The sequence below is a fragment of the Corallococcus sp. CA049B genome (assembly GCF_003611685.1).
Classification (GTDB): Bacteria; Myxococcota; Myxococcia; order Myxococcales; family Myxococcaceae; genus Corallococcus; species Corallococcus coralloides.
Map to the genome: position 1 here is coordinate 1 of NZ_RAWC01000019.1, position 57,671 is coordinate 57,671.

The 57,671-nt window shown below is 71.3% G+C and carries 34 protein-coding genes; 18 read left to right on the forward strand and 16 right to left on the reverse strand.

Annotated elements, in window-relative coordinates; translation table 11 throughout:
• On the reverse strand, positions 1-1,660 hold a 1,660-nt coding region (locus tag D7W82_RS06620; RefSeq protein WP_147439246.1), incomplete at its 3' end, for an OPT family oligopeptide transporter.
• Positions 1,661-1,884: 224 nt separating this feature from the next.
• Here D7W82_RS06620 and D7W82_RS06625 point away from each other — a divergent pair.
• A complete protein-coding gene (locus D7W82_RS06625) occupies positions 1,885-3,777 on the forward strand; it encodes a Hint domain-containing protein (RefSeq protein ID WP_120617519.1) in 1,893 nt (630 codons plus the stop codon).
• On the opposite strand, the gene D7W82_RS41380 is transcribed toward D7W82_RS06625, so the two are convergent.
• From D7W82_RS41380 to D7W82_RS06640, 3 genes are read right to left on the reverse strand one after another with little or no spacing between them, the layout of a single operon-like run.
• The gene (locus tag D7W82_RS41380; RefSeq protein ID WP_233587342.1) at positions 3,774-5,768 is read right to left on the reverse strand and encodes a HipA domain-containing protein; all 1,995 of its coding nucleotides are present in this window, start codon (positions 5,766-5,768) and stop codon (positions 3,774-3,776) included. The genes D7W82_RS06625 and D7W82_RS41380 overlap by 4 nt on opposite strands.
• 1 nt (position 5,769) lies before the next feature.
• A complete protein-coding gene (locus D7W82_RS06635) occupies positions 5,770-7,434 on the reverse strand; it encodes a DUF262 domain-containing protein (protein ID WP_120617520.1) in 1,665 nt (554 codons plus the stop codon).
• A 50-nt stretch (positions 7,435-7,484) separates the two neighbouring features.
• On the reverse strand, positions 7,485-8,261 hold the full coding sequence (locus D7W82_RS06640; RefSeq protein ID WP_120617521.1) for a CPBP family intramembrane glutamic endopeptidase: 777 nt from the start codon (positions 8,259-8,261) through the stop codon (positions 7,485-7,487).
• Positions 8,262-8,486: 225 nt separating this feature from the next.
• On the opposite strand from D7W82_RS06640, the gene D7W82_RS06645 reads away from it, so the two are divergent.
• On the forward strand, positions 8,487-9,668 hold the full coding sequence (locus D7W82_RS06645; protein WP_120617522.1) for a hypothetical protein: 1,182 nt from the start codon (positions 8,487-8,489) through the stop codon (positions 9,666-9,668).
• On the opposite strand, the gene D7W82_RS06650 is transcribed toward D7W82_RS06645, so the two are convergent.
• A complete protein-coding gene (locus D7W82_RS06650; RefSeq protein WP_120617523.1) occupies positions 9,665-11,329 on the reverse strand; it encodes an alpha-amylase family protein in 1,665 nt (554 codons plus the stop codon). The genes D7W82_RS06645 and D7W82_RS06650 overlap by 4 nt on opposite strands.
• A gap of 158 nt (positions 11,330-11,487) precedes the next feature.
• On the opposite strand from D7W82_RS06650, the gene D7W82_RS06655 reads away from it, so the two are divergent.
• From D7W82_RS06655 to D7W82_RS41385, 4 genes are all read left to right on the forward strand, one after another.
• Entirely contained in the window at positions 11,488-12,450 is a 963-nt protein-coding gene (locus D7W82_RS06655) for a TIGR03885 family FMN-dependent LLM class oxidoreductase (protein ID WP_120617524.1), read from the forward strand.
• Between the two features lie 24 nt (positions 12,451-12,474).
• The gene (locus tag D7W82_RS06660; protein ID WP_120617561.1) at positions 12,475-13,578 is read left to right on the forward strand and encodes a winged helix DNA-binding domain-containing protein; all 1,104 of its coding nucleotides are present in this window, start codon (positions 12,475-12,477) and stop codon (positions 13,576-13,578) included.
• Positions 13,579-13,716: 138 nt separating this feature from the next.
• Positions 13,717-15,348: a Tox-REase-5 domain-containing protein gene (locus D7W82_RS06665; protein WP_120617562.1), complete on the forward strand. Its 1,632-nt coding sequence runs from the start codon at positions 13,717-13,719 to the stop codon at positions 15,346-15,348.
• 12 nt (positions 15,349-15,360) lie between these two features.
• Positions 15,361-16,134 carry an immunity 52 family protein gene (locus D7W82_RS41385; RefSeq protein WP_233587343.1) on the forward strand — a complete coding sequence of 258 codons (774 nt, stop codon included), beginning with the start codon at positions 15,361-15,363 and terminating at the stop codon, positions 16,132-16,134.
• Here the strand turns inward: D7W82_RS41385 and D7W82_RS06675 are convergent.
• The 4 genes from D7W82_RS06675 to D7W82_RS06690 form a co-directional block, all read right to left on the reverse strand.
• The gene (locus D7W82_RS06675) at positions 16,100-19,045 is read right to left on the reverse strand and encodes a DEAD/DEAH box helicase (RefSeq protein WP_120617525.1); all 2,946 of its coding nucleotides are present in this window, start codon (positions 19,043-19,045) and stop codon (positions 16,100-16,102) included. The genes D7W82_RS41385 and D7W82_RS06675 overlap by 35 nt on opposite strands.
• A 69-nt stretch (positions 19,046-19,114) precedes the next feature.
• The gene (locus D7W82_RS06680) at positions 19,115-21,172 is read right to left on the reverse strand and encodes a TonB-dependent siderophore receptor (protein ID WP_120617526.1); all 2,058 of its coding nucleotides are present in this window, start codon (positions 21,170-21,172) and stop codon (positions 19,115-19,117) included.
• A gap of 78 nt (positions 21,173-21,250) precedes the next feature.
• Positions 21,251-22,318 (reverse strand): PEGA domain-containing protein, encoded by a 1,068-nt coding sequence (locus tag D7W82_RS06685; protein WP_120617564.1) that lies wholly within the window; start codon positions 22,316-22,318, stop codon positions 21,251-21,253.
• A gap of 43 nt (positions 22,319-22,361) precedes the next feature.
• On the reverse strand, positions 22,362-23,639 hold the full coding sequence (locus D7W82_RS06690) for a serine/threonine protein kinase (protein ID WP_233587344.1): 1,278 nt from the start codon (positions 23,637-23,639) through the stop codon (positions 22,362-22,364).
• 194 nt (positions 23,640-23,833) lie between these two features.
• Here D7W82_RS06690 and D7W82_RS06695 point away from each other — a divergent pair, with 194 nt between their 5' ends.
• The 5 genes from D7W82_RS06695 (at position 23,834) to D7W82_RS06715 (ending at position 39,581) form a co-directional block, all read left to right on the forward strand.
• Positions 23,834-25,168 (forward strand): MFS transporter, encoded by a 1,335-nt coding sequence (locus tag D7W82_RS06695; RefSeq protein WP_120617528.1) that lies wholly within the window; start codon positions 23,834-23,836, stop codon positions 25,166-25,168.
• A gap of 219 nt (positions 25,169-25,387) precedes the next feature.
• Complete coding sequence (locus D7W82_RS06700; protein ID WP_120617529.1) at positions 25,388-26,857, forward strand: ATPase domain-containing protein; 1,470 nt, start codon at positions 25,388-25,390, stop codon at positions 26,855-26,857.
• Positions 26,854-27,930: a hybrid sensor histidine kinase/response regulator gene (locus D7W82_RS06705; RefSeq protein ID WP_120617530.1), complete on the forward strand. Its 1,077-nt coding sequence runs from the start codon at positions 26,854-26,856 to the stop codon at positions 27,928-27,930. Before D7W82_RS06700 ends, D7W82_RS06705 begins: the two co-directional genes overlap by 4 nt.
• A 94-nt stretch (positions 27,931-28,024) precedes the next feature.
• The gene (locus tag D7W82_RS06710) at positions 28,025-29,260 is read left to right on the forward strand and encodes an MFS transporter (protein WP_120617531.1); all 1,236 of its coding nucleotides are present in this window, start codon (positions 28,025-28,027) and stop codon (positions 29,258-29,260) included.
• 13 nt (positions 29,261-29,273) lie between these two features.
• The gene (locus D7W82_RS06715; RefSeq protein WP_120617532.1) at positions 29,274-39,581 is read left to right on the forward strand and encodes a non-ribosomal peptide synthetase; all 10,308 of its coding nucleotides are present in this window, start codon (positions 29,274-29,276) and stop codon (positions 39,579-39,581) included.
• A 6-nt stretch (positions 39,582-39,587) separates the two neighbouring features.
• Here D7W82_RS06715 and D7W82_RS06720 read toward each other — a convergent pair whose 3' ends face one another.
• The 4 genes from D7W82_RS06720 to D7W82_RS06735 all read right to left on the reverse strand — a co-directional run bounded on the left by D7W82_RS06720 (position 39,588) and on the right by D7W82_RS06735 (position 44,797).
• Positions 39,588-40,925 carry a hypothetical protein gene (locus D7W82_RS06720; RefSeq protein ID WP_120617533.1) on the reverse strand — a complete coding sequence of 446 codons (1,338 nt, stop codon included), beginning with the start codon at positions 40,923-40,925 and terminating at the stop codon, positions 39,588-39,590.
• A 94-nt stretch (positions 40,926-41,019) separates the two neighbouring features.
• A complete protein-coding gene (locus D7W82_RS06725) occupies positions 41,020-42,438 on the reverse strand; it encodes an RICIN domain-containing protein (RefSeq protein WP_120617534.1) in 1,419 nt (472 codons plus the stop codon).
• An 86-nt stretch (positions 42,439-42,524) separates the two neighbouring features.
• Positions 42,525-42,728 (reverse strand): YbdD/YjiX family protein, encoded by a 204-nt coding sequence (locus D7W82_RS06730; RefSeq protein WP_120617535.1) that lies wholly within the window; start codon positions 42,726-42,728, stop codon positions 42,525-42,527.
• Entirely contained in the window at positions 42,728-44,797 is a 2,070-nt protein-coding gene (locus D7W82_RS06735; RefSeq protein WP_120617565.1) for a carbon starvation CstA family protein, read from the reverse strand. The genes D7W82_RS06730 and D7W82_RS06735 overlap by 1 nt, the downstream gene beginning before the upstream one ends.
• Positions 44,798-44,885: 88 nt before the next feature.
• On the opposite strand from D7W82_RS06735, the gene D7W82_RS06740 reads away from it, so the two are divergent.
• Positions 44,886-46,316 carry a S41 family peptidase gene (locus D7W82_RS06740; RefSeq protein WP_158617603.1) on the forward strand — a complete coding sequence of 477 codons (1,431 nt, stop codon included), beginning with the start codon at positions 44,886-44,888 and terminating at the stop codon, positions 46,314-46,316.
• Positions 46,241-46,696, forward strand: a complete 456-nt coding sequence (locus D7W82_RS06745; protein WP_255417095.1) for a DUF6321 domain-containing protein — start codon at positions 46,241-46,243, stop codon at positions 46,694-46,696. The genes D7W82_RS06740 and D7W82_RS06745 overlap by 76 nt, the downstream gene beginning before the upstream one ends.
• A 15-nt stretch (positions 46,697-46,711) precedes the next feature.
• Here D7W82_RS06745 and D7W82_RS06750 read toward each other — a convergent pair whose 3' ends face one another.
• Positions 46,712-48,208 (reverse strand): NAD(P)/FAD-dependent oxidoreductase, encoded by a 1,497-nt coding sequence (locus D7W82_RS06750; RefSeq protein ID WP_233587345.1) that lies wholly within the window; start codon positions 48,206-48,208, stop codon positions 46,712-46,714.
• Between the two features lie 235 nt (positions 48,209-48,443).
• Here D7W82_RS06750 and D7W82_RS06755 point away from each other — a divergent pair, with 235 nt between their 5' ends.
• The gene (locus tag D7W82_RS06755; protein ID WP_233587346.1) at positions 48,444-48,953 is read left to right on the forward strand and encodes a GNAT family N-acetyltransferase; all 510 of its coding nucleotides are present in this window, start codon (positions 48,444-48,446) and stop codon (positions 48,951-48,953) included.
• 27 nt (positions 48,954-48,980) lie between these two features.
• On the opposite strand, the gene D7W82_RS42320 is transcribed toward D7W82_RS06755, so the two are convergent.
• Entirely contained in the window at positions 48,981-50,912 is a 1,932-nt protein-coding gene (locus D7W82_RS42320) for a collagen-like protein (protein WP_304988725.1), read from the reverse strand.
• Positions 50,913-51,096: 184 nt separating this feature from the next.
• On the opposite strand from D7W82_RS42320, the gene D7W82_RS06770 reads away from it, so the two are divergent.
• Positions 51,097-51,621: a phage tail protein gene (locus D7W82_RS06770; RefSeq protein WP_120617539.1), complete on the forward strand. Its 525-nt coding sequence runs from the start codon at positions 51,097-51,099 to the stop codon at positions 51,619-51,621.
• Positions 51,622-51,673: 52 nt separating this feature from the next.
• On the opposite strand, the gene D7W82_RS06775 is transcribed toward D7W82_RS06770, so the two are convergent.
• On the reverse strand, positions 51,674-52,309 hold the full coding sequence (locus D7W82_RS06775; protein WP_014398634.1) for a YafY family protein: 636 nt from the start codon (positions 52,307-52,309) through the stop codon (positions 51,674-51,676).
• A 191-nt stretch (positions 52,310-52,500) separates the two neighbouring features.
• Here D7W82_RS06775 and D7W82_RS06780 point away from each other — a divergent pair, with 191 nt between their 5' ends.
• From D7W82_RS06780 to mdcG, 3 genes are all read left to right on the forward strand, one after another.
• Positions 52,501-54,984, forward strand: coding sequence for a ribonuclease H-like domain-containing protein (locus tag D7W82_RS06780; protein WP_120617540.1), 2,484 nt, complete (start codon positions 52,501-52,503; stop codon positions 54,982-54,984).
• An 85-nt stretch (positions 54,985-55,069) separates the two neighbouring features.
• Positions 55,070-56,608 carry a hypothetical protein gene (locus D7W82_RS06785; RefSeq protein WP_233587350.1) on the forward strand — a complete coding sequence of 513 codons (1,539 nt, stop codon included), beginning with the start codon at positions 55,070-55,072 and terminating at the stop codon, positions 56,606-56,608.
• 250 nt (positions 56,609-56,858) lie between these two features.
• A complete protein-coding gene (mdcG, locus tag D7W82_RS06790) occupies positions 56,859-57,518 on the forward strand; it encodes a malonate decarboxylase holo-[acyl-carrier-protein] synthase (RefSeq protein WP_158617604.1) in 660 nt (219 codons plus the stop codon).
• Positions 57,519-57,671 lie beyond the last annotated feature (153 nt).

Genomic DNA, 57,671 nt, shown 5'->3' on the forward strand with positions numbered 1-57,671 from the left:
ACCCCAGGCAGGTGGAGGCAGGCAGCAGACACGCCAGCCCCATTCCTACCGCCGAGGGCGTCCAGCGGCGGAGGCGCTCCGGCAGCGCCTGCTCACCCAGCGTGAGGACGGCCGCCGCCCCCGCCGCCCAGGCCATGGCGATCCGCAGGTCCGCCGAGACGGCGTCCAGCCCCGACGCCAGCACCGCCGCCACGCCCGCCGTCATCGTCGCGGCCGGCGCAGGGAAGCGCTCCGACCCCAGCACGGACGGCTCCGGCACCAGCAGGTAGAACAGCGGCACCACCACCAGCGCGCCCACGACACACCCCACCAGCTGCGCCAGGAACACGCGGCGCGGATTCGCACCCAGCAGGTGGCCCGCCTTCAGGTCCGTGAGCAGGTCCGCGGAGGAGGACGCCGCGTTGACCGTGATGCCCGCCGTCGCCAGGTTCGCGCGCACGTCCCCGGGCAGGAGCACGCCATACGTGAGCTGCGTCACCTGCCCCAGCGCGCCCACGGGGCTCATGTCCGTCTCCCCCGTGACACGACAGGAGATGAGGCACAGCACGAACGACAGCGCCACCGCGAGCAGCGCGTGCGGCACCGGCACGTCGAAGCCCACCTTCGCCAGCGCCACCGTCGCGGGCGTCAGCACCAGCATCCCCGCAACCCACCACCGCCCGGGCACCTGGAGCGCTTCAATGGGATGCGGCGCCTGACGAGGCCCGCGCAGCCCCCGCAGCGCCCTGCCCCACACGCGGGCCTGGAGCGCGAACTGCAACAGCGACGCGGTGGTGAGCGCCGCCGCTCCCGGCCACAGCGCCCACGCGAGGAAGTCCCCCTCCGGAGCCACCACGCCCGCCGCCATCAACCGGGGCGCGACGACGCCGTGGACGACGAGCGCCCCCAGCCACATGGACGCGGTGACGCGCAAACCCAACAGCGCGCCTCCACCCACCGGCATCAACCCCGTCTCCAGCGCGAACCCCAACCGCTCCAGCGACACCCCACCCAGCGTCCCGGGAAACGCAAACGCATACGGCAGGCGCCCGAAGCCATCACGCGCGAGCGTCAACACGCCGGCAATCAGCCCGCCCACGCCCAGCATGCGCAGCCGCGGCCCCGCCGCCTCCCCTCCCGAATGCAGCGCGCGAGCCGTCGCCGCCGCGGCCGTCCCGGACGCGAACGGCAGCTGCTCCCGGTCCACCAGCTGGCGCTTGAGCGGCACCGCGAACAGGACGCCCAGCGCGGACAACAGGAACGTCCACGCGAGCAGCGTCACCCCGGGCAGGTGGTGCCCCGTCGTCAACAACCACGCCCCCTGCACCGACACGAGCGCGCCGCCCGTCGCGTACCCCGCCGACGACGCCACCGTCTGCGCGCATCCCAGCTCCAGCAGGGACAACGGGCTCCCGGCGACACGGGGGCTCAAGCGCCGCAGCGTCCCATGCGTCGCGGACGCGAGCAGCGCGGCGGTGACGGCCACGCCGAACGCCACGCCCGTCTTCAGGCCCGCGTAGAGGTTGGTGGCGCAGGTGAGCACGCCCAGCCCCGCGCCCAGGAGCACCGCGCGCAGGGTGAGCTGGGGCAGCCGGTCGCCCTGATACACGTGCTTCAGCCAGTAGGTGTCCACCTCCGCCTGCGTCGTGCCGGGGACGGCTCGGGGGGCGGGGGCCGGCATGGGCCGCCCATCCTCTCCGTTCGTAACCTCCCGCGCTACATCCCCGGCCAGCTGTGACCCGGGATGTCTCAATCCCTGTCGCCTCCGCCTGACCAATCACAGGCACGGAGATGTCACAGACTTCAACCTGATTTCATGGGACATCCAGGACTATCGGGAGCATACTCAATGTGAACCGAGCCAACACTCATTGTGAGGAGGCGTCCGGTTCGCGGAGTTCCCCGATGCTCCATGTCGCCCCCAGCTGGAAGCGCCTCGCCCTGTCCGCGATGGTGTTCTCGACTCCCCTCATGGCCGGCTGCACGGCCGAGCCCCCGCGCGAAGCGCCGTCAGCCGCCGTGCGCCAGGACCGGGCCCACGACTCGCTGAAGATGTCGAAGCTGTACGCGCAGTGGAAGCAGCAGCACGCCGATGGCACCCAGATGCCGCTCGACCTGGGCGACGCGGATCAGTACGCCTTCCTGATGAAGCGCCTGGAGGCGGCGGGCAACACCCCGGCCAACTCCCCGCGCCTGTTCTCCAGCCTGTCGCGGCAGCGCGAGCGCGTGCTGGCGGAGAAGGCCTCCGGCAACGTGAAGGCGCAGACCACGACCGCCGAGTGGTGCGGCCACCTGCTGCCGCTGGAGGAGATTGCTCACGGCAGCGGTGAGACGACGTTCCAGGGCTCGGGCTACCTCACCTGCGCTGGCGGCGCGGACTACTCCTACGTGGACTTCAACGCGTACTCCACGACGCCGGACCGCCAGGAGTTCCAGCTGCTGGCCACGACGGCCACGGAGGACTACCTGGCCAAGACGCTGGAGACGGATCCGCTGAACGTGGTGCTGGACGCGGGCCCGGACCGGGTCCTGTACTACGACTCGGTGGCCATGGCGTATGACGAGGCCAGCGGCCGGATGGAGACCTTCTACTCCACCGCGGACACCACGGTGCTGCTCCTACCGCCGGGCCTGAACTTCGACCACCCGCGCGAGCTCATCGGCACGGGGCTGGCGGGCAACGCCATCCGCACCTGCCTGGAGCGCGGCTCCGCGACGGGCGCGCTGGACTGCGACTACACGCTGGCGAAGAAGGACGCGGCCGGCAACATCACCGCCTTCGCGGGCGGCTACACGGGCGTGGCGGCGGTGAATGCCCTGCAGTCCGTGACCGCGAAGAAGTGGCTGCCGGACACGACCGCCTACTGGCCCACGCCGGGCGCGTTCAGCGCGGCCAAGCTGTACCTGCCGGCGCGAGGCACCTACGTGACGGGCCTGCCGGCCAACTGCTCCGTGACGGCGGTGAAGAGCGAGGTGAACATCGTCCTCTTGAGCGCGGGCGGCCGCTGCAAGGTGAACAACGTCGCCGCGACCACGCCGGGCACGGTGGTGCTCACGGGCAGCCTGCCGCTGGGCACGGGCGCGGACGCGTCCAGCATCCCCTTCAACGGGCTGATGGACCTGGGCACGGACTGCCTGGCCCACGAGCAGGACGTGGCGATGCAGGCCTTCACCACGGTGAACGCGACGTGCCCCCGCTCCGGTGGCGGCTTCAGCCCGGTGACGCGCGTGGGCTTCCGCCGGCTGGCCGTGCTGGACTTCAAGAACAGCTGCCTCGCGGCGGGCACGCGCGTGCTGCGCGCGGACGGCAAGTCCGTCCCCGTGGAGTCCGTGAAGGTCGGTGACCGCGTGCTCTCGAACACGTCCGGCCGCGCCCTCACCGTCACCACGGTGACGAAGGGCACCGAGTCCCAGCCGATGGTGCGCCTGAAGGCGGGCAAGGGCCAGGACGTGCTCGTCACCAACACCCACCCCATGGTGAGCCGCACCCGCGGCGTCGTGACGGCGGGCGAGCTCGCGGTGGGCGACGTGCTCATGACGAAGGACGGCGAGGCGACGCTGGCCTCCGTGGAGCGCGTGCCCTTCAAGGGCCAGGTCTACAACCTGACCCTGGGCACGGACACGGAGCTGCTGGACGTGGGCGCCAAGGAGCACACGCTCATCGCCAACGGCTTCCTGGTCGGTGACGCGCGCATGCAGACGGACCTGGCGCGGCAGAAGCACACGCCCGTCGCCTCGGACGTGCTGGCCGTGCTGCCCGCCGCGTGGCACGCGGACTACCTGAACAGCCGCCGCTAGTCGCGCGAGCGCAGCAGGTAGAAGACGTAGCCGTAGCTGTCCCCGTGGCGGCGGTACAGGTTCACCTCCTGTTCCGCCGCCGCGATGACCTCGCGCAGCGCCGCGTCCGCGGTGGGGCGCAGCCGCTCGATGCGCTGGAGGAGCGGCGTGTAGTAGTCGTCCCACCACGCGGACGCGGGCAGCGTGAAGGTGTCCAGCACCGTGAAGCCCGCCGCCTCCGCGCTGGCGCGGTTCTGGGCGATGTTGCCCATGGACGGATACCCGGCGGCCCAGAAGCGCACCGCCTCCGGGGGCCGGACGTCCGTGAGCCAGGTGCACTCGGTGACGGCCACCAGCCCACCGGGCGCGAGCAACGGCCGCCACTGGCGCAGGCCCTGCTCGAAGCCCAGCAGGTAGATGGCGCCCTCGGACCAGAGCAGGTCCACGGAAGCGGGCGGCAGCGTCAGCGCGCGCATGTCCTCCTGGCGCGTGACGATGGCCTCCGACAGTCCCTGCTCGCGGGCCTCGCGCTCCAGCCGGTCAAGGTAGGGCCGGTGCAGGTCCACGGCGGTGACGCGCGTGTTCAGCTCCCGCGCGAGCACCAGCGACTGCCGTCCGGTGCCCGCGCCCAGGTCCAGCACGCGCGGCGAGGGCGGCAGCGGGGACAGGCGCCGCAGGGCTTCCCGGGTGCAGGCGTCGCTGCCGGGGCCCAGGCGGGGCAGCTCGTTGTAGAGGGTGAAGAAGGCGTTGACCGTCTGGCGCAGCTCGCCCGCGCTGCGCTTCACGTTGCCCTGGAGCAGCGGGACGCGCTTCCAGTGCTCCTCGATGCGCTGCTTGAAGAGCTCCGGCATGGGCAGGTCCGCGCGCAGCGTGGTCCACGCGTCGAGCGCGACCTCCACGGCGCCCTTCACCACCGGGAGGACGTCCTCGTCCGCCAGGCCCAGCTTGCGCGCCAGCCGCTCGAAGCTCTGGAGCGACACGTCCTCGAAGCGCTTGGACTTCGCCAGGTTCAGCGCGAGCTGATCCTGCGGCATGTACTGGATGGTGGAGACGAAGTCGTACGCGGGCGACAGCGTGGGGTGCGTGCCGTCCGGGTAGTAGAGCGACCAGTTCTTGTGGTGCGCGTCGCCGTTGCCGCACGCGATGATGAACACCAGCCGCCGCAGGAACTCCTGGAGCGCGTCCAGGCCCGCGACCTTGAGCAGCACGTTGGCGATGGTCTCGTAGTTGTACTTCTTGTACTTCTCGTCGGAGTACAGCCCCAGCACCTGCGCCAGGTCCTCCATGTGCACGCGGCGGCCAGGGGACGGCCGGTCGAAGCGGCGGATGGCGTAGGCCAGGTCCTCGCGCAGGGTGATGCCCTCCGGGAGGCCGTGCAGGTCGGAGACCGGGAGCAGTTGGAGCTCCGGCACGTCGATGCCGGTGGCGCGGGCCCAGGTCATCACGGACAGCTCGTTCTCCGGCACGCGGTCGTAGCGGTTGTCCGGCAGCTTGACGATCCAGTCTCCGCCCAGGCCGCCCATGGGCAGCGTCATGCCCCGGTCGCGCCGGAGCATGGAGAACTTGAGCTGCACGCCCGCGAGCGAGAAGCGCAGCGGCTCACCGTCCGACACGGGCTCGGCGGGGGCGTCCGTCAGGGGCGAGTCGTGGCCGGCGAGCTCGCCCGCGGGGCGGACGATGACGGCGCCGGAGAGGTCCGCGCCCAGGTGGGCGATGAAGAAGAACTCACGCTGCCGGGCGATGTGCTCGCGTTCGGAGATGAGGTCGCGCAGCGGGCCTTCGGGCAGCAGGTTGGAGAAGAACGGCGGCAGCCGCATGCGGCTGGTGTGGCGGCGCGACAGGTCGTCCTCGAAGAACTGGCCCAGCACGGGGCGCGGGTAGCGCTGGCGGTAGTCCTCGGAGAGGCTGAACTCGATGCGCTCGTCCGCGAGCAGCGTGAGCGTGCCGACGTGCACGTCGCCCATGAGGACGTCGAGGATGCCCGTGGTGGACACGGGGAGCGTGGGGTCCATGTCAGTCCTCATCGTCGTCGATGATCATCGACTGGAGCGAAGGCCGGTCCGAGTCGTCCCAGCGCGTGCGGGCCTCCATGAACTGGCGCAGCACGGGCTCCAGCACCGCCTGACGCAGTTGGAGGAAGCGCATGGGGTCCCCCCGCCGCAAGGCCTCCATGGCGTCCGGGGTGATGCCGTGGCTCTGGAGCACCTCCTGGCCCGGCGGCGATTGCGCATCCAGCAGCCTCGCGACCAACCCTCCCGGGATCCGCGGGTGGAAGAGGAAGTTGAAGGGGCGCTCCGTCACCCGCACCAGCGCGCGGCGGCCCTGGGGATCCGCAATGGCCCACCGCAAATCGCCCTCGAGAGGCAGGAGGCGCTGGAAGCCCTCACTCTCCGCCAGCACCTCACCGGGTTCGAGCACCCCGCCCGTCAGCAGGTCCCGGGGATGGAGGGACAACATGGCGATGCGCAGGACCAGAGGCGGTCGTATGGACGTGTGGGGGATGACCGGCATGCCGGTTTCCATCCACCAGCGGATGAGCGGAGGCGGGACCTGGGCCAGCAGCGCCTGGATGGAGCGCTCCTCATCGGAGCGGATGGCCGCGAAGACCTGGAGGGCCTCCGGGGGCTTCAGCTCCCAGCCGCCGAAGACGATGTGGCGCCAGAACCAGCGCGACACCAGCTCCCGGGAACGCGGCGACGGCTCCGGGTGCAGCTGGAAGAAGCGCGTCAGCAGGACGAGCGAGTTCTCCGGTGCCGGCAGGAGCTTGAGGTGCGGGATGAACGCATCGCGCTTGAGGAACACGATGGCGTCCCGGAGCGCCCGGTCCGTGCGGCGGACGGTCTCCGTGAGCTCGTCGTCCTGGTTGAGCTGCTCCTGGTAGCCCCGCGTGAAGTCCAGACCGCGCACGGCCAGCACCGCCCTGAGCAGCAACGACTCCGGGATGTTGCCGAAGCCCAGCTCCCGCAGCCCCTCGGTCACCGACTCCAGGCTGAGCGAGCGCGAGCCCACGTACAGCGCGTTGAACACCTCTTCATCCGTGAGCGGCCGGCCCGCGGTGTTGAGGCGCTTGAAGATGATGCGCAGGACCTTCTCGTCCGCCGTGTCCACGACGTACGCGGGCACCTGGTACTCGCGGATGGCCTTGCCCAGGCGGATGGCGGCGCGCAGGTGCTCCGGGTTCGCCTCACGGCCCGGGTAGCGGTTGAGCCAGTGGAGCAGCGACTCGCTGTCCAGCACCTCGTTCATCGGCAGCCAGTGCGGCGGCGGCGCACCGGACTCCGGAGGTGCGTGCAGCTCCTCCGTCTCCAGGTCGAAGTACAGGTGGAAGTCATCGCGTCCGGCCTCATCGCCATAGGACGGATGCAGCAGCACGCCCGCGAGCGCAGTCACGCGCTGCTGTCCGTCCACGGCCCACAGGCCCTGGCTGGTGGAGGGCGCGTCGATGCGCACGGGGCCGAAGCTGACGTTGGCGGCGGGGGCGTCCCGGCGCCAGAACAACAGGGTCCCGATGGGATAGCCCCGGTACACGCTGTCCAGCAGGTCGCGCACGTCCTCCGCGGTCCAGCGCAGGGGGCGCTGGAAGTCGGGGATGCGCACCTCGCCGCGCCGCACGCGGTCGAGCAGGTCCTCGATGCTGAACGACTTCGTCTCCGGGCGCCGCGTCAGGGGAGCGGGCATCGCGAGCCTCCTCCCCCGGGTCTGTAACCCGAAGCTCCAGAGCCCGCCACCTACACCGTGGAGTCACGTCGCTTCGGAAGCAGCACCACCAGCCCCAGCGCCACCAGCCCCGTCACGGTGGACAGGATCCGGCCGCCCTGCCCCACCGAGTTGACGTCCAGTTGCAGGTCCAGCAGCCCGTTCGCCAGGTTCCATCCCCAGTGCAGCCCCACGGCGCCCCACAGCGAGCCCGTGCGGGCCACCGCCGCCGCGTACGCCAGACCCGTGCAGAACAACATCAGCCACTCCAGCGGACCGTTGCCCAGCCGGTACACGTGGGTGAGCACGAACACGCACGCGGCCAGGACCACGTAGCCCGCGCCCCGCCCCGCCACCGGCCACGTGCGGTACCAGAAGCCGCGCGCGACGATGTCCTCCGCCACCGACGGCACGAACGTGGACACCGCCACGCCCAGCACGGCCAGCAGCAGCGCCGTCCCCATCAGCGGCTTCTCCAGGGGCTGTACGCGCATCACGCCGACCGCCACGCCCACCAGCACGGACAGCGGCTTGAGCACCAGCATCACCGCCAGCGCCCGCGCGAGCGCGGAGCCACGCCACTCCAATGCATACGCATGAAAGCCATTGCGGTAGCCCAGCCACCGCCCCACGCCCCAGGCCACCGCGTGGAAGAGCAGCATCAGCGCCGCCGTCACCGCGAAGCTGCCCAGCACCCGGCCGCCAATCCCCTCCGGCGCTTCGTAGCAGGCGAACAGCACAGCGAACGCGAGCGCGGAGCGCAGCGCGACGCCGGGAGGAGACGATGACTCGGAAGGTGCGTGGCTCATGAACGAGGCCCCCTCTTAACGCGGGAAGTGTCCCCACCGCGCAGCCAACCTTGAAGCCCTGCCGTGGTGACTGGCGCCATCCTCCTGGTGACTGGAGTCACCGCCGGAGCGCCCGCCACCGCATCCTCATCCCTGGAAAGTCCACGAGTTACGAGCGGCCCCGGGGCGGCATGGGCGCTGCAATGAGGTCAGGCAACGTCGCAGCTCAGACCCCAGGTGAAAACCATGATCGACCTCAAGGCCACGGCCCGCTCCTCCTCCCTGATGCGCCCCAGCACCGCGGAGTCCGCGCTCGTCAACCCGAAGGCACAGCTCTCCGCGGGGCCCGTGGCGGACGCCTCCCAGAGCATGCCCGCGCGGGGCTTCAGCCAGGTGGATTCGTTCGAGCCCGCGATCATCAACCGGCGGCAGCCGCTCGCGATGCCCGGGATGGAGGGTGCGGCGGACATGCTCGGCGCCCCGGCCGCCTACGCTCCCCGCGGGCTCCCCCCGCAGCTCCAGGACCTGTCTCCGGCCTCGGTCGACTTCGCCCCCCACGGGCTCCCCCCGGAGCTCCAGGATCTGGCGCCGGAACCGGTCACCTTCGCCCCCCGGGGGCTCCCCCCGCAGCTCCAGAACCTGGCCCCGGCTCCGGCTCAGACCCGGGAGCCGGCTCCGGCTCCGGAGTCCTCCAACTCCGGCGTCCCCAGCGCCAATGACAAGCGCCCGGCCGGGGACAAGCGGTCCGCCGCGCAGATCGTCGACGACACGCCCGCGCTGAAGAACCTGGGCCGCCAGAAGGACATCAAGTTCGACCAGCTGTGCAAGCAGACGGGCGTGGACCCCAAGCTGGACCTGAAGGACCCCAAGCAGAACGCCGACGGTGTCTACCGTCTGGCCAAGGTGCTGGAGTTCATCGACAGCGCCAAGGCCTCCACGGGCGACGACCGGTCGAAGAAGGTCCAGAACGGCAAGGGCGACGGCAACATCGAGGGCATCACCAAGGACGGCGACGCGCGCCACGGCACGGAGGCCGGCATGGTCAAGGACTTCGCGGAGAAGGGCTACTCCTTCCTGGGCGAGCACCAGCTGCCGACCACCAAGGACACCCACGTGAAGGCGGACGGCAGCAACAAGGACAACTTCCAGTGGGCCGCGGGCGAGGCGGGCAAGGCCCTCTGGTTCCTGCCGGGAGTCAGCAACGTCCTGACGGGCGTGGGCAACTCGGAGGGCGGCTTCAAGGGCGTGCTCGAGGGCGCCGCGAAGGGCTACGTCAACACCCTGAAGGGCGCCGCGGAGGGCGTCATCGGGTCCATCACGAAGGGCCGCGCCAACCCGGCCGGGATGATCTTCGGAGCCTTCACGGGCGCGCTGGCCAACACCGAGGCCGCCCCGCAGCCGGTGAAGGACATCGCCAGCATGCTCTAGGGCAAGGGCTCCGTCCGGTGCTTGCGCGCGGGGTTCTCCAACCCCACGCGGAACCACCGGTAGCCGTACCCCTCCAGCGTGAGCACGTGGCGCTGGCCGTCCACGGGCTCGGAATGGTCCTCGCTCAGCACGTTGAACAGCGTGCAGGGCGCCTCGCCGCCCGGATCCAGCTTCACCGTGCAGGGCCGGGCGGACAGGTTGTGCAGCACCACCAGCGCGTTGCCCTTCCACTCATACCGGATGGCCAGCACGCCCTTGTTGCCCGTGCGCAGCACCTTCCACGCGCCCCACCCCAGCTCCGGGCACTCCTTGCGCGCCCGGATGATGCGCTCGGTCCAGTTGAGCTGCGAGCCCGGGTCGCGGCGCTGCTGCGCCACGTTCACCTGCCGGAAGCCGAACGGCCCCTCCGACACCAGGGGCTTCACCGGCTCTTGCGCCAGCGTGAAGCCGCCGTGCGGCTCCGGGCTCCACTGCATGGGCGTGCGCACCGCCTGCCGCTCCACGAGTGACAGGTTCTCCCCCATGCCCAGCTCGTCGCCGTACCAGAGCACTGGAGTCCCCGGCAGTGAGAACATCAAACTGTAGGCCACTTCGATGCGGCGGCGGTCCCCGTCCAGCATCGACGCGAACCGGCGGCGCAGGCCCCGGTCATACAGCTGCATGCCCTTGTCCGGACCCAGGGCCTCGAAGACCTCCAGCCGGTCCTCGTCCGACAGGCGCCCCAGGTCCAGCTCGTCGTGGTTGCGCAGGAAGTTCGCCCACTGCGCCGTGTGCGGCAGCTTGGGGGATGACTTCAGGGCCTGCACCAGCGGCGTCACGTCCCCGCGCGTGAGCGACAGGTAGAAGTTCTGGTTCGCCAGGAAGTTGAACACCATCTGCATGCGGTCGTTGTCGCCGAAGAACTCCACCACCTCGTGCATGGTGACGTTGGCTTCCGCGAGCAGGATGGCGTCCCCTTTGCGCCAGGAGAGGAACTCGCGCATCTCCTCCAGCAGCTTGTAGGGGTTCTTCACGTCCGGGTTCTTCACGCCCTTCAGCTCGACGAGGAAGGGCACCGCGTCCACGCGGAAGCCGGACACGCCCAACTCCAGCCAGTACCCCATCACCTTGAGGATCTGCTCGCGCACCTCCGGGTTCGCCACGTTGAGGTCGGGCTGGAAGTCGAAGAAGCGGTGGAAGTACCAGAGGCGCGCCTCCTTGTCGTACGTCCACGTGGAGGGCTGCACGCCCGGGAAGACCATTCCCTTGTGGGCGTCCTTGGGCTTCTTCTTCGACCAGACGTAGTAGTCGCGGTAGCGGCTGTCCGGGTCCTTGCGCGCGGCCTGGAACCACGGGTGTTGATCCGACGTGTGGTTCACCACCAGGTCGATGATGACGCGGATGCCGTGCAGCTTCGCCTCGTGGGTGAAGGCCACGAAGTCGCCCAGGTCCCCCAGGCGCGGATCCACGCCGTAGTAGTCGCTGATGTCGTAGCCGTTGTCGCGGTTGGGCGTGGGCTGGAAGGGCAAGAGCCACAGGCAGGTGATGCCCAGGCCCGCCAGGTAGTCCAGCTTGCGGCGCAGGCCCGTGAAGTCCCCCACGCCGTCGCCGTTGCCGTCCATGAACGTCTCGACGTCGAGGCAGTAGACGACCGCGTTCTTGTACCAGAGGTCTTCAATCATGCCGTTCCCTTTAGCCCTCCGTTTCCGGGCGGCATCCGGAGACTCCTGCGCGCCGTGAGGAACCCCACACCCGGGGGCCGCCAGGGTTCGTTCAGCCAACACTCGCGCGAAGACAGGCCTCGCGGCCGGGCCGCTCCGGCTCCAGGGTGGGCGCACCCATGCCCCTCATCGGCTTCCACGCGTCGCACGAACAGTTCCCGCCCAGCGAGCTCCTGCGCCTCAGTCAGAAGGCGGAGGGCGCGGGCTTCCAGGCCGCGCTCAACTCCGACCACTTCCACCCGTGGACGGAAGCGCAGGGACAGAGCGGCTTCGCGTGGGCGTTCATGGGCGCGGCGCTGGCGACCACCGGGCTGTCCTTCGGCTCCGTCACGGCGCCGGGCCAGCGCTACCACCCGGCCATCGTCGCGCAGGCGCTGGGCACCCTGAACGAGATGTACCCCGGCCGGGCGTGGATGGCGCTCGGCAGCGGCCAGTACCTCAACGAGGCCATCACCGGCACGGGCTGGCCCGCGAAGGACCTGCGCAACGCGCGCCTGAAGGAGTGCGTGGACATCATGCGCGCCCTCTTCCGCGGCGAGACGGTGACGCACCGGGGGCTCGTCACGGTGGAGGAGGCGAAGCTCTACACGCGGCCCAGGGACATGCCCCTCCTGGTGGGCGCGGCCGTGACGCCGAAGACGGCCGGTTGGGTGGGGAGCTGGGCGGACGGGCTCATCACCACCGCGAGGCCCCCGGAGGAGCTGCGCAAGGTGGTGGATGCCTTCCGCGAAGGCGGCGGCGAGGGCAAGCCCCTGTTCCTCAAGGTGCAGCTGTCCTACGCGAAGGACGACGAGCTCGCGCGTGAAGGCGCGTACAACCAGTGGGCGTCGAACATCTTCGCCAACGGCGTCCTCACCGACCTGCGCGCTCCCGCGCAGTTCCAGGAGGCCGCGAACGTGGTGCAGCCGCACGACCTGGACGGGCCGCTGCGCGTCTCCAGCAGCCTCCAGCAGCACGTGGACTGGCTGGGCGAGGACCTGAGCCTGGGCTTCGACCGGCTGTACCTGCACAACGTCAACCGCGAGCAGGACGGCTTCATCGAGGCCTTCGGCGAGAAGGTGATTCCCGCGCTCACGCGCTGAGAGCCGCTGGGTATGCTCGGGCGCATGCCCAGCGACGTCCTGTCCCGTCAGGCCCTCAACCGCGCCACGCTCGCGCGCCAGCTGCTGCTCACGCGCGAGAAGATGACCGTGCCGCGCGCCATCGAGCACCTGGTGGGGCTGCAAGCGCAGCTCGCGCGTCCGCCGTACCTGGCGCTCTGGTCCCGGATCCAGGGCTTCCAGCGCGACACGCTCACGAAGCTGGCGCTGAAGCGGGAGCTGGCGCGCGGCACGATGATGCGCGGCACGCTGCACCTGATGACCGCGAAGGACTACCTGCGCTACCGCGGCCTCTTCCAGCCCCTGCTCAACGCGGCCATGCGCTCCGTGCTGAAGGAGCGCGCCGCGGCGTTGGATCTGCCCGCGCTCCTGGCCACCGCGAAGCCCTTCCTCCAGGAGCAGCCCCGCACCTTCGAGGAGGTGCGCGAGCACCTGCTGAAGCACCACGTGGACGGCGATGAGCGGGCCATGGGCTTCGCCACGCGGATGGGATTGCCGCTCGTACAGGTGCCCGAGGTGGGGCTGGAGTGGGGCTGGCCCGGCAACTCCGGCTTCACGCTGGCGGAGTCGTGGCTGGGCGAGAAGCTGTCGACAGACGACGACGCGTCGCCGCTGGTGCTGCGTTACCTGGCCGCCTTCGGTCCCGCCACCGTGGCGGACATGCAGGCCTGGTCCGGCATCAAGCCGTTGAAGGACGCCTTCGAGAAGGTGCGCGGCAAGCTGGTGGAGTTCCGCGACGAGAAGAAGCGCGTCCTCTTCGACTTGCCCAAGGCCCCGCGCCCGGATGAAGACACGCCCGCGCCGGTGCGCTTCCTGCCGGACTTCGACAACCTCATCCTCTCCCACGCGGACCGCACCCGCGTCGTGCCGGAGGAGCACCGCGAGAAGCTGTCCACGAAGAACCTGCGCGTGCTGAACGTGTTCCTGGTGGATGGGCACGTCGCGGGCTCGTGGAGCACCGAGCGCAAGAAGGGCGTCGCGACGCTGGTGTGCAAGCCCTTCGAACCGGTGAAGAAGCCCGTCCGCGACGTACTGGTGCAGGAGGGAGAGGATCTCCTGCGCTTCAGCGACCCGGACGCCGCGAAGGTGGCGGTGACGTTCGCGACCTGATCGCGCCAAGGAACAGCTCGACTCCTGCCTGGCCGGGTTGTCGGACCCGGCGGTTATGACCGGGATCCGCACGCCAGACCGGTGTGCCGTCAGGAGGCGCGAGCAATGGGTCACCTCGAGTGGGCCTGGGGGCGAACGATGCGCGCTGACGTCCTGCTTGCGTGCGTGGCCCTCCTCGTCACCGGCTGCGCCTCGGCGCCTCCCAGGCATGGAGGTTCGCTGAGCTACACACCTCGCACGGCCGCCGCATCCCCTGGCGTGCGCGCGTCGAGCGATGAGGCGCCGCGCGCATCCGCCCCTGCGCCGAGCGTCGCGCCTTCCAGTGCAGCTCAGCCGTTGTACCGCCGCAAGGCCGAGCGCGAACGGGCGACGGGGGCAAGCCCTGTTCGCGCGGTGGCCATGGCGGAGGTCCCCCGTCATGACGACGCACAGCCGGACGCATGGGAGCAGTTGCTGGCGAACGCGGGGCTGGAGGCGCGAGACGAACGCCCCCTGGCTGGCGAGCTGACGCCCACGCAAGCAACGCGACTGATGGGAGTGCTGCTGAGCAAGACCGTCACGTTGAGCACCTTCCCGCCCCGGATGGCCACGGGGTTCATCCTGCGCGAGGTGATGGGGGGACGCGCGGTCACACGGCAGGAGTTGTCCCGGCGGTCGGAGCGCTTCTCCAGGGAACGGATCGCGGTGTTACGCCCCGACGGGTACCTGGCCTGGGCATTCACAGGGCACACCCAGCAAAAAGTCGCGGCGGTTGAGTGGAGGGATGGCGCCTTCCGCGCGCATGGCTTCGAGCTGGGTCGCTTCTACGGCGGCAAGGGCGGTGCCTTCCGGGCGCTGGACGCACAGCTCCAGGCTTCGGACTGGCGGCCCCTGGCCGAGGTGTACGACGACGCGGACGTCATCAGCCGCACGCTGGACGGAGCCGAGGACGCCTTCGTGGAGCTGTACCACGCGCTGGGCCAGTTGCTCACGCGCCCCATGGACAGCATCGCGGGACTGAGCCACCTGCCAGCGGGTGTGGCGGCGCTCATCGCGTCCACGCCCATGTACTGGGAACGCTTCCAGTCCATGACCCGTGGCGAGCAGATCCGCGAAGTGTCGCGACTGACGACGGGACTGCTCCTCACCGGGGGAGCGGCCTCGGCCACTTCTCGGACGCTGAAGGGAATGACGTTCGGCGCGGAAGTCTCGGTGCCGGTGCTCTCACTGTCGGCGGAGGGGGCTCTGGCACTGGAGCGCGTTTCGGTGCCAGCGGGGCGCGCGGCGGCGGCACTGAGCGGCGGGCCCGGGGCGGCCATCATCCTCCAGCGCGCGAACGCGCCGGGCAGTGGCGCCGCACCGTCCAAGGGGCCCGGGCAGTGGGCGCCCGCCAGGGAGTCAATGTCTCCGCGTGCCCGGCGCTACCAGGAGCAGATCACCGGGCACACGGCGGATGAGGCGTACTGGGTCGGCGGCACGAGTACGAAGGACGGAGGCGTCAAGTTCGACGGATTCAGGGATGACGTGCTCCTGGACGCCAAGGGCCCCGGCTACTCGGCGTTCTTCAATGACGACCTTACTCCCAAGGATTGGTTCCGTTTTTCGGGCAAGGCCGAGGAACTCGTGACCCAAGGCAGTCGGCAGGTCGAAGTCGTCCGTGGAATGGGAATTCGGATTGAATGGCACGTCGCTGAGAAGCATGCGGCAGACTCCATTCGGAAGTTGCTGTGGGACAATTCCGTTAAGGAGATTGTCGTCATTCCCACCCCAGTGCATCCCTTGAATCCTTGAGAGAATCACCTCATGACGACGCTTGCTGATTCCGGGACCTATCCAGAGACCTACTATGCCGGTGCCTACTGGGGTCCTCGGCGAGAGTCTCCCGAGGAGTGTGCCCAGCGCGCGGCGGCCTTTTTCAACCTGCTGGCCGCATGCGATCCCCTGCTGGCGAACTGGAACAAGATCCCCAAGCCGCGCGGCAAGGGACGCAAGACGCCCCTCATGCCTCCCGACCTGCCCACCCTGACGGAAGCGTTCCGGCGTGGCGTCAACCGCGAGCCGGGCGGACCGGCCTTCGAGCAATTGGGGCTGACGGTCAGCGCATACAACGATGGGCCTCCCAATGAGATTGTGTTCGTCAATATGACCTGCGGGAGCTACGCGCAGACCAACTCCGCCAACGTATGCGTCCTTTCAATTCCCTCGAAAGGAGAGAGCGCTGAGCGAATGCTCACGGCCTCCATGCTGACGGACGTGACTCGCAGCATGGCATTGGCCTGGGAATCCGACTGGGCGGTGGCCATGTCCCACGCGCACCGGGACCTGCAGGATGCGGAAGGCGAGGCAGACATCTGGCTCGGCTGGGTGACGTACCTCTCCCGTGACCGGGGCACGGTGCCACCCCTGCCCGCCCCCGTGCGCATCGAGCCGGTGGAGGACAGGGGCACGTTGATCATCCTGACCCCCGAACGCTTCACCGTGGCCAACCCCGAGCACGTCGCGCTGGCGCGACGTGTGCGCGAACTGCTGGCCCAGGCAGGGCTCATGCGAACAGCTGGAGAAGGTCCTCGCGGGTGATGGCGGCGGCGCCCGCGGCCTCGCTGAGCGCGGCTTCGAACAGGGCGCGCTTCTTCTCCTGGAGGCCCAGGATCTTCTCCTCCACCGTGCCCTGGGACACCAGCCGGTAGACCATCACCGGCCGCTCCTGCCCGATGCGGTGCGCCCGGTCCGCGGCCTGCGCCTCCACCGCCGGGTTCCACCACGGGTCCATCAGGAACACGTGGTCCGCCGCCGTGAGGTTCAGGCCCGTGCCTCCGGCCTTCAGCGACATGAGCAGCACCGGCGCGCCGTCCTGGCCCTGGAAGCGCGACGTCACCTCGCCCCGGTTCGCCGTCGCGCCGTCCAGCCGCTCGAAGCCGATGCCCGCTCCCTTGAGCCCCGGCTCGATGAGGTCCAACAGCGACGTCCACTGGGAGAACACGAGCGCCTTGTGGCCCTCCGACACCGCCGTCTCCAGCGCGTCCACCAGCGTCTGCACCTTGGAGGACGTCTTCGCCACCTGCCCCGGCACCAGCGCGGAGTGGCAGGCCGCCTGCCGCAACCGCAAGAGCGCCTCCAGCGCCTTGAGCACGCTGCCGCCCTCGTTGAGCAGCGCCACCACCTCCGCGCGCGTCGCGGCCATCACCGCGTCGTAGACGGAGCGCTCGCGCTCATCCAGCTGCACGTGCATCACGGAGTCGGTGCGCGGCGGCAGCTCCGGCGCCACGTCCCGCTTGAGGCGGCGCAGGATGAACGGGCGGATGCGGCGGCGCAGGCCCTCCGCCGCTCCGGGCTTGCCGTCCGCGATGGGCTGCGCCGTCTTCTCCTCGAACTGGCGGCGGCCTCCCAACAGGCCCGGGTTGGTGAAGTGCATCAGGCTCCACAGCTCGTCCAGGCGGTTCTCCAGCGGCGTGCCGCTGAGCGCCAGGCGCAGGTTCGCCTTGAGCCCGAACGCCGCGCGCGACACCTGGCTCTCCGGGTTCTTGATGGCCTGCGCCTCGTCCAGCACCACCGCCTCCCACGTGGGCGCGCCCAGCACCGCCGCGTCCAGGCGCAAGAGCGCGTACGTGGTGAGCGTGATGTCCGCCGCCGGGTCCAGCTTGCGGCCGGGGCCGTGGTACACGCAGACCTTCAACGACGGACGGAAGCGCGCAAGCTCCGCCACCCAGTTGGGCAGCACGCTCGTGGGGCACACCACCAGCGACTTGGGCCCCAGGATGCAGATGGTCTGGAGCGTCTTTCCCAGACCCATGTCGTCCGCGAGGATGCCGCCCAGCCCCGCGCCCTTGAGGAACGACAGCCAGCTCACGCCCTGCTGCTGGTACGCGCGCAGCGTGGCGTTGAGCTCCGCGGGCAGCACCGGCGGCGGCAGCTTCTCGAAGCCCTCCACCAGCGGGGCCAGCTTGTCCAACCCCGGAGGCGGCGGCTGGTCCAACGACTCGCACAGCTGGGTCAGCTCCGGCAGCGCGTGGTTCGCGACGCGGCCGTCCGCCTGACGCGCGGCCAGCAGGTCCGCCACGCGCTGCCCGTTCTTGTCCAGCCACGCACGCGGCAGCGGCGCCCAGCCGCCTCCATCCAGCGGCACCAGCCCCAGCCCCTCCGTCCACGCCCGCACCACCGCCGCCGCGTCCACCGTGCGCGCGCCGCCCTTGCCGCCCTCGACCTCGAACTCCAGCGTGAAGCGCACCTCCGGAACACCCGCGCCGGACGCGCCGCCCTCCACGCGCAAGGCAGGCTTGAGGCGCATGTCCGGGCTGACGATGCCCGCCGCGTCGCCGCCCAGGTCGCCCCGGAACTTCCGCAGCTTGTCCGCGAAGCGCATCATCTCCGGGCCCTGCACCGTCAGCCGGCGGCCGGGCACCAGGTTCAGCTCGTCGCGCAGCTGGTGGAGCAGCTTCTGCTCCGCGGCCTCGTCGCGCAGCGGCACCGCGCCGCGCAGGTACACCATGCGCCCGTTGTCGATGCGCACCGTCGGCGGCGCGCCGTACACCAGCGTGGGCAGCACCGACAGGCCCTGGGTCAGCTGGTTCAGCTCCAGCAAGATGCGCGGCTTCAGGTCGCGATCCAGCGGCGGCAGGCGGCGGCTCTTCATGTCCACCGGCATGCGCCGCGCCAGCTCCGGGAGGATCTTCGCGGACAGCTCCCCCAGCTGCTCCGGTGAATACGTGCGCACGAGCGGCAGGTGCTGGAGCCACGCGCCCGTCATCGCCGTCTCGCCCAGGCGCACCAGGGACTCCGCCGTCAGCGCGACGCCGGGGCTCACCACCTCCGTGATGCGCGGGTCGCGCGTGATGGTGATGACCCACTGCTGGCCCTTGTCCTCCACCTTCGCGCGCGGGGGCAGGACCTCGCCGGACACCGCCACCGGCCGGCCGTCCAGCAGCACGTTGCGCGCGGGCTCCAGGGCCCTCAGCAGCGCGTCCAGCTTCTCCGCCAGGAGCGGGCCCCGGGTGCGCCGCTCCAACAGGCGCTCCATCACCAGGTCCACCTGCTCCACCTGCAACGTGACGCCGGCCTGGGGCTTCGCCAGGCGACCGGTGAGGTCCTCCAGCGGCTCCTCCGTGCCGTCCGCGTGCGCGAGGACGCGGTGCAGTTGCAGCCCGCCCTCCACGCGCGTGAAGCGGTACACCACGCGCGACCAGCGCTCCGACACCGCCTCCAGCGGCGCGTCCTGCTTCTCCGCCTTGTCCAGGGAGATGGCCGCCGCGACCACGTGCTCGCACGGGTCCACCGGGCTGGGGCAGTCGCACTCCCACGCCTCGTCGCCCGGGTAGAGGACGACGGTGAAGGCCACGGCCCGGCCCGCCACCTTCACCCGCAGCTCGACCTCCGAGCCCGTGCGCGACTGGAGCGCCACCGCGCCGTCCCGCGCGAGGCTGACGCCCTTGGACCAGAGTCCCGGCTTGGCTTCTTTCCGGACGGCTTCGAGGAGCTGGGTGTTCTCGGACATGGCAGGCGGCTTCCCTACGCCCCGCCACGCCCTCGCGCAACGTCGGATGCGGTCCGGATGACGGCCAGGCTACTCGTCGTCGTAGGACGGCTCGAACATGTAGGTCAGCTTCACCATGAACTCGCGGCTGAACACCGGCAGGGGCGCGTGGCCGCCGTTGTAGGGCTGGGCCACCCGGAAGTCGCTGCCCAGGAGGTTGTAGACGCCCGCGCCAATCTCCAGGCCCTTCGTCCCCACGTTCTCCGCGCGCACGAAGAGGTTGAGCAGGAGCCGGGGCGACAGCGTCTGGACCTCCGACACGCCCTCCTCGTCCGGTGCCCCCACGGCGAAGCGCTGGCCCACCAGCACGGCGGTAGGGCTGACGGACAGCCACGGCAGCACCTTCGCCGTGCCCGCCAGCGTCACCTTGTGCGTGGGCAGGCCGGTGAAGGCGTTGGGCTGGCCGGGCACCAGGTAGTCCTCCACGTCGTTGCGCCCGCCCGGCCGGTAGAACGAATAGCCCGCCTGCGCGCGGCCCCAGGACCCGCGCAGCCGGTAGTCCAGCTCGATGCCCCGGCTGCCCAGGCGGCCCAGGTTGCGGTACGCCTCCGACGCGGTGATGGGGTCGTACGAATAGATGATGGGGTCCGTCACGCCCACGTCGAAGGCGTTGGCGCTCAGGCTCTGGCCCTCGCCCAGGCGCACGGTGGCCTCCAATTCGTACACCGTGGTGCGCTCCGGCCGGACGTCGTCGCCCAGGGAGATGTTCTCGATGCCCGGCGCGCGGAAGGCGCGGCTGTACAGGGCCTTGCCGCTCACCGGCCCGAAGGACTTGAGCAGCACCAGGCGCGGCACGAACGAGCTGCCGAAGGCGCTGTGGTCCTCGAAGCGCGCGCCCGCCACCACCGTGGCGATGGGGTTGTCCGAGTACACCTCCATGAAGGCCGCCACGTTGCGGTAGGAGACAACGTCCTCGTCGCCGTTGAAGGGCTCCTGCAGGCCGATGCCCGCGGGGCCCCGGAGCTGGCCCTGGTCGAACGCCAGGTCCACGCCGCCCGTGAGCTGGAGGAAGTCGAACGCCGCCCAGCGCGCCAGGGCCCGGCCCCGCAGGCGCCGGTAGCGCTTGTCGTAGAAGAAGTCCGACGACTCGTCGGAGTCCCGGTAGGACTCGCCCAGCGTGAGGTTCAGCCGGGGGATGATTTCAATCCGGTCCGTGGGCCGGAAGCGGTCGCTCAGCTCGGCATGGAACGACTCGAAGTCGGTGTTCGCGGGCGCGGGCAGCACCTCGTCCACGGAGACCACCGACGTGGTGTCCTGGCGCTGGTACAGGATGCTCAGCTGGAGGTCGCGGTAGCCCACGCCGGCCTGCACCACCGTGGGGTCCATCCGCGACGCGCCGTTCATGCTCGCGGAGCCGCCATAGAAGTCGTCGAACACCGCGTCGCTGCGCTGCCCCTGTCCCAGCGACGCGGAGGCGAACGCGCTCAGGCCCGGCACGCTCTCGAAGACCTTGCGGCCGGACAGCGTGAGGCTGCGGCGGCCCAGGCCGTGCGAAAGCTGCCCGTACGTGCCCACCGCCAGCGCGTCCGTGCTGCCCTGGATGCCCCGGGTGATGACGTTGATGACGGCCAACTCCGCGTTGCCGCCGTAGATGACGGAGCCGGGGCCACGCACGACCTCGATGCGTTCAATCAGCTCCACCGGGAACTCGTGCCCCAGCTGCATCGTGGAGTAGAGCTGCTCGTTCATCTCCTTGCCGTCGATGATGAGCAGCACCTTGCCTTCCTGGCCCCACAGGCCGCGGAAGCCCGGCCCCACCGTGCCCTGCACGTCCACGCCGAAGAAGAAGCCGGGCACCTGCAACAGCACGTCCATCAGGTCGCGCGCGCCGGAGGCCTTGATTTCATCCGCGGTGATGGCCGTCACCACCGCCGGAGAGTCATGCAGCCGGGTGATGGCGAACGACGCCACCTGGCTGTGCACCTCCGGCTCTTCCTCCAGCGGAGCCTCGCGCTGCTCCTGGGCGGAGGGCGTCTCCGGCGGCCCGGGGTCCAGGGTGGGCTCCGGCGCCGTCTGCGCGAAGCCCGTGCCCGCGCCCAGCAGCGCAAGCCATACACACACACGACGCCCGTGACGGGTGAAGCCCATACGAAACAACCTTCTCGGAGTTGGGGGGGGAACCTCTGGGACTGCGTGCACTGCGTCGAATGCGGGGGGAGCCCTGTTTCACTTCACGCGCACGCGGGTGCTGCGGCCCGGTTCGACCTCCACCGTCATGCGCCGCTTCACCTCGCCGTTGACGCGGACCTCCACCTTCGCGGGCCCGGAAGGCAGGGCCTGCGCGGAGATGGGCGGGAAGCCATACGGCCGGCCGTTGATCCACACCTCGCCGTAGAGCCCCGGCGACGTCACCTCCAGGTCGCCCCGCTGCGCCACGGCGGCCTTGGCCACGGAGGGCTCCGGCGGCTTCGAGGGCTCCGGGTCGCGCGGGGACGCCACGGGGCCATCCGCCGCCGGGGGCGAGGCCGGGGCAACGGCCGCCACCGGCACCGCGGCCGGCTTCTGCGCGGGCGGCGACAGCTCCGCGGTGAGGTCGCGGTTGAGCGAGCGCACCGAGTCCGCGTCCACCTCCACCGTCTCTTCGTAGAGGCGGCGGTCGCCCTGCGCGAGCACCACGCGGTGCGCGCCCGCGGACACCGGCAGCCGCGCCGGCGTCAGGTCCACCGCCCTGCCATCCACCATCACCACCAGCCCCGGCGGCGTGGACGTCACCAGCAAGAGCCCGCCCCTCGCCTCCTCCAGCGCGGCGGCCGGAGTGGCCTGCTGCTCGCGGGCGGCCCGTGCGGCGGCGAGCTTCGCGGCGCGCGTTCGGGGCGGCGCGCGGGTGTGCGCCGGCTCACGCGGCGTGGGCGCCTGCGCGGTCTTCGACTGCTCACGCGAGCGCAGGTCGGTGGCGATGCCCAACAGCCGCGTCAGGTCGCTGTCCTTGTCATCCGGACGCAGCTTGAGCGCCTCCGTGAACTGCGCGACCGCGCGCTCGTAGTCGCGGTCCTCCAGCGCGGCCAGGCCCGACGCGCGCAGCGCCCGCACCAGCCCCGCGTTCGAGTCCTCCTTGGGCGGGGCCACGGACGCCACGGTCTGGGGCGGGGCCACGGCGGGCGTGGGTTCGGCAGGCTGCGCGGCGGCGGGCTCGGGCCGAGCGGCCTTGCGCGAGCGGACCATCAGGTACGCCCCGGCGTTCACGGCCACGGCGCCCAGCAGGATGACGGCGACCCAGGTCTTCTGATTCTTCACGTTCAAAGTCCCACTTCCCACGACGACACGGTGCGCCCGCGCTTCACGCGATGAACAGCCAGAACACCGCGCTGCCCACCAGCGCGACGCCCGCCGCCGCGGCCAGCCCCCAGGGGAACGCCCCGGCCGCGGCCGCCTGCTCCGGCGGCGGGATGACGCCCGTGGTGGAGCCCGTCCCGGTGCTCCGGGGCAGCATGCCCGTGGGCACCAGCGCGCTCGGCTCGCGCAGGTCCACCGCGTGCTCCGGCGGCGCGAAGGGTGACGGGGCGGAGATGCCGGTGGGCGTGCGCGTGGAGCCCATGCCCGAGGCGTCCGCGGACGCGCCCGGCGACGAGCCCGGCATGGACCCCGGCACCGCCAGCGCGGTGGACACGCGGCCGGAGGCATCCGGAGGAAAGAGCGTGGCCATCAGCGCCGCCAGCTCCCGGCCGCCGGACGTCCAGTGCTGCGCCGTGCGGTAGCGCTCCAGGTCGTCGTGCAGCTCGCGCGCCGTCTGGTAGCGCTGCGCGGGGTCCTTCGCCAGGCACTTGAGCAGGATGCGCTCCAGGTCCGGCGGGAAGCCCGGGGCCACGTGCGACGGCGGCGGCACGTCCCCCGCCGACGCGGCCATGATGGTGGCCTCCATGGAGTCGCGCTTGAACAGGCGGCGCCCGGTGGACGCCTCGTAGAGCACGATGCCCAGCGAGTACAGGTCCGAGCGGTGGTCCAGCTCCCGGTTCGTTATCTGCTCCGGGGACATGTACGCGTACTTGCCCTTCACCACCCCGGCCACCGTGCGCTCCAGGTTCACGGAGCTCTTCACGATGCCGAAGTCCGCCAGCTTCACGATGCCGTCGCGCGACACCAGCACGTTGCCCGGCGTGATGTCCCGGTGCACCAGCTTCAGCGGCGTCCCGTCCGACAGCGTCTTCGCGTGCGCGTACGTGAGCGCGTCCGACATGGCCAGGCCCACGTCCACCGTCACCCGGGGCCCCAGCGGGATGTGGGCCGCCGCCGCGTGCCGCATGATGCGGTCCAACGACTGGCCCTGGATCCACTCCATCGCCAGGTAGTACTGACCGTCTATCTTCCCGAAGTCGAACACCTGCACGATGTTCGGGTGCGTGAGCAGCGCCGCCACCTTCGCCTCGTCCGCGAACATCCGCGCGAAGGGCTCCAGGTTCGCGTACTCCGGCAGGATGCGCTTGATGACGCACGCCTTGGAGAAGCCGTCCGGCCCGTCAATGGTCGCCAGGAACAGGTGCGCCATCCCGCCCGTGGCGAGCCGCTGCACCATTCGGTACTTCCCGAAGAGGATGTCCACCCCGGGCGCGGCCGGCATGGGCGTCGCGGTATCAACCCTGTCCAAATTGTACTCCCGGGACGGAACTCGCAATTCCCGGAAGATACCTATGCCGAGACCTCCCCACAAGTTTCGCACAACGTGTCAACAGGTTTTACGGAGAATACACTTTAACAACGTGATGGATCGCCGACACACGGGGCGTCCGGCATATCCTCCGGGTCCTCAAGCGCATGGCGACCCTCCCTTCCAACGCCCCGTCCCCGCTGGCCGCTCCCCGTCCGCTGTCCGCCCGGGACATCCGCACCCTGGGCCTGGCGGCGCTGGGGGGCGCGCTGGAGTTCTATGACTTCATCATCTTCGTGTTCTTCACGGCGGTGATGGGGAAGCTGTTCTTCCCACCGGAGACGGCGGACTGGCTGCGGCAGCTGCAGACGTTCGGGCTGTTCGCGGCGGGGTACCTGGCGCGTCCGTTGGGCGGCATCGTGATGGCGCACTTCGGGGACCGGACCGGGCGCAAGCGGATGTTCACGTTGAGCGTCTTCCTGATGTCGGTGCCCACGCTGTGCATGGGCCTGTTGCCCACGTTCGCCACGGCCGGGTACGCGGCGCCGCTCATGCTGCTCGCGCTGCGGCTGTTGCAGGGTGCCGCGGTGGGCGGCGAGGTGCCGGGCGCGTGGGTGTTCGTCTCCGAGCACGTGCCGGAGCGCCGCGTGGGCCTGGCGTGCGGGACGCTCACCTCCGGGCTCACGCTGGGCATCCTGTTGGGCTCGCTGGTGGCCACCGCGGTCAACACCGCGTTCACGCCGGAGCAGGTGCTGGCGTACGGGTGGCGATTTCCCTTCGTGGTGGGCGGCGTGTTCGGCTTCTTCGCCGTGTTCCTGCGCCGCTGGCTCCAGGAGACGCCCGTCTTCGAGGAGATGCGCCAGAAGAAGGCGCTGGTGCGCGAGCTGCCGCTCAAGGCCGCGCTCCGGGGCCACGCGCCCGCTGTCGTGGTGTCCATGCTGTTCACCTGGGTGCTCACCGCGGGCATCGTGGTGGTCATCCTGATGACGCCCACGCTGATGCAGCAGCTGCACGGCATCCCGCCCGCGAAGGCGCTGGCGGCCAACAGCGTGGCCACGCTCACGCTCACGGTGGGCTGCATCTGCTACGGGCTGCTCGCGGACCGGCTGGGGTCCACGCGGGCCATGGCCATCGGCTCGGGGATGCTGCTGGTCGCCGCGCAGCTGTTCTACCGGGGCGTGGCTGCCGCGCCGGAGCACCTGGTGCCGCTCTACGCGGGCGTGGGGTTCTGCGTGGGCGTGGCCGGCGTGGTGCCCGCGGTGATGGTGCAGGCCTTCCCCCCGGCGGTGCGCTTCTCCGGCCTGTCGTTCTCCTACAACGTGGCGTACGCGCTGTTCGGCGGCCTCACGCCGCTCGCCGTCACGCTGGCCCTGAAACAGAGCCCGCTCGCGCCCGCGCACTACGTCTCTTCGGTGTGCGCGGTGGGGCTGGTGGTGTCGTTGCTGCGCTTCCGGGGCTTCAGCGCCCGCGCTCCGGACGGGCATCCCGCGCCGTCCCCCTGACGCCCGTCCGCCCACCAGGCTGCCAGGGGTGTTGACGGATAGCCGACAGATGGGACGCGCGAGTTTACGAAGCCAACCCCGTCCGGGGCGCGTCGGCTATGCGGAGGGGGCTTTGGACATGCCCTGTTCCCCTCCCGTGCGCACCTTGTCCCGGCGCGTTCTTCCGAACGGCGGAAGCCCGCGCGCTTTGCCTTGCCCTCGCCGTCCGACGGACCCTGAATGCCCAGCAGCAAGCCTCCTCTCTTCCAGAGCGGCATCCCCAGCTTCGACGTCCTCCTGGGCGGAGGCATTCCCGCGCGCCAGTCCTTCATCGTCACCGGCACGCCGGGGTCGGGCAAGACGGTGCTGTGCAGCCAGGTGGCCTTCGCGGCCGCGGCGCGCGGCACGCCCGTGGTGGTCGTCACGGTCACCTCGGAGCCCCACGACAAGCTGATGGAGGCGCTGTCCGCCTTCTCCTTCTTCCAGCCGGAGCTGCTGGGCGAGAAGCTCTTCCTCATCAGCGCCTACTCCGCGCTCAAACGGGGCCCCAAGGAGGCCCGGGAGCTGATCCTCCAGACGGTGCGCGAGCGCGGCGCGGCCATGCTCTTCATCGACGGGCTTCGCTCCATCCGGGACCTCTGGCAGGACGAGGCGCGGCTGCGCGAGTTCCTCTACGAGCTGGGCATTGGCCTGGCCGCCTGCAACTGCATTGGCCTGTTCACCACGGAGTACCCGCTGGGGCGCTTGATGGAGCTGCCGGAGGCCACCACGGTGGACGGCATCGTGGCGCTGTCCGTCCAGCCTCACGGCTCCCGCCGGGTGCGCCGGGTGGAGGTGGTGAAGCTGCGCGGCCGGCCCCACCTCGCCGGTGAGCACCCCATGCTCATGCGCAAGAGCGGCGTGGAGTTCCTCCCGCGCCTGGAGGCCGTCCCCCTGGAGATCCGGGACGAGCCGCCCACGCTCAAGCGCATGGGGTTCGGGCTTCCAGAGCTGGACGCGCTGACGCACGGAGGGCTCCCGGAGCTCAGCACCACGATGCTCGCGGGGAGCATGGGCATTGGAAAGACGCTGGTGGCACTGCACTTCGCCGCGGATGGCGCGCGCCACGGGCAGAAGTCGCTCTTCGTCTCCTTCTTCGATGCCCCGGCCATGCTCCGGGCCCGCGCCCAGCGCGTGGGACTGGACGTGGCCCCGCTCCTGGATGACGGACGGCTGACGCTGCGCTTCCTGCCGCCCATGGAGTCGGAGGCGGACGAGATCATCCGGGACCTGCTGGAGCAGGTGGACGCGCTCGGCATCCGGCGGCTGGTGCTGGACGGGCTCACGGAGCTGGAGCTGGCCATCCTGGACCCCATGCGGCGGCGCACCTTCCTGGCGTCGCTGGCGATGCGGCTGCGCATGCGGGGGGTCACCACCGTGTTCACCCGCGAGGTGTCGAAGATCGTGGGCACGGAGCTGGACTTCAACGACGCGCCCGTCGCCAGCCTGGGAGAGAACCTGCTGCTCCTGCGCTACGTGGAGCTGCACGGCCAGATGCACCGCCTGCTGTCCGTGCTCAAGATGCGCGACAGCGAATACTCCGCGGACCTGCGCGAGTTCCAGATCAACGACTCGGGCGTGAAGGTGCTCGCCCCGCTGCGCTCCGCCACGGGCCTGCTCACCGGACAGGCCCGGCCGCTGGGCACCACCATTGGAGGAGTGGGTGAATGAGCCTGGTGCTCATCGCGGAGGATGAAGAGGCGCTCCTGGAGGTCTTCTCCGAAGTGGTGGAGGACCTGGGCCACCGCGTGATCCGCGCGCACAACGGCGAGGAGGCGCTGCTGCTCGCCCGCACGGAGACGCCGGACCTGGTGGTGAGCGACCACATGATGCCGCGCAAGACGGGCATGCAGCTCTTGCACGCCATGCGCGCGGAGCCCACCCTGTCGGACGTGCCCTTCCTGCTCCTGAGCGCGGCGCGGCCTCAGGGGCGTGAAGCCGCGCAGACGTTCCTGGCGAAGCCCGTGGACCTGTCCACCTTCGAGCACGCGGTGAGCAGCGCGCTCCAGAACCACCAGGCCGCCCGCCAGGAAGGGCCCCCCGCCGCGCGCGAGGCCCCCAACACGCTGAGCCTGGCCCGCGAGGAGATGCTCAACTGGGTGGCGCACGAGCTGAAGACGCCGCTCAGCTCCGCGAGGCTCAACACGCAGCTGCTCCTGCGCAAGGTGCAGAAGCGCGGCATCGACGACGAGCGCCGCTCCGCGGAGGCCGTCCTGCGCCAGTTGGACCGGATGAACGGGCTGGTGACGTCCATCCTGGACGCCTCGCGGCTGGCGGACGGGAAGCTGGAGCTGAAGCTGGCGGCCACGGAGCTGACGCCGTTCCTCCAGGAGCTCGTCCAGGAGTGGCGCGAGCTGCAACCGGAGATGGACTTCTCCCTGCACGCCCTGGATCCGGTGGAGCCGCTGATGCTGGACGCGGAGCGGCTGCGCCAGGTGCTCAACAACCTGCTGTCCAACGCGGTGAAGTACAGCGGCACGTCGCGCCACGTGGAGATGGGCGTGACGCTCAACCCGGGCCTCGTCCTCGTCCACGTGCGCGACTGGGGCGTGGGCATTCCCGCCAACGCCCTGCCCCACGTCTTCGACCGCTTCCAGCGCGCGGACGAGGACCGCGGGCGCGGCCACGGCCTGGGCCTCTTCATCGCCGCCGCGCTCGCCAGGCTGCACGGCGGCTCGCTCTCCGCACGCTCCACCCTGGGTGAAGGCTCCACCTTCACGCTGCGCCTGCCCCGGCGAAACTGAAGCATCACTGCACGTTTCCGCCGCAACTCCATCTAAACCAACCAGCTTGGAAGTCCGCGAACACCCGGCGCTCTCGGTGAATTAGAAAGCGAGTGTGTCCACGCCTCCTCCGTCCCGCCTGTCCTCGCTGCGCGTGCTCAGGCACCGCGACTTCGCCCTGCTGTGGAGCGGAGCGGCGCTGTCCAACATCGGCACGTGGATGGAGGTGCTGGCGCTGGGCGTGTACGTGACGAAGCTCACCGGCCGGGCGGAGTGGACGGGGGGCGTGGCGGCGCTGACGTTCCTGCCGGCCATCGTGCTGTCTCCGTTGGGAGGCGCGCTGGGGGACCGGTTCGACCGGCGCCGGGCGGTGGGCATGGGGGCGCTGGTGCAGATGCTGCTCGCGGGCACGCTGGCGGCGCTGGCCTTCAGCGGAAGGCTGACCGTGCAGTGGGTGGCGGTCATCTCCTTTCTCAATGGCTGCGCGGTGACCCTCTTCACGCCCGCGTACTCCGCGATGATCGCCGTGTCGGTGCCGAAGGAGGACCTGCACAGCGCGCTCAGCCTCAACGCCGCGCAGAACAACCTGGGCCGCATCTGCGGGCCCGCGCTGGGGGCGCTCGTCATCGCGCACGCGGACGTGTCCTGGGCGCTGCTCCTCAACGCGCTGTCCTTTGGCGCGGTGCTGCTGTCGCTCACGCAGGTGCGGGCCACGGCCGCGGGGAAGACGGCGGACTTCGGCGGCCTGTGGGCGGGCATCCTGCAGGGCTTCCGGGTGGCGCTCGCGGACGAGGCGCTGGTGGTGGCGCTGGGCGGCACGCTGGCCATCGCTGTATGCATCGCGCCCTTCACGGCGCTGGCGCCGGTGATGGCCATCCAGGTGTTCCAGCTGGACGCGGGCGCGACGTCGGTGCTCGTCACGTCGCAGGGCGTGGGCTCGCTGTTGGCGGCGCTGAGCGCGGGGGCGCTCACGGACCGGCTGGGCAAGGGGCGGCTGCTGGAAGTGGCCCTGCTTTTGATTGGCCCCACGGCGGCGGCGTACTGGCTGTCACCGTCGCTGCCGGTCGCGGCCGTCGCGGTGATGGCCTTGGGCGCGCTGTACATGCTGACGCTCACGGGGCTGTCCGCGCTGTGTCTGGCGCGCGTGTCCAACGAGCTCCAGGCGCGCATCGCCAGCCTCAGCGCGATGCTGCTCTTCGTGGGCTTCACGTTGGGCGTGTGGTTGCAGGGCGCGCTGGGAGACCGCTGGGGCATCCGGTGGGTCACCGCGAGCGCGGCCCTGGGGTTCTTCGTCCTCGCCGTGCTGTTGCGCGCCCTGCGCTCGCGCGGCTTCGCCGCCTTCGAAGTGTAACGGAGCCATTCCGATGACGACCTCCTCGCCGGCCACGCCGGGGAAGAAGCGCGCCCCGCTGCCCCTCGTCTCCCGCGCGCAGGCGCTGCCGCTGTCCTTCATGCAGCAGCGCGTGTGGTTCCTGGCGCAGCTGGAGGGCACGAGCGCCACGTACAACGTCTACTTCTTCGTGCGGCTGCAAGGGGCGCTGGACGCGGGCGCGCTGGAGCGCGCGCTCCAGGCGGTGGTGGCCCGGCATGAATCGCTGCGCACCACGTTCGCCGCCGTGGACGGCCAGCCGGTGCAGCGCATCGCTCCGGCGCTGGAGGTGCCCCTGCGCGGGGTGGACCTGTCCACGCACGGGGATGCGCGTGAGCGCGCCCTTCGTGAGTGCGCGGAAGCCGAGGCCCGCCGGCCCTTCGACCTGGAGCGCGGGCCGCTGGTGCGGACCACGCTGGCGCGGCTCGCTCCGGACGAACACGCGCTGCTCTTCGTCACGCACCACATCGTCTGCGACGCGGTGTCGCTGGGGTGGATGGCGAACGAGCTGAGCGCGCTCTACACCGCCTTCACGCGCGACGAGCCGCCCCGCCTTCCGGAGCTGCCCGCGCAGTACGCGGACTTCGCGCACTGGCAGCGCCAGACGCTCACGGGCGACTTCCTGGAGGCGGAGCGCGCGTGGTGGAAGGAGCGGCTCTCGGGAGCGCCGCCCGCGCTGGAGCTGCCCACGGACCGGCCCCGCCCGCCGCGCCAGACGTCGCGGGGCGCGGTGTACTGCCTGCCCATGTCTCCGGCCCTGGCCACGGGCATCCGCGAGCTGAGCCGCAAGGCGGCCGTCACGCCGTACATGGCGCTGCTGGCGGCGTTCCAGGTGCTGCTGCTGCGCTACAGCGGGCAGGAGGACCTGGTGGTGGGAACGCCCGTGGCGGGGCGCGGCCGTCGCGAGGTGGAGCGGCTCATCGGCTTCTTCGCCAACACGCTGGCGCTGCGGCTGGACGCGTCCGGCGACCCGACGTTCCTCGCGCTGCTCGCCCGCGTGCGCGACGTGTGCCTGGGCGCGTACGCGCACCCGGACATGCCCTTCGAACAGCTGGTGGACCTGCTGGTGCCCCAGCGCGACCCCAGCCGCTCTCCGTTGTTCCAGGCGATGTTCGTGCACGTGAACTCGCCGTGGGCCGCGCTCAAGTGGCCCGGCCTCGCCGTGACGGAGGTGGACTTCGAGCCCGGCGTCGCGCGCTTCGACCTCACCCTCTTCCTCTACGAGGACCCCAGCGGAATGGAGGCCCGGTGGGAGTACAACGCGGACCTCTTCGACGAGGCGACGGTGGCGCGCATGGCCGCGCACTATGCGCGCCTGCTGGAGGGCGCCGTCGCCCGGCCGGAGGCTCCTGTCTCCGCCCTTCCCCTGCTGACGCCGCGCGAGCGGGAGCGCGCGGTGGCGGACTGGAACGACACCTTCGCGCAGGTGCCGGTGCGCTCCGGCGTGCACGCCCTCTTCGAGGACAGCGTGCGCAGGAGCCCGGACGCGGTGGCGGTGCGCTTCGGAGACGCGCACCTGACGTACGCGGAGCTGGAGGCCCGGGCGAACCGGGTGGCCCATGCGCTGCGGGCGCGCGGCGTGACGCCGGACACGGCGGTGGGGCTGTGCGTGGACCGCTCGCTGGAGCTGGCGGTGGGTGTGCTGGGCATCCTCAAGTCGGGGGCGGCCTACTGCCCGTTGGATCCAGCCTATCCGCCGGAGCGGCTGGCGCTGATGCTCCAGACGTCGCGCGCGAAGGTGCTCGTCACGCGGCGCTCGCTGGCGTCCAGCCTGCCGGAGGACGGCGTGGAGCGGCTGTTCCTGGAGGACGACCTCGGAACGCCCTCGACAGCGCCCGAGCCCGTGGGCGGGCCGGACACGCTGGCCTACGTCATCTTCACGTCCGGCTCCACGGGCGTGCCCAAGGGCGTGGCGATGCCGCACCGCCCGCTGCTCAACCTCATCCAGTGGCAGGTGCGCCGCTCCGCCGCGTCCCGGGGGCGCACGCTCCAGTTCTCCGCGCTGAGCTTCGACGTATGCTTCCAGGAGATGCTGCCCACCTTCGCCGCGGGCGGCGAGCTGGTGCTCATGCCGGAGGACACGCGGCGCGACGGCCGGGCCCTGCTCACGCTGATGCGCGCGCATGGCGTGGAGCGCATCTTCCTGCCCTTCGTGGCGCTCCAGCACCTGGCGGAGGTGGCGGACGCGGAAGGGCTGGTGCCCACGTCACTGCGGGAGATCAACACCGCTGGCGAGCAGCTGCGGATGACGCCCGCGCTGCGCAGGCTGCTCCACGCGCTGGACGGGTGCGTGCTGGACAACCACTACGGCCCCACGGAGACGCACGCTGCCACCGCCCACGCGCTGAAGGGGAACCCGGACGCGTGGCCGGACCTGCCGCCCATTGGCCGCACCATCACCAACGCGCGGACGTACCTGCTGGACGCGCGCGGCGAGCCGGTGCCGGTGGGCGTCGCGGGCGAGCTGTTCATCGGAGGAGCGGGACTGGCGCGGGGCTACCTGCACCGGCCGGACCTCACGGCGGAGCGCTTCGTGCCGGATCCGCTGAGCCCGCAGCCGGGCGCGCGGAGGTACCGCACCGGTGACTTCGCCAGGTACCTGCCGGACGGCACGCTGGAGTTCCTGGGCCGGCGCGACGCGCAGGTGAAGCTGCGCGGCTACCGCATCGAGCTGCCAGAGGTGGAGGCGGCGGTGGCGAGGCTGACGGGCGTGAAGGACGTGGCGGTGGTGGCCCGCGAGGACCCGGCCCGGGGCAAGCACCTGGTGGCCTACGTGGTGACGCAGCCAGGGGCGGCCGTGGATGCCAGCGAGCTCAAGGCGGCGCTGCGCGAGCGGCTGCCGGAGTACATGGTGCCCGCGGCCTTCGTGCTGCTGGATGCGTTCCCGCTCACGCCCAGCGGGAAGCTGGACCGCCGCGCCCTGCCGGCCCCGGACGACGACGCGGAAGCAGCCCGGGACTTCGTGGCCCCGCGCACGCCGCTGGAGACAGAGGTGGCGGCCGTCTTCGCCTCGCTGCTGCAACTGCCGCGCGTGGGCGCGCACGGCCACTTCTTCGAGCTCGGCGGCCACTCGCTCCTGGCGACGCAGGTGACGTCGCGGCTGCGCGACCGGCTCCAGGTGGACCTGTCCGTGCGCGCGCTGTTCGCCTTCCCCACGGTGGAGGAGCTGGCGGAGTACCTGGCCTCGCTGAAGCCGGAGGCGGATCAGGTCGCGGAGCCGCCGCTAGAGCCCCGCCCACTTGGAGAGACGCCGCCCCTGTCCTTCGCGCAGGCGCGCCTGTGGTTCCTCACGCGGATGGATCCGGACGGGTTCTCGTACAACCTTCCCTGGTTCACACGCTGGACGGGGCCCCTGGACGCGGACGCGTTGGAGCGGAGTCTTCAGCGACTGGTCCAGCGTCACGAGGCGCTGCGCACGACCTTCGTGGAGCACCAGGGCCAGCCGGTGCAGCGCATCGCTCCGGCGCTGGACGTGCCCCTGCGCCGCGAGCAGGTGCCTTCGACAGAAGCGCTCACGCTCCGGGCGGAGGCAGAGGTGCGCCGTCCCTTCGACCTCGCCGAGGGGCCCCTGCTGCGCGCGACGCTGGTGCGTGTGGGTGACGGGGACCAGGCCCTGCTCATCACGCTGCACCACATCATCTGCGACGGCTGGTCGCTGGGCGTGATGGAGCGCGAGCTGACGGCGCTCTACCGCGAGGAGACGGGCGGATCCGCGGCGGAGCTGCCCGCGCTGCCGCTTCAGCCCGCGGACTTCGCGCGCTGGCAGCGCCTGGCGTGGGTGGGCGCGACGGTGGATGAGCGGCTCGGCTGGTGGAAGGCCCGGCTCCAGGATGCGCCTCCCGCCCTGATGCTGCCCACGGACCTGCCGCGTCCTGCGGTGCAGACCTTCGAGGGCGCGCACCTGGCATGGAAGGCCTCGCCCGCGCTGTCCCGGGCCGTGGAGTCCCTGGGCCAGCGCCACGGCGTGACGCCCTTCATGCTGCTGCTGGCGGGCTTCCACGCCCTGCTCTCCCGCTACAGCGGGCAGGCCGACCTCGTCATCGGCGCGCCGCTCGCGGGCCGTCAGCGGCAGGAGCTGGAAGGCCTGGTCGGCTTCTTCATCAACACGGTGCCCCTGCGGCTCACCGCGAACCGGGACACGAGCTTCCACGAGCTGGTGGGGCTCGCGCGCGACGTGACGCTGGAGTCCTTCGCCCACCAGGACCTGCCCTTCGAGCAGCTGGTGAATGTGCTCCAGCCCGAGCGCGACGCCAGCCGCGCGCCGCTGTTCCAGGTGATGTTCGTCCTCCAGAACGCCGGAGGCGCTCCGGCGCGGGCCCTGCCGGAGCTGGCCGTGGAGCCGCTGGACGTGGAGACGGGGATGTCGAAGTTCGACCTCACCCTCTTCGCGCAGGAGGCCCAGGAGGGCCTGGGCTTCCTCTGGGAGTACAACACCGCCCTCTTCGAGGAGGCGACGGTGGCGCGCATGGCCGCGCACTACACGCGCCTGCTGGAGGCCGCCGTCTCCGACTTCGAGCGGCCCCTCTCCCGCATCCCCCTGCTCTCCGAGGACGAGCGTCAGCAGCTGCTGGTGTCCTGGAACGACACCCACGCGGATTATCCGCGAGCTGCGTCGCTGCCCTCCCTCGTCGAAGCGCATGCCGCGCGCGCGCCGCTCGCCATCGCGGTGTCGTTTGAAGGCAGCCACCTGACATACGCGGAGCTGGATGCCCGCGCGAACCAGCTCGCGCATCACCTGCGAGGACTGGGCGTGGGCGCGGGCACCCCGGTGGGCCTGTGCACCGGCCGCTCGCTGGAGATGGTGGTGGCCACGCTGGCCATCCTCAAGGCCGGGGGCGCCTACGTCCCGTTGGATCCGTCCTACCCTGCCGAGCGCCTCCTCTTCATGGCCCGGGACACGCGGCTGCCGGTGCTGCTCGTCCAGCCGGGGCAGGAAGAGAAGCTCGCGGCGTTGGAGGCACGTGTGGTGGTGCTGGAGCCGTCGTGGCGCCCGTTCGCGGGGGAGTCCACGCAGGCGCCGCGCATCCACGTGCCTCCCGAGGCGCTGGCCTACGTCATGTACACGTCCGGCAGCACCGGCCGGCCCAAGGGCGTGTGCATCCCGCATCGGGGCGTGGTGCGGCTGGTGACGGGCGTGAACTACGCGCGGTTCGGGCCGGAGGAGGTGCTGCTCCAGCTGGCGCCCATCTCCTTCGACGCGGCGACGCTGGAGCTGTGGAGCGCGCTGCTGCACGGCGCGAAGCTGGTCGTCTTCCCGGCGCACCCGCCGTCGCTGGAGGAGCTGGGTGCGACGCTGGAGCGCGAGGGCATCACCACGCTGTTCCTCACCACCGCGCTGTTCGAGCAGATGGTGATGTCGCAGCCCCGCGCGCTCGCGCGCGTACGGCAGGTGTTGACGGGCGGAGACGTGATGTCCCCGGTGGCCGCGCGGAGACTCCTGGAAGAGGGCCAGCTCATCGTCAACGCCTATGGCCCCACGGAGAACACGACCCTTTCGACCGCGCACCGGCTGACCGTCCCCGCGGATGCGCGGGCCCCCATTCCCATCGGTGCCCCCATCGCCAACTCGCAGGCCTACGTGCTGGACGCGCTGGGCGCCCCGGCTCCCGTGGGCGTGGCGGGCGAGCTGTACGTGGGCGGTGACGGTCTGGCGTGGGGCTACCTGCACCAGCCCGCGCTGACGGCGGAGCGCTTCGTCCCGCATCCGTTCAGCACCACGCCAGGAGCGCGGCTGTATCGCACGGGTGACCGCGCGAGGTGGCGCGCTGACGGCATGCTCGACTTCCTCGGCCGGAACGATTCGCAGGTGAAGGTGCGCGGCTTCCGCATCGAGCCGGGAGAAATCGAAACCGCCCTCAAGGACTCGGTGGGCGTCACGGACGCGGTCATCGCCGTGCGCGAGGACGTCCCCGGCGACAAGCGCCTGGTGGCCTACGTCGTCGGCGCGGAGGTGGAGCCGGTCGCGCTGCGCACCCGCCTCGCCGCGAAGCTGCCGGGGCACATGGTGCCCTCCGCCATCGTGAAGCTGGAGCAGCTGCCGCTCACGCCTTCGGGGAAGGTGGACCGCAAGGCCCTGCCCGCACCGGACGCGGGCGGGAGCAAGGACACCTACGTCGCGCCGCGTGAGGGCTGGGAGTCCCTGGTCGCGGAGCTGTGGGCGCCGCTCCTGAACGTGAGCCGCGTGGGCGCGCACGACCACTTCTTCGAGCTGGGAGGCCACTCGCTGCTGGCCACGCGCGTGGTGTCGCGCCTGCGGGATGTGCTCCAGCAGGACGTCCCCGTGCGCCTGCTCTTCGAAGCGCCCACCGTGGCCCGCTTCGCCGAGCGACTGGAGGCCTTGAAGAAGGGAGGCCATGGGCCGCCGACGCCCCCCATCGTCGAGGTGTCGCGCGAGCAGCCACTGCCGCTGTCCTTCGCGCAGCAGCGCCTGTGGTTCCTCGCGCGGCTGGATCCAGAGGGGTACGCGTACAACGTGCCCTTCTTCTTCCAGTTGGAGGGGCCACTGGAGGCCCGCGCGCTGGAGGCCGCGTTGGATGCGCTCGTCCAGCGCCACGAAGCCCTGCGCACCACCTTCTCCGAAGCGCACGGCCAGCCCGTGCAGCACGTCCGCGCGCATCAACCCCTGACGCTCGCGCTGGGGGAGACTTCGGAGGAGGCGCTCCGTCAGCGCGCGGAAGCAGAGGTGCGCAAGCCCTTCGACCTGGAGCAGGGCCCCCTCGTGCGCGCCACGCTGGTGCGCACCGCGCCGGGGCGTCACACGCTGCTGCTGGTCATGCACCACATCGTCTGTGACTTCTGGTCCATCGACATCCTGGTGCGTGAGCTCAAGGCCCTCTACGCCGCCAGCCTGCGGCACGAATCCCCGGCCCTGCCCCAGCACCCCGTGCAGTACCCGGACTTCGCCGCCTGGCAGCGGCAGGTGATGCAGGGAGAGACCCTGGAGGCGCAGCGCACGTGGTGGAAGCAGCACCTCGAGGGTGCTCCGCCCACGTTGGACCTGCCCACGGACCGGCCGCGTCCGCCCGTGCAGTCCTTCAAGGGCCTCCAGTTCTCACGCCCACTGCCAGCTTCTCTGCCCGCCGCCATCCAGTCACTGGCGCGCGATGCGGGTGTCACGCCCTTCATGTTGCTGCTCGCGGGCTTCCACGCGCTGCTCGCCCGTCACAGCGGCCAGGAGGACATCGTCGTCGGCACGCCCATCGCCGGGCGCGGCCGTCGTGAAGTGGAGAACCTCATCGGCTTCTTCACCAACACCCTCGCCCTTCGCGTGGACGCCTCCGGCGCGGAGAGCTTCCGCGCGCTGCTGGGCCGTGTCCGCGAAGCCTGCCTTGGTGCCTACGCCCACCAGGACATGCCCTTCGAACAGCTCGTCGATGCGCTCGTCCCCTCGCGGGACCTGAGCCGTTCGCCGCTGTTCCAGGTGATGTTCGTCTTCCAGAACGCCGGAGCCCCCTGGGAGCTGCCCGGTGTCTCCGTGCGGGCGCTGACCTTCGAACCCGGCATGGCCAAGTTCGACCTCACCCTCTTCGTGCGCGAGTCGCCCGAAGGCTGGTCGAGCGCCTGGGAGTACAACACCGCCCTCTTCGACGAGGACACGGTCGCGCGCTTCGCGGACCACTACACGCAGCTCCTCGAAAGCGCGCTCGCGGCACCGGACGCCCCGCTGGCCACGCTGCCCCTGCTCACCGGCGCGGAGCAACGGCAGCTCGCGCAGTGGACGCTCCAATCCGTGCCCTACCCCGCCGTGCCTGGCGTCCACGCCTTCTTCGAGGCCACGGCCACGCGCACGCCGGATGCCATCGCGGTGCGCTTCGGTGAGCAGGCACTCACCTACGGAGAGCTGGAGCGGCGCTCCAACCAGCTGGCGCACCACCTGCGCCGGCAGGGAGTGAGCGCCGACGTCCGCGTGGGCATCCATCTGCACCGCTCGCTGGAGCTGGCAGTGGCCGTGCTGGGAACGCTCAAGGCAGGGGGCGCCTACGTGCCGTTGGATCCGGCCTATCCGCCGGAGCGGCTCACCGCGATGCTCCAGGCGTCGGGGGCGGCGGTGCTGCTCACGTCGCAGGCCCTGCGCGGCGTCCTGGCCAGCGGCACCGCGCTGTCGCTGGAGCTCGACACGCAGGCGGACCTCCTCGCCCGCGAGTCCGACGCGCGTCCCGCCCCCGTGGGCAACGCGCAGGCGCTCGCCTACGTCATCTTCACCTCCGGCTCCACCGGCACGCCCAAGGGCATCGCGATGCACCGCGAGGCGCTGGTGAACCTGCTCCACTGGCAGCTGGGAGACTCGGTGGCGCCCGGGGCGCGCACGCTCCAGTTCTCCGCGCTGAGCTTCGACGTGTCCTTCCAGGAGCTGTTCGCGACCTGGGCCGCGGGCGGCGAGCTGGTGCTGCTCACCGACGAGGTCCGCCGCGACGCAAGTCAGCTCCTCGCGCTGCTGGAGGGCGCGGGCATCGAGCGGTTCTTCATGCCCTTCGTCGCGCTCCAGAACCTGGCGGAGGTGGCCGAGCGCGAGGGCACCTTCCCCACGCGCGTCCGGGAGATCATGGTCGCGGGCGAGCAGTTGCGCATGACGCCCGCGATCCGCCGCTTCATGAAGCGCACGGGCGCCGTGCTGCACAACCACTATGGGCCCTCCGAAGCCCACGCGGTGACGTCGCTGTCGCTGAAGGGCGACCCGGCGGCGTGGCCGGACCTGCCCTCCATTGGCAAGCCCCTGAGCAACGTGGCCATCCACGTGCTGGACGCGCACCTGCGCCCGGTGCCGCGAGGCGTGACGGGCGAGCTGTACGTGGGCGGCGTCCAGGTCTGCCGCGGCTACCTGGAGCAGCCCGGCCTCACCGCCGACCGCTTCATCCCCGACCCGCACAGCCCCACGCCGGGAGGCCGGCTGTACCGCACGGGCGACTGGGCCCGGTTCCTGCCGGACGGCACGCTGGAGTACCTCGGACGGCGCGACGCCCAGGTGAAGGTGCGCGGCTTCCGCATCGAGCTGGGAGAGATCGAAGCGGCGCTGGCGCAGCACCCGACGGTGCGGGACTGCATCGTCGACGCGAGGGACGACAGCAGCGGTCAGAAGTGGCTGGTGGCCTGGGTGGTGGGCGCCGCCGGGAAGGCACTGGACGTCGGCGCGCTGCGGAGCTTCCTCCAGCAGCGGCTGCCGGAATACATGGTGCCCGCGCGCTGGGTCCCGCTGGAGCAGTTCCCACTGACGCCCTCGGGCAAGGTGAACCGCAAGGCGCTGCCCGCGCCCGAGGGAGGCCGTGAAGCCACGCGGGCCCTGGTGGCGCCCCGGACGCCGCTGGAGCTGCGGCTCGTGCGCATCTGGGAGGAGGTCCTGGGCGTGCATCCCATTGGCGTGCGCGACAACTTCTTCGAGCTGGGTGGGCACTCGCTGCTGACCTTGCGGTTGCAGTCCGCCATCCGCGCCAGGCTGGGCCGTCCGCTGCCCGTGGCGGCGCTCTTCCAGAACGCGACCGTGGAGCACCTGGCGGGCCTGCTCCGTGACGACGCCGCGCCGTGGACGCCCCTCGTCGCGCTCCAGGAGGGCCAGGAAGGCGCGCGTCCCTTCTTCTGCGTCCACGCGGTGGGAGGCAACGTCGCGCCCTACGCGGAGCTGGCCCGTGCGCTGGGGCCAAAGCAGCCCTTCTACGGACTCCAGGCCCGCGGCCTGGACGGCGCGGAGCCCCCCTGCGGATCCATTCCGGAGATGGCGGCCCTCTACGTGCGCGCCATACGCGAGGTCCAACCGCACGGCCCCTATCTGCTGGGCGGCTGGTCCATGGGCGGCAGCGTCGCGTGGGAGATGGCCCACCAGCTGCGGCGTGAAGGTGAGACGGTGGCGCTGCTCGCGCTGCTGGACACCTCCGCGAGCCTGCACTCGGGCAACCCGGAGGACGCGAACGCGAAGGCGCGGCTGAGCGCGATGTTCCTGGAGGATCTGCTGCGCGCCTCGGGCCAGCCGCTGCCGCCGAACGAAGGGCTCTCCCCGCACCAGTGGCTGGAGGCGCTGGAGCAGGCCAGCCAGCCCCTGCTCGCGGCGGAGCAGCCGCTGCGCGAGATGCGCCACGCGTTCGAGGTCCACCTGCACGCGGCCTGGGTCTACGCACCGCCTCCGGCCAGCGGGCCCTTCACCGTGTTCGAAGCGGAGGACTCACGCTGGGACCACGGCTGGGCCGCCTACGCGCCTGGCGGGCTGGACGCGCACCCGGTGCCCGGCGACCACTACTCCTTCCTGAAGCCACCCCACGTCCAGGTGCTGGCCGACAGGCTGCGCGACGCGCTCGCGAAGGCCCAGGAGCGCTGACAGCGGTCACGGGCGCGGGGCGCCTCGGACAAAGACGGACCACCCGGTGGGATTGATGGGCACGGGCACGAAGGCTTCCGCGCCCGGTGTCTCGCGGGTCGCGCGGATGAGGTGGGCGGTCCGGGCCCAGTCGCGCTCGCGGCCCCACGGCTCGAAGGCCCACCGTGGATAGGCCAGCACCATCACGGCGACACACAGGCCCGCGGCGAAGAGGGACCGGAACCTCGCCAGCGCCGCCACCCAGAGGACGACGCCCGCCGGGAGCGCGAACAGCATGTAGCGGTCCTCCACCACGCCCGGATCCCAGAACCTGCCGAACGTGGGGTAGTCGGCGGATCCGGAGCGCACGTACCAGGTGAGGGGGATCAACAGGAAGACGCACGCGCAAGCGGCCAGCAGCAACACGCGTGGACGCGCGGGCACCCGGCGAAGGCCCAGGACGAGCACGGCGATGAACCCGCACGCCACCAATATCCGGACCGCGAGCGGCCGGCGGAAGTAGGACAGCGTCCCTCCGTCGCCCAGCACCGGGTGCAGCACGTAGCGGACGTTGAACGTGTTCCAGAGGTGCTCGGCCATGCGGGAGAGCGGCCACTGGGCGAAGTCCGAAGCGGGCATGCCGGACTGACGGAAGAGCACCATGTTCACCCCCGCCGGCACCGTCAGCACCACCACCGCCAGCCCCTCCCAGAGCATTTCGAGCAAAGGCCGGCCGTCACGCCACCGCATCACGCCACGCAGCAGGAAGACCGGCGCGAGCAACACGCTCTCGCCCGCGCTCGAGGCCGCCGCGAGCAGCACCACGCCGTCGGCGATTCCCAGCGGCCGCTCCAGGTCCTGGAGCGCCACGAACATGGCCGCGTAGAAGAGGATGGAGTGGAGGTTGGCGAGGTTGCCCGTCACCTCCCACGTCCCCGGCAGGAAGCAGAACGCCATGGCGGCGAGCACGCGGACGCCGTCATGGGGCACCAGCCAGCGGAAGCGGATCCGCGCGATGAGCGCGAACACCGCCGCGTCGACGGCCAGGACGACGAACGCCAGCCCGAGCGCGAACGCCTCGATGGGCAGGAGCGACAGGCCCAGGGCCAGCAACCGGGGAACGATGTGCAGATAGCCCGCGTAGGGGATGAACGTGGCGCCCAGGCCGTGCGCGAGCGCATCCGTCAGGAACACCGCTCCGTCTTCCGCCCACAGGTGCGCCTGGACGAGCCGCGCGTGCGAGCGCAGCGCCAGCACCGCGAAGCACAACCCCAGCGCCGTCGCATACGGAGCGCGCAGGCGCTCCCACCCCAGGTTGATGGGACGACGGAGCAGCGGTCCCCACCGGGAGAATGAACCAGTCATCGCGAAAGCCCCCTATACCATTCGCACCGCGCCTGGGACGGCTCGCGGGGCACGACGGGGCCGGCACCGCGCCGGTCCCGCCTCCCGCCAGAGGCTACAGCGCTTCCAGCCGGAACTGCTGGCAGTCGTTGTTGGACCAGGTCCACTGCTGGAGCAGCGTGCCGTCACCGCTGCCCTGCTGGCAGCCCGTCACGTCCAGCACCTTGCCGCTGTGGCGCGCCTCCAGCCGGTGGTAGCCGTTGCCCAGCGCCACCGGCTTGAACTGCTGGTTGCTCCCGCCGCCGTAGGACCACTGCTGGAGCCCCGCGCCGTCCGCCGTGCTCACGTCCCGCACGTCCAGCGCCTTGCCGCTGTAGCGCGACACGAAGCGGTAGTAGCCGCTGTCCGTCGCCTCCATCGACCACTGCTGGCTGGTGCCCGTGTGGCAGGCCCACTGGTGGATGGTGGCGCCATCCGCCGTGCTGGGACCGTTGATGTCCACGCACCGGCCGGAGGCCTTGTTCACCAGCCGGTACGCCCCCGCGCCGCCCGTGCCCTGCGCCACGGAGTAGATGGCGTTGAGCAGCGACGTGCTCCCGGACGTGTCCTGGGACAGCTCCCAGATCATCACGCCGCCGTTCTGCTTCCCCAGCTGCGTCTTCGCCTGGATGGTCGCGATGCCGTTGTAATAGACGTCCCCCACGTTGTCCTTGTAGGGCGCCTGCGAGTCGCGAGCGACGAGCTCCGAATAGCCCACGTAGCTCGACGGTGAGCGCCCGTAGAACGGCACGCCCAGCACCGCCTTCGACGCCGGCAGCCCGCGCCCCTTCCAGTAGTTCAGCGACTGGACCGCCAGGTCATACGTCGAATGCGGCTGCCCGCCGTCGTAGGCCATGATGTTGAGGAAATCGACGTCGTTGAACACGGACGCCTGCACGCCGCCGCCCGTGTAGCCGTTGGCCACCACCGCCGCCGTGAGCAGCTTGCCCCGGCTGTGCATGGCCGTGCCCAGCTCGCGCATCAGCGCCGCGTAGTTGTTCCCCGACGTGCCGGGGTCCGGGTACTCCCAGTCGATGTCCACGCCGTCCAGCCCGGCCGCGTTCACGAAGTTCACCACCGTGTTCACGAACGCCGTGCGCGTGCCCGCGTTGGCCGACATCTGCTCGAAGGCGCTGTCGTTGCCGTCGTTCCAGCCGCCGACGGCGATGAGCACCTTCACGCCCTGCGCGTGCGCCTGCGTCACCAGCGAGCGCAGCCGCGCGTCAGAGCTGCTCACCCCCGTGAGCCCGCCGGACGCCGTGGGCAGCGCGAACGCGTAGTTGATGTGAGACAGCTTCGAGTACTGCAGCGCATTCACATCCCCCGCCCACGTCGGCAGGTAGCCCACCACCCGCGTCGACAGCGCGGCGGACTCCACCTTCCCCACCGGCTCCCCGGCGGCAGGCGCGTCCTCCGGGCCCGAGCAGCCTCCCAACGATGCGAGAAACACGGCGCCTAGCGCCCACGTCCGGAACGGCGTCGAGGTACGAGACACGGCAGACTCCTGCGAAGGGGTTGAACGGGCCTGACCCGTAAAACCCACTAAGCAGTTTTGTCCGGAAGACTCAACGACTCATCCGCTCAGCAGCACCGGCCGCCACCGGCGCGGTAGCGGGCCTGGAGGCGGTCGTTGAAAAACTCCGCGTAGGTCATCACTACCTTGTCCGGATGGTGACGGCGCATGTGGGCGACGTAGGTGTCGTAATCCGGCACGCCAATCATCGACCGCGCGGTGCGCACGGCCCGCCGCCAGCCGTGCTGGAGCGCCTGAACGAAGCCGCGCATCACGGCTTCACCGGGACGGCGGCGGCGGCCACGTAGGGCGTCTCGTGCGACGTGGGCACCGGCGAGCTCCGGGCGCGGAGCGCGGCGCGCAGGCCGAAGAGGAGGGTCGCCACCACCACCCCCATGAAGAACACGGTGAGGCCGGCATCCAGGTAGTCATTGTGGATGATGGCCTCCATCTCCTCCACGGACTTCGCGGGGGCGATGAGACGCCCTTCGGCCACCGCCTGGGAGAAGGCCCGCGCGTGGGCCACGAAGCTCACGCGCACGTCGCCGCCGAACACCTTCTGGAAGCCGGCGGTGAGCGTGCACAGCACCAGCCACGCGGCGGGGATGCCGGGCACCCAGACGTAGCGCTCGCGCTTCATCTTCACCAGCGCCACGCAGCCCAGCGTGAGCGCCACCGCGGCGAGCATCTGGTTGGCGATGCCGAACAGCGGCCACAGCGTGTTGATGCCGCCCAGCGGATCCACCACGCCCTGGTAGAGGAAGTAGCCCCAGGCGGCCACGCACAGCCCGGTGGCCAGCAGGTTCGCGCCCCAGGACTCCGTGCGCTTGAGCGGCGCGTACACCAGGCCCGCCAGCTCTTGAATCATGAAGCGCCCCACGCGCGTTCCGGCGTCCACGGTGGTGAGGATGAAGAGGGCCTCGAAGAGGATGGCGTAGTGGTACCAGAAGGCCATCATCCCCTGGCCGGACACCAGCCCGTGGAGGATCTGCGCCATGCCCACCGCCAGGGTGGGCGCGCCGCCCGCGCGGGACAAGATGGTCGTCTCACCGATGTCGCGCGCCGTCTGCTCCAGCACCTCCGGGGTGATGACGAAGCCCCACTGGCTGATCGTCGCCGCCGCCTGCGCCGCTTCGGTGCCGATGAGCGCCGCGGGCGAGTTCATGGCGAAGTAGACGCCCGGCTCCAGCACCGACGCGGCGATGAGCGCCATGATGGCCACGAAGGCCTCCATCAGCATGGCGCCGTAGCCCACGAGCTTCGCGTCGCCCTCCGTGGCGAGCATCTTCGGCGTGGTGCCGGACGCGATGAGTGAGTGCCACCCGGACACCGCGCCGCACGCGATGGTGATGAAGAGGAACGGGAAGAGGCTTCCGGAGAACACCGGCCCGGAGCCGTCCACGAACCGCGTCACCGCTGGCATCTTCATGTGCGGCGCCGCCAGGATGATGCCCACCGCCAGGAGCAGCACGGTGCCAATCTTGAGGAAGGTGGACAGGTAGTCGCGCGGCGCGAGCAGCAGCCACACCGGCAGCACCGCCGCGCAGAACCCGTAGCCGATGAGCAGCCACGCCAGCGTGCGGCTGTCGAAGGTGAACCCGGGGGCCCAGGTGGCGGACTCGGAGACCTGACCACCCAGCCAGATGCTGAGCATCAAGAGCACGAAGCCGACGATGGACACCTCCAGCACCTTGCCGGGCCGCACGTAGCGCAGGTACAGGCCCATGGCCACCGCGATGGGGATGGTCATCGCCACGGTGAAGGTGCCCCAGGGGCTGTGCGTCAGCGCCTTCACCACCACCAGCGCCAGCACCGCCAGGATGATCATCATGATCATCAGCACGCCCACCATGGCCGTCACGCCGGCCGCGGGCCCCAGCTCCATGCGCACCATGTCGCCCAGCGACTTGCCGTCGCGGCGCACGGACAGGAACAGCGCCACGAAGTCCTGCACCGCGCCGGCCACCACCACGCCCGCGAGGATCCACAGCGTGCCGGGCAGGTAGCCCATCTGCGCCGCCAGCACCGGGCCCACCAGCGGACCCGCGCCCGCGATGGCCGCGAAGTGGTGGCCGAACACGACCCACCGGTCCGTGGGCACGTAGTCCAGGCCGTCGTTGCGGCGCTCGGCGGGGGTGGCGCGCGAGGGGTCCACCTGGAGCGCTTTTTCGGCAATGAAACGGCCGTAGAAACGATATCCCAGCATGAAGACCGCGACCGAGGCGACCACCAGCCAGATGGCGCTGATGGACTCTCCCCGGTGCAGCGCCACCACGCCCAGACAGAAGGCCCCAGCCAGCGCCAGGGCCACCCATCCCAACTTCCGAGCGACTCCACCCATGATGTCTCCCATCAGCGGGCAGGCCACCCCCACCCCACGCGGGGTTTATAGCGCACGCCCCGCATCCTCCCGTCCCGCTCGCGGCGGGGTGTCGGGTGGTGGAGGAAGCTGGCGCGAGGCCGTTCTCTTCATCCTCGCGGGCCTGCTTGCCGCGTGCGCCACGCCGCACGCCGCGTCGAAGGCCAGCGCCTCGGACGCGCATGGCGTGTGGCGCTCGCGCGGGTACGGCTGGCTGCTCTCGGTGACGCCGGAGGGCCTGCGCCTGCACCATGAGACATCGGCGGGGTGTTATCCGGATCCGGCGACACCGGCGGAAGTGGAGGCGATGTTTCCCTTCCGGAATCCAGAGCGCGACGGGAAGACCCTGGTCCTCGCCGCCCAGAAGAACCGGTCGGACTACTGGTTCGACAGGCTGCCGGCCCTTCCCGCCGGCTGCGACGAGGTCCGCGCGTGGAGCGCCCGGGAGGTCTTCGACGTCTTCCGGGCGACCTTCGCGGAGCACTACGCCTATTTCCCGGAGCGTGGACCGGACTGGCTATCGCGCCTGGATGCCCAGCGCTCGCGGGTGACACCGGACATGGACAGCCGCGCGCTGTTCACCCTCTTCGCGGAAGCACTCCGTTCGCTGAACGACCCGCATGTGGAGCTGCTGGCAGACGAGGCCGCCGCGGACACACTGAAGTACGAGCCGCCCGCCACGGGCACCTTCGCCATGCTGGAACAGGCGGCCTCGGTCCTGGGCCGTCCACCGAAGGAGGTGCAGCGGGAATGGATGCGCGCCTATCGCGACGGCGTCCTCCAGACCGTGCTCCAAGGTGAAGGGCACGTCGCAGCGAACCAACGCGTCTTCTGGGGCTTCGCCGCGCCCCGCGTCGCCTACCTCAACGTGCTGACCATGGGCGGCTTCATCGACCCGGAGGAGGGCCAGACACCCACTTCGGCCGAGGAGCGCGCCGCGCTGGGACCGGTCCTGGACGAGGCGATGACGGCCTTCGAGGGAGCGGAGGCACTCATCCTGGACGTGAGCAACAATCGGGGAGGCTACGACAGCGTCGCCACCGACATCGCGGTTCGCTTCGCGTACAGGCGGCCCCGGGTCGCGTACTACAAGGAGGCGAAGGGCGCGAAGGACGCGCCCCTCCAGGCGTTCGTCGTGGGCCGCTGGCCGCTTCCGTCCTTCGAGGGGCCGGTCTACGTGGTGACGAGCGACGTCACCGTCAGCGCGGGCGAGGTCCTCGTGCTGGCCCTGCGCGCCCTGCCCCAGGTCACCCAGGTGGGGACCGCAACGCGAGGCGCGTTCTCCGACATGCTCGTCAAGCCGCTGCCCAACGGGTGGACGGTCACCCTGTCGAACGAGTTCTACACCAACCTGGAGCGGCAGAACTTCGAGGCCCGGGGACTGCCGCCCCAGCGTCCGCTGGACATCTTCAAGGGCGAGGACCTGTGGCACTCGCACGCGCGCGCCATCCGTGCGCTGGCGGATTCGCTGGTGCCCCCGGAGGCGAAGCCCACGCCGTAGGGAGCAATGAGAAGGAAGGCGCGAACCTCAAGCCCGGCGTGAAGGGCAAGGCGGACACGCCGGAGAAGCTGCGCCGCAAGGGCAGCTTCCTGCGCCGCCACTTCGCGCACCCGCGCGGGCCCATGGTGGATGCCAATGGCAAGCCCACGCGCCTCGCCCTGTCCGCTCGCGCCTGGGGCGAGCCCGTGCCGAAGGACAGCGCTGGAGCGAAGCGGCTCGCCACCAAGGGCACGAAGCTCCTGGAGCGCTACCACGCGTCGCAGGAGCGCTCGAAGCCCGCCGCCAAACGCTCCGGCGCCAAGAAGACGCGGACCGCCGTGGCCGCCCGCCGTGCGACGGCGAAGAAGACCGCGACCCGGAAGCGCGCGAAGAAGGCCTGAAGCCTCGCTCTTGCCTCAAGGCCGGAGCGTGAGAGGCCCGCTCGCCCGCGGAAGCGTGACGTAGTCCGACGGTTCGAAGTGCTCCACGCGGTGGCGGAAGGCCGCGGTGGTGCCGGGCCAGAGGGCGGAGTTGTGCCCCGAGGCGTCCATGTACCAGCTCCGGCATCCGCCCTGGTTCCACACGGAGCGGGCCAGCCGCGCCTCCAGGTCGCGCACGAAAGCGTCCTGGGCTCGTGGATCCGGCTCCACGGCGGCGGCGCCCCGGGCCTCCAGGTAGCGCAGCGCGCCCAGCACGTGCTCCACCTGGGCCTCCATCATCAAGAGCACGGAGGTGTGGCCCAGGGTGGTGTGGGGCCCCTGGAGCAGGAAGAGGTTGGGGAAGCCGCTCACGCTGATGCCCAGGAAGGCCCGGGGATTGCCCGCCCACACCTGCGCGAGCGTCCGGCCATCCCGGCCCTGGATGTGGTGCCCCAGGGGCATGTCCGTCGCCTGGAAGCCGGTGCCGAAGATGAGCGTGTCCACCGGGTGGACGGCGCCGTCGCCGGTGACGACCGCGTCCTCGCGCACCTCGCGGATGGGCGTGGTGACGACCTCCACGTTCGGGCGCGTGAGGGCCGGCAGATAGTCATCGGAGACGAGGATGCGCTTGCACCCCATCGTGTACCGGGGCGTGAGCCGCTCGCGCAGCGAAGGGTCCTTCACCACCTTCAGCATGTGCCGCAGCGCCCACCGCTGCCCGAGCCGCAGGATCCACGGATGCTGGAAGCCCACGACCAGACAGTCGCGCAAGATGCGCAGCGCCTCGCGCAGGAGCCACCGCGCGCCCGGCACCCACCGGTACAGGGCCTTTCGCAGGGCGCTGTTGGGTTTGTCGCCCCGGGGCAATACCCATGCGGGCGTGCGCTGGAAGAGGACGAGCCGGCCGACCTCTGGCTGGATGGCCGGCACGATCTGCACTGCCGACGCGCCCGTGCCCACCACCCCCACCTGACGTCCGGCCAGCGCGTAGCCGGCGTCCCACCGCGCCGAGTGCATCACCTTGCCCCGGAAGCGCTCCAGCCCGGGCAGGGGTGGAATCACGGGCTCGCTCAAGGTGCCCACCGCGACCACGAGCGCGTCCGCGGTGAGGACGCCGTGGGACGTCTCCAGCACCCAGCGCCGCGTCGTCACGTCCCATTTCGCGGAGAGGACCGCGTGCCCGAAGCGCAGGAAGGACTCCAACTGGAACCGCCGCACACAGTCGCGCAGGTACTCCTGGATCTCCCAGCCCGGTGAGTAGGCGCGCGACCAGCCGGGGTTCGGCGCGAAGGAGAACGAATACAGCAGCGACTGCACGTCGCACGCGCAGCCGGGATAGACGTTGTCGCGCCAGACGCCGCCCACGTCCCCCGCGCGCTCCAGAATGACGAAGTCGTCGATGCCCTCCTGCCTCAACCGGATGGCCATGCCCAGCCCGGCGAAGCCCGCCCCCACGATGGCGACGCGCACGTGCCGCGGAAGACGGGAAGACACCGGACGGACCTCCTGGAAGCGCTGGGGCATGTAGGGAGCCCCGGATCTTCATGCTGTGCACATTCCACCCGGCTCGGCACCCACCACCTGACCTGGAGGTCTGCCCGCGAGCGTCCCAAAACCTGTCCGACTGTCGGACAGGTTCGCGGGCAGCGGCCCCGGCAGGGAGTCAGGCCTCGGCCGCGTTCGCGCCATGTCCGCGCGACGTGGGAGGATTCCCGCCGTGGAGACGCCCGTGCCCCTCTCACCCTGCCTGCGCCCGGTCACGCCTGGAGACGACGGGTTTCTCTTCACGCTCTACGTGAGCACGCGTGCACGGGAGCTGGCCGCCTGGGGCTTACCGCCCGCGCAGGCGGAGCTGTTCCTGCGCATGCAGTACCAGGCCCAGGCGCGCCACTACGCGTCGGCGTATCCCCCGGAAGGGCACGCCATCATCGAGGTGGAGGGGGTGCCCGTGGGCCGCCAGTGGATCGCGCGCACCTCCGCGGAGCTGCTGCTCGTGGACGTGGCGCTGCTTCCCAAACATCAGGGACGCGGCCTGGGCACGCACCTGCTGCGCGAGCTCCAGGCGGAGGCTGCACGGGCGCGCGTGCCCATGCGGCTGAACGTCACGCGAGACAACCCGGCGCTGCGGCTCTACACCCGGCACGGCTTCACGCCCGCGCCGGGCAGAGACCCGGCGTCGCCGTACCTGGAACTCCAGTGGCGGGCTCCAGGGAACGACCCGGGGACCGGCGTCGGCTGAGCCCGCCGGTCCCGACAGAGTTCTTGCTTACAGGCCCAGCAGCGTCTCGGGTTCCGGGGCGACGGTCTGGATGAAGTAGCCTCCCATGCCCGCGGAGGGGCTATCGATCGTCGTCGTGCCCGGAACGGTACCGCCCGCGTTGCCGCCACTGCCGCCGCTGCCACCGCCACCGCCACCCGGAATGCTGCTGCTGCCCCCTCCGGCGTTGGAGCCCGCCGAGCCTCCCGCCGTCACGACGGAGCCCGTCACACTTGCGGCCGAGGAGGAGATGAAGTGGACGATGCCACCGCCACCGCCACCGCCACCGCCTTCACCCGTGCCGCCATTGCCGTCGTAACCGTTCGCGCCATTGCCGCCCTGAACACGGATGGTGCCGCCCAGCGTAATGCTTCCCTTCGCCGCGACCAGCACGATGCCGCCTCCGCCTCCGCCCGTACCCACGACGGATTGGGTGCCAGTCCCGGTATTCACGCCGTTCTCCCCGCGTGCGTAGATGTTCGCCCCCGTGACGATGCGGATGTTGCCCCGCGCGGCCAGCAACAACGAGCCTCCACCCGCGCCTCCGTCGGCGCTCGGTCCCGCGAAGATGCGCGCGCCAGCTCCGCCCGACGCGAACTGCACCCGGCGCACCTGGGCGCCCTGGAATGACGACAGCCCAGCACCACCGTTGTAGTTGGTCGCCGCCGTCCGGGCGATACCCGTGGGCGCCTCACCGTTGCCCACGTCCTCCGCGCCGGGATTGACGTTCACCGTGCCGCTCACCGTGATGTCGCCGGAGGAGCGCAGCACGCTGCCGCTGGGGAGGGTCAGCGTTCCGGCGATGTTGATGCTGCTGAACTGGAGGTTGAAGCCCGAGGGCAGCGAAGCCACGCCCGCCGGAGTGGAGAGGTCCACCGTCTGGCCCACGCCCACGGTGAACGCCCCTGCGGAGCCATCGCCGTAAAGCCCCTGCGTGCCCGCCGGTCCCTGCGGTCCCTGAGCCCCCGCGACGCCCGTGGGCCCCGCCGGGCCCATGGGCCCGGTCGCACCCGTGGGTCCTGTCGCGCCAGCGGGTCCCGCTACGCCCATGGGCCCCTGCGGGCCCGCGGGGCCGGTCGCACCAGCAGGCCCAATCGCGCCAGTCGCGCCCGTCGGGCCTGCCACGCCCGTGTCGCCCTTGTCGCCCTTCGGGCCCGCGGGGCCGGTCGCACCGGCAGGCCCCGTCGCGCCCGTCGGGCCTGCCACGCCCGTGTCGCCCTTCGGGCCAGCAGGGCCGGTCGCGCCAGCAGGGCCCGTCGCGCCAGCGGGGCCCATCGGGCCGGTCGCGCCCGTGGGGCCCGCCGCGCCTGTGTCACCCTTCGCGCCGGCAGGGCCGGTCGCGCCAGCAGGGCCCGTCGCGCCCACCGCGCCCGTGTCGCCCTTCGGACCCGCTGGACCCGCCGGACCGACAGCACCCGTGTCGCCCTTCGCTCCCTCCGGGCCCATGGGACCGGTGGGGCCCGCGGGGCCCGTGTCGCCCTTCGCTCCCGTCGGCCCCGTGGGACCGACGTCACCCGTGTCACCCTTCGCACCGGTGGGGCCCGTGTCGCCCTTCGCGCCCGTGGGACCCGTGGGCCCGGCCGCGCCCTGCGGCCCCATCGGACCTGTCAGACCCATGGGACCCATGGGGCCTGTCGCGCCCGCCGGCCCCTGCACGCCTTGCGGCCCCTGGGGCCCCGGATCGCCCGCCGCACCCGCCAGGCCCTGTGGGCCCTCGGGACCCATCAGGCCGGGTTCACCCGTGGCGCCCTTCTCACCTCGCGGGCCGGCCGGACCCGCGGGCCCCGTCGCGCCCGCGGGCCCCGGAGGCCCCTCCGGTCCCGCCGGGCCATCACCCGCCGTCCCCTCCGTGCAGGCGGTCACCATCAACGTCGCGCAGAGCGACAGCACGCCAAAACGCGAGAACACCCCACGCAGGGGCACGAAAGCTCGAAGTGACATGGAACAGGTCCTCCCCAAGGACAGCCGCCGCGGTGACGTGCGGCGTAGGAATTCATGTTCTCACGAACTGTGAACCTTCGCACACGCAGGGTTGGTTTCTCTGATGACGCGCCGCACTCTTTCATCGCGTCGCCGCCCATGGTCTGTTCGCTGGCTCACACAATTCGTCACACCCGGGGGCACCATGTCCGAGCCGTTCGTTGGGCAGATCATGATGTTTGGTGGGGACTTCGCACCGAGGGGTTGGCTCCTCTGCAACGGCGCGCTGCTCTCCATCGCGCAGAACCAGGCGCTCTTCGCCATCCTGGGGACCACCTATGGCGGCGATGGGAGGACGACGTTCGCGCTGCCAGACCTGCGCGGCCGCTTCCCCATGGCGCCCGGCCAGGGCCCCGGGCTCGCGCCGCACACGCTGGGCGAGGCGTCCGGCCAGCCGTCGGTGACGCTCCTCTCGACGCAGATGCCCGCGCACACCCACCCGCTGATGGCCAGCATGCAGGAGGGCAACTCGGAGAGCCCGGAGGGCGCGTACCTCGCGGCCTATCCCCCGGGCAGCACGCCCACGCCCTACTCGACGACTCCCAGCACGGTGATGGGCCCCCAGGCCGTGGGCATCGCCGGCGGCAGCCAGCCCGTGCCCGTCCAGAACCCATACACCTGCGTGAACTTCATCATCGCGACGGAAGGCGTCTTCCCCTCGCGCGGATAGAGCCCCATCGAGGGAGGGCGCCGCGCCAGGAGCACGGCCCCTCCTTCGCGCTTCAGGCGCCCACTACCTCCGCGCGGGTGATGCGGTCCAACCGGAAGTGGCGCCGCTCCCCGGACGCCAGGTCCACCGCGTCCAGCCGCGTCTCGTGCCGGTCCATCACCACGGACTCGATGCGCACCTCGCGCACCGTCTCCAGGAAGTTGCCGTCCACGTAGGTGATGCGCAGCGGCTGCCGCTCGAACCACGCGCGCTCCAGCGCCTCGCGCACGGGCTTGCGCGTGGGCAGGGACGGCACGCCCAGGAACGTCAGCTCGCGCAGCCGGTCCAGGAGCTCCCGCTGCGCGGACGTGGACAGCGCCGAGCGCACCTTGTCGAGCGCCGACTCCAGCGTCCCCGTGAAGGGCAACAGCCGCATGCCGATGGCGAATCTCCCCAGCGCCACCACCAGCGCCGCCTCGCGCGCGGTGAAGTTCACCGGCGGCAGGCTGTAGCCCCGGTCCAGCGCGTAGCCGCCGCCCCGGCCCCGCTCCGCGCCCACCGGCAGCGCGGCGGCGCGCAGCGCGTCCAGGTCCCGGTAGATGGTCCGCACCGTCACGCTGAAGCGCTCCGCCAGCACCTCCGCGGTGACGCCGGTGCGGCGGCCCCTCAGGTACTCGGCGAGGGCGAAGAGTCGCTCGGTGCGCTGCATGACGGTGAATCCTGACATACCGCTGTCAGCCGGGTGCCTCAAGCTGATGGCAGGCACCCGCGATGCGAAGCCCTTCCGACAGCGCCACGCCGCTCCTGTCCGCCCACCCTTGCGAAGCGGGCCCCCGCGCGCCTATGAGCGCCAGGAGCAGCGTCCGCGCGCCGCGCCTTCCGCCCCCTGAGTCCCCGCCCATGGCCCCGCCGCCCCATCCGCTGGAGGACGAGTGGTTGTGGGGATGGGACCCCACGCCGGGCATCGTGTCCGTCTGGGCGGAGCCGGACGGGCGCGCCTTCATCTGGAAGCGCCAGCCGGGCACGCACGCGCGCCTGCGCGAGGACGCGAGGTACCGGCCCTGGGTGCTGCTCGCGTCGCTCCAGGACCTGGAGCACCTGGGAGACGCGCTCCGCCCGGAGGGCCTGCCGCCGGTGCCGGGCGCGATGACTTTCCGTGAGCTGGAGGGCCCCGGCGCGCTGCGCTTCCTCGTCAGCGCGGAGGACGGTCGCGCGCTGGCGTCCGCGGTGCTCAAGGGCGCATCGAAGCGGCTGGACCAACGCGTGGGCCACCTGCGCGACCTGGGCCCGGCCGCGGCGCTGACGCTGCCTCCGGAGGAGCAGTACCTGGTGGCCACCGGCCGCACGTACTTCCGCGACCTGGTCTTCGACGACCTGCGAAGGCTCCAGTTCGACCTGGAGACCACCGGGCTGGACCCGTCCAGGGACCGCATCTTCCTCGTGGCGGTGAGGGATCCGGACGGCCGCGCGGAGACGCTGGAGGTGACGGCGGACGGAGACGCGGGCGAGGCGGACCTGCTGCGCCGGCTGGTCGCGCGCATCCGCGAGGCCGACCCCGACGTGGTGGAGAACCACAACCTGCACGGCTTCGACCTGCCCTTCCTGGACCAACGCGCGAAGCGGCTGAACGTGCCGCTGGCGCTGGGCCGGGCGGGACTGCCGGGCCTGCGCCACCGCCCCTCGGCGAGGGGCGCCGCGCTGAACCGGGGCCCTGGAGGCCGTGACGCGGACGCCATGCGCCGCGCGCGCTACACCGTCCCCGGCCGCGAGTTCATCGACACGCTGGACGCCGTGCGCCGCCACGACTTCGCCGCCCGCGACCTGCCCGGCCACGGACTCAAGGCGGTGGCGCGGCACCTGGGCCTGTCCGGGCCCGACCGCGAGCTCATCCCCGGCGCGCGCATCCACGAGGTCTTCCTGAAGGACCCGGAGCGCGTGCGCCGCTACGCACGCGAGGACGTGACGGAGGCCGCGGGGCTGGCGCACCTGCTGGGCGGCGCGGCGTTCGCGCTCGCACGCATGGCCCCCCGGCGCTACGAGCGGCTGGCGGACGCGGGCCCGGCGACGGGCGTGTTGGATCCGCTGCTGGTGCGCGCCTACGTGCGCTCGGGCGCGGCGCTGCCCGGGCACGAGTCCGGCGACGGCACGTCCCACAGCGGCGCGGCGCTGCACCTGTTCGCCACCGGCGTCGCGCGCCACATCGTGAAGGCGGACGTGGCCAGCCTCTACCCGTCGCTGATGCGCCAGTACCGCATCGGGCCGAAGCGCGACCGGCTGAACGCGCTGCTCGCGCTGGTGGACCGGCTGGTGGATCAGCGCCTGGACGCGAAGGCCCGGGCGAAGAAGGCCCCGCCCGGCTCCGCGGAGCGCCACACGCACGAGGCCATCTCCGCGGCGATGAAGATCCTGATCAACTCCGCCTACGGCTACCTGGGCGCGGTGGGCCTCACCCGCTTCTCGGACGTGCACGCCGCCAACGAGGTGACGCGCCGCGGACGCGAGCTCCTGGGCCTGATGTGCCGCGAGCTGGCGCACCGGGGCGTGACGCTGCTGGAGGCCGACACGGACGGCGTCTACTTCGCCGTGCCGGAAGCCTGGACGGAGACCGACGAGCGGCGCGTGGTGTCGGAGGTCGCGGCCCTGCTGCCGCCGCGCGTGAAGCTGGAGTTCGACGGGCGCTACGCCGCCATGCTGTCGCACGAACCGAAGAACTACGCGCTCCAGCCCTACGCCGGGCCGCTGCTCTTGCGCGGCGTGGCCTTCCGCTCCAGCCGCGCGGAGCCCTATGGAGAGGACTTCCTGCGCCGCGCCCTCCAGCACCTCCTGGCCGGCGACGTGCGCGCCGTGCGTGACACGTACGTGGACGCGGTGATGGCGCTGCGGCGGCGGCAGGTGCCCACCTTCGAGGTCTCCGCGCAGGTGCGGCTGACCAAGTCCCCCTCGCAGTACCTGGCCACGCGCAAGCAGCGCAGGGAGCTTCCGTACGAAGCGCTGCTCACGAACGGCCGCGAGCACTGGGCCCTGGGCGAGCGCGTGCGCATCTACCGCGCCACCGGCGGCCGCGCGGGCCTCCTCCCGGAAGCGCTCACCGAGGACGGAGAACCCGCCCCGCGCCCCGCTCCGGGCGAGTCCACGGGCGACGACGCGCGCGACTACGACGTCGAGTACTACGTGCGCCTGCTCAAGGACTCCTTCGCGGCCCGGCTCGCGCGAGGTCTGGCCCCGGAGGACTTCGCGACGGTGTTCGCGGACCCGGATCAGCCCTCCCTCTTCACCCCGTCCCTCGCGGACGCGCGGCCCGTGCTCACCGTCGTGAGAGCGCCCCGGGGCCCGGAGTTCGGCGAGGACACGCAGGTGGTTGGAGCCCCGCCCTTCTCACCGTGACTGGAACCCTGCCGTGTCCCGGTTCCTCCGCGAGTCAGTGGGAGGCCTCTGCTACGTTGCGTCAACTTCGATGGTCTCCTCGTTGATGAAGCGTGTCCCGCCGCGCGCGCTGGTGGCTCCCGGCACCGTGGCCCTGCTGCTCCTGCTTCCCTGGCTCATCTATTGGAGCGCGGTCATCCACCGGTATGGACTGCGTGACGACTACGCCATCCTGCGCGAGGCGCGCGAGGAGCCGGGGAAGATCCTCCGTTTCTGTGCGTCGCAGGGCCGCCCGCTCTACGGCTGGATGCTGGAGGCGTCCGCGAAGGCGGCCGGGGGGATTGACGGGCTGGTGGGGCTGCGCTTCATGGGCGTGGCCGGCCTGGGCGTGCTCGCGGCGGCGGTGTTCCTGCTGCTGCGCGAGGAGGGCTGGAGGCCGGGCTCCGCCGCGCTGCTGGCGGGGTTCCTCACGGTGACGCCGTCCGCGCAGGTCATCGCCAACTGGAGCATCTGCTGGCCGCAGGCCCTGGCGCTGATGCTGGGCCTGGGCGCGTTCGCCTTCGCCCGCCGCGCCATCGGTCCGCCGGGCGCGGAGGCGCGGGTCCGGTGGCCGTACGCGCTGGCGGCGGTGGGCGCCATGGCCACCGCGACGCTCATCTATCAGGTGAGCGGCCTGTTCTCCGCGGTGCTGCTGGCGGCGTCGCTGGTGGTGCACCGCGACGTGTCGCTGAAGGACACCGCGCGCTGGATGCTCCAGCACCTGCTGGTGATGGTCGCGGGCCTGGCGCTCGCGTACGCCGTCACCCAGGTGCTGTTCAAGACGGGCGTCTTTCCGCCCTCGCCCCGGCTCAGCTTCGAGAAGCACTGGGTGGACAAGACCGTCTGGGCGCTCACGCACGTGTTCCCCAACGCGCTCGCGCTGTCCGCGCTCAATGAAGCGCCGGTGGGCGGCATGGACGGCTACCGGGCCATGGTGGTGCTGACGCTGACGCTGCTGGGCATGGGCATCGCGGTGGAGGGGCGCCGCTCGGGGCTCGGGGGCGTGGGGCGCTGGCTGCTGGCGCTGGTGACGCTGTCGGGCGCGGCGTACTCGGTGAGCTTCCTCGCCGGGGAGCGGTGGCCCACGTACCGCACGCTCAACGCGCTCACGGGAGTCTGGGCCGTGTTCTTCGCCGCGTCGCTGGTGAACCTGGGCACCCTCTGGCCCAGGCACGGCCCGCGCATGGCCACGGGCCTGCTCACCGCGTTCGTGGCCTTCAGCGCCCTGCTCGCGCACGAGCAGTCCCTGGAGCTGTTCGCCCTGCCCCAGGGCCGGGAGCTGGCGGTGATGGAAGAGGGCGCGAGCCTCGTCGTCCCGGACAGGAAGCCGCGCGTCTTCGTCCTCACCGCGAAGCAGGCGGACTCCACCGCGCCCTTCCACTACCTGGACGAGTTCGGCTCCGTCTCCGTGGACGCGGAGTGGGTGGCCAAGGAGATGCTCAAGGCCCTGGTGAAGGAGCGCTTTCCCCGCGAGCGCGACGTGAGCGGCCTCTACCGCTTCGCCGCCGGCCCGGTCGCCCCGGAGCCGCGCAACTACGACATCCTCATCGACATGCGCCGCCAGCACGTGAGCGCCGTGAGCCCCATCCTCCAGAAGCCCCGCTAGCGCTTTTCCGCGCCTCAGGGGAATCCCTGATGCGTACGCTCGGCTCCCACCCGGTTTTCCGGGGAGATTCACGCGTCCGGGAGCAACCGGCACGGGCCGGTGCAGGATCGCTCCCACCGGCGGCGTGAATCCGGGTAATGAATCGAGGAGTGAGCTCCACCGCTTCCGCTTCCGCATGTCCCGGGGGCAGCCCCGTCCCGCGCCGCGGAAGCGGGCCCGGCTCCCTCCTGGCGGCAGGAGATGCCCGCTGATGGGCGGTGAACGTCCGGTGCGGCATGACTGGGTGTACCTGGGCGCCAACTGGGCGGAGGCCCTGCGCTCTCCCCTGATCCCGGACGTCCTCGTGCACGTCACGGCGTGGCGGGCTCAAGGCCGGCCCTTCGCCGTCTCCCGCCAGGACCTGCCGGACCGGGAGGACGACCTGCGCCTGGGGCTCACCCTGCCCGGCCGCCGCCACCTGTCCCTGCACGTGGCGCTGTCCGCCGTGGAGCGTCACCTGCCGCCGCCCACGGTGCAGGAGGTGCGCGCCACGGCCCCCGCGGCCTGGGGCCCTGCCCTGGATGACGTCATCGCCCTGGGCAGCGCGCTGGATTTGACGGTGGGCGTGTTCGGTTCGCTGGCCTGGCAGCACCGCTCGGGCGTGCCCTTCTTGCGGCCGCTGTCGGACGTGGACCTGCTGTTCTCCCCCGCGCGCTGGTCGGACGTGGAGCGGCTGCTGTTCGGGCTGGAAGCAGTGTCCCGGCGCCACTCGGTGGTGCGCCTGGACGGCGAGGTGCTGCTGCCGGACGGCGGCGCCGTGTCCTGGCGCGAGCTCGCGCTGGAGCCCGAGCGCATCTGGGTCACCGGCCCCCGCGGCGCCAGCCCCCGCACGCTCCGCGAGCTGCGCGCCCTCTTCCCCTCCGAGTCCTGAAACACGCGGGGGAAGCGCCGCGTGAATACGCGCGCCCACCGCCACGTCACGCAGGCCACCTTCACAACCCGTCTCCACCGCCCATTTCGAATGACTCGCGGGGCCTTTCACGCACCGCGCGACACACGGGCGCGCCGTCTCCCTGGACAAACC

Coding starts and splice junctions, on each gene's coding strand:
- D7W82_RS06780 (WP_120617540.1), top strand. CDS start 52,501: ATGGCCCCGCCGCCCCATCCGCTGGAGGACGAGTGGTTGTGGGGATGG.
- D7W82_RS06705 (WP_120617530.1), top strand. CDS start 26,854: ATGAGCCTGGTGCTCATCGCGGAGGATGAAGAGGCGCTCCTGGAGGTC.
- D7W82_RS06720 (WP_120617533.1), bottom strand. CDS start 40,925: ATGACTGGTTCATTCTCCCGGTGGGGACCGCTGCTCCGTCGTCCCATC.
- D7W82_RS06625 (WP_120617519.1), top strand. CDS start 1,885: ATGCTCCATGTCGCCCCCAGCTGGAAGCGCCTCGCCCTGTCCGCGATG.
- D7W82_RS06785 (WP_233587350.1), top strand. CDS start 55,070: ATGAAGCGTGTCCCGCCGCGCGCGCTGGTGGCTCCCGGCACCGTGGCC.
- D7W82_RS42320 (WP_304988725.1), bottom strand. CDS start 50,912: ATGTCACTTCGAGCTTTCGTGCCCCTGCGTGGGGTGTTCTCGCGTTTT.
- D7W82_RS06700 (WP_120617529.1), top strand. CDS start 25,388: ATGCCCAGCAGCAAGCCTCCTCTCTTCCAGAGCGGCATCCCCAGCTTC.
- mdcG (WP_158617604.1), top strand. CDS start 56,859: ATGGGCGGTGAACGTCCGGTGCGGCATGACTGGGTGTACCTGGGCGCC.
- D7W82_RS06640 (WP_120617521.1), bottom strand. CDS start 8,261: ATGAGCCACGCACCTTCCGAGTCATCGTCTCCTCCCGGCGTCGCGCTG.
- D7W82_RS06655 (WP_120617524.1), top strand. CDS start 11,488: ATGCCCCTCATCGGCTTCCACGCGTCGCACGAACAGTTCCCGCCCAGC.
- D7W82_RS06730 (WP_120617535.1), bottom strand. CDS start 42,728: ATGCGCGGCTTCGTTCAGGCGCTCCAGCACGGCTGGCGGCGGGCCGTG.
- D7W82_RS06665 (WP_120617562.1), top strand. CDS start 13,717: ATGCGCGCTGACGTCCTGCTTGCGTGCGTGGCCCTCCTCGTCACCGGC.
- D7W82_RS06735 (WP_120617565.1), bottom strand. CDS start 44,797: ATGGGTGGAGTCGCTCGGAAGTTGGGATGGGTGGCCCTGGCGCTGGCT.
- D7W82_RS41385 (WP_233587343.1), top strand. CDS start 15,361: ATGACGACGCTTGCTGATTCCGGGACCTATCCAGAGACCTACTATGCC.
- D7W82_RS41380 (WP_233587342.1), bottom strand. CDS start 5,768: ATGGACCCCACGCTCCCCGTGTCCACCACGGGCATCCTCGACGTCCTC.
- D7W82_RS06775 (WP_014398634.1), bottom strand. CDS start 52,309: ATGCAGCGCACCGAGCGACTCTTCGCCCTCGCCGAGTACCTGAGGGGC.
- D7W82_RS06635 (WP_120617520.1), bottom strand. CDS start 7,434: ATGCCCGCTCCCCTGACGCGGCGCCCGGAGACGAAGTCGTTCAGCATC.
- D7W82_RS06680 (WP_120617526.1), bottom strand. CDS start 21,172: ATGGGCTTCACCCGTCACGGGCGTCGTGTGTGTGTATGGCTTGCGCTG.
- D7W82_RS06695 (WP_120617528.1), top strand. CDS start 23,834: ATGGCGACCCTCCCTTCCAACGCCCCGTCCCCGCTGGCCGCTCCCCGT.
- D7W82_RS06715 (WP_120617532.1), top strand. CDS start 29,274: ATGACGACCTCCTCGCCGGCCACGCCGGGGAAGAAGCGCGCCCCGCTG.
- D7W82_RS06690 (WP_233587344.1), bottom strand. CDS start 23,639: ATGCCGGCCGCGCCCGGGGTGGACATCCTCTTCGGGAAGTACCGAATG.
- D7W82_RS06650 (WP_120617523.1), bottom strand. CDS start 11,329: ATGATTGAAGACCTCTGGTACAAGAACGCGGTCGTCTACTGCCTCGAC.
- D7W82_RS06675 (WP_120617525.1), bottom strand. CDS start 19,045: ATGTCCGAGAACACCCAGCTCCTCGAAGCCGTCCGGAAAGAAGCCAAG.
- D7W82_RS06770 (WP_120617539.1), top strand. CDS start 51,097: ATGTCCGAGCCGTTCGTTGGGCAGATCATGATGTTTGGTGGGGACTTC.
- D7W82_RS06645 (WP_120617522.1), top strand. CDS start 8,487: ATGATCGACCTCAAGGCCACGGCCCGCTCCTCCTCCCTGATGCGCCCC.
- D7W82_RS06660 (WP_120617561.1), top strand. CDS start 12,475: ATGCCCAGCGACGTCCTGTCCCGTCAGGCCCTCAACCGCGCCACGCTC.